This window comes from Rhizobium sp. WW_1 (genome assembly GCF_003610155.1).
In the GTDB taxonomy this organism is placed as follows: Bacteria; Pseudomonadota; Alphaproteobacteria; order Rhizobiales; family Rhizobiaceae; genus Rhizobium; species Rhizobium tropici_A.
The window spans coordinates 1-52557 of sequence record NZ_RAIN01000028.1; the positions used below are offsets into that span (position 1 = coordinate 1).

At 58.9% G+C, this 52557-nt stretch carries 46 protein-coding genes and 3 pseudogenes; 26 read left to right on the forward strand and 23 right to left on the reverse strand.

The window, feature by feature from the left end:
• Positions 1-439: 439 nt before the first annotated feature.
• The 20 genes from BJ928_RS35885 (at position 440) to BJ928_RS35980 (ending at position 23008) form a co-directional block, all read left to right on the forward strand.
• The gene (locus BJ928_RS35885) at positions 440-967 is read left to right on the forward strand and encodes a GNAT family N-acetyltransferase (RefSeq protein ID WP_047634164.1); all 528 of its coding nucleotides are present in this window, start codon (positions 440-442) and stop codon (positions 965-967) included.
• A 129-nt stretch (positions 968-1096) separates the two neighbouring features.
• Complete coding sequence (locus tag BJ928_RS35890) at positions 1097-1906, forward strand: DeoR/GlpR family DNA-binding transcription regulator (RefSeq protein ID WP_047634163.1); 810 nt, start codon at positions 1097-1099, stop codon at positions 1904-1906.
• Positions 1899-3428: an alkaline phosphatase family protein gene (locus BJ928_RS35895; protein WP_047634259.1), complete on the forward strand. Its 1530-nt coding sequence runs from the start codon at positions 1899-1901 to the stop codon at positions 3426-3428. The genes BJ928_RS35890 and BJ928_RS35895 overlap by 8 nt, the downstream gene beginning before the upstream one ends.
• Positions 3429-3564: 136 nt before the next feature.
• Positions 3565-5205: an ABC transporter substrate-binding protein gene (locus tag BJ928_RS35900; protein WP_047634162.1), complete on the forward strand. Its 1641-nt coding sequence runs from the start codon at positions 3565-3567 to the stop codon at positions 5203-5205.
• Positions 5206-5271: 66 nt separating this feature from the next.
• Entirely contained in the window at positions 5272-6135 is an 864-nt protein-coding gene (locus BJ928_RS35905; RefSeq protein ID WP_052227832.1) for a metallophosphoesterase, read from the forward strand.
• Positions 6128-7144 carry an ABC transporter ATP-binding protein gene (locus BJ928_RS35910; protein WP_047634161.1) on the forward strand — a complete coding sequence of 339 codons (1017 nt, stop codon included), beginning with the start codon at positions 6128-6130 and terminating at the stop codon, positions 7142-7144. Before BJ928_RS35905 ends, BJ928_RS35910 begins: the two co-directional genes overlap by 8 nt.
• On the forward strand, positions 7141-8136 hold the full coding sequence (locus tag BJ928_RS35915; protein ID WP_047634160.1) for an oligopeptide/dipeptide ABC transporter ATP-binding protein: 996 nt from the start codon (positions 7141-7143) through the stop codon (positions 8134-8136). The genes BJ928_RS35910 and BJ928_RS35915 overlap by 4 nt, the downstream gene beginning before the upstream one ends.
• 2 nt (positions 8137-8138) lie before the next feature.
• The gene (locus BJ928_RS35920) at positions 8139-9074 is read left to right on the forward strand and encodes an ABC transporter permease (protein WP_047634159.1); all 936 of its coding nucleotides are present in this window, start codon (positions 8139-8141) and stop codon (positions 9072-9074) included.
• An 11-nt stretch (positions 9075-9085) separates the two neighbouring features.
• A complete protein-coding gene (locus BJ928_RS35925) occupies positions 9086-9982 on the forward strand; it encodes an ABC transporter permease (protein ID WP_047634158.1) in 897 nt (298 codons plus the stop codon).
• A 782-nt stretch (positions 9983-10764) separates the two neighbouring features.
• The gene (locus tag BJ928_RS35930; protein WP_047634157.1) at positions 10765-11865 is read left to right on the forward strand and encodes an LLM class flavin-dependent oxidoreductase; all 1101 of its coding nucleotides are present in this window, start codon (positions 10765-10767) and stop codon (positions 11863-11865) included.
• A 117-nt stretch (positions 11866-11982) separates the two neighbouring features.
• Complete coding sequence (locus BJ928_RS35935; protein ID WP_047634156.1) at positions 11983-13227, forward strand: acyl-CoA dehydrogenase family protein; 1245 nt, start codon at positions 11983-11985, stop codon at positions 13225-13227.
• On the forward strand, positions 13224-14267 hold the full coding sequence (locus BJ928_RS35940; protein ID WP_047634155.1) for a 2-dehydropantoate 2-reductase N-terminal domain-containing protein: 1044 nt from the start codon (positions 13224-13226) through the stop codon (positions 14265-14267). The genes BJ928_RS35935 and BJ928_RS35940 overlap by 4 nt, the downstream gene beginning before the upstream one ends.
• Positions 14268-14305: 38 nt before the next feature.
• Positions 14306-14878, forward strand: a complete 573-nt coding sequence (locus BJ928_RS35945; RefSeq protein ID WP_047634154.1) for a TetR/AcrR family transcriptional regulator — start codon at positions 14306-14308, stop codon at positions 14876-14878.
• Between the two features lie 25 nt (positions 14879-14903).
• Entirely contained in the window at positions 14904-15506 is a 603-nt protein-coding gene (locus BJ928_RS35950; protein ID WP_047634153.1) for a DsbA family protein, read from the forward strand.
• Positions 15507-15823: 317 nt separating this feature from the next.
• On the forward strand, positions 15824-17476 hold the full coding sequence (locus BJ928_RS35955; RefSeq protein ID WP_047634257.1) for an ABC transporter substrate-binding protein: 1653 nt from the start codon (positions 15824-15826) through the stop codon (positions 17474-17476).
• Between the two features lie 38 nt (positions 17477-17514).
• The gene (locus BJ928_RS35960) at positions 17515-18525 is read left to right on the forward strand and encodes an ABC transporter permease (RefSeq protein WP_047634152.1); all 1011 of its coding nucleotides are present in this window, start codon (positions 17515-17517) and stop codon (positions 18523-18525) included.
• Positions 18522-19370 (forward strand): ABC transporter permease, encoded by an 849-nt coding sequence (locus BJ928_RS35965; RefSeq protein WP_047634151.1) that lies wholly within the window; start codon positions 18522-18524, stop codon positions 19368-19370. The genes BJ928_RS35960 and BJ928_RS35965 overlap by 4 nt, the downstream gene beginning before the upstream one ends.
• Positions 19349-21076 carry an ABC transporter ATP-binding protein gene (locus tag BJ928_RS35970; RefSeq protein ID WP_047634150.1) on the forward strand — a complete coding sequence of 576 codons (1728 nt, stop codon included), beginning with the start codon at positions 19349-19351 and terminating at the stop codon, positions 21074-21076. The genes BJ928_RS35965 and BJ928_RS35970 overlap by 22 nt, the downstream gene beginning before the upstream one ends.
• Complete coding sequence (locus BJ928_RS35975) at positions 21073-22164, forward strand: LLM class flavin-dependent oxidoreductase (RefSeq protein WP_047634149.1); 1092 nt, start codon at positions 21073-21075, stop codon at positions 22162-22164. Before BJ928_RS35970 ends, BJ928_RS35975 begins: the two co-directional genes overlap by 4 nt.
• 109 nt (positions 22165-22273) lie before the next feature.
• Entirely contained in the window at positions 22274-23008 is a 735-nt protein-coding gene (locus tag BJ928_RS35980; RefSeq protein ID WP_052227848.1) for an alpha/beta hydrolase, read from the forward strand.
• A gap of 99 nt (positions 23009-23107) precedes the next feature.
• On the opposite strand, the gene BJ928_RS35985 is transcribed toward BJ928_RS35980, so the two are convergent.
• From BJ928_RS35985 to BJ928_RS36035, 12 genes and pseudogenes are all read right to left on the reverse strand, one after another.
• Positions 23108-24610: an ABC transporter substrate-binding protein gene (locus tag BJ928_RS35985; RefSeq protein ID WP_047634148.1), complete on the reverse strand. Its 1503-nt coding sequence runs from the start codon at positions 24608-24610 to the stop codon at positions 23108-23110.
• 74 nt (positions 24611-24684) lie between these two features.
• A complete protein-coding gene (locus BJ928_RS35990) occupies positions 24685-25686 on the reverse strand; it encodes an oligopeptide/dipeptide ABC transporter ATP-binding protein (RefSeq protein WP_047634147.1) in 1002 nt (333 codons plus the stop codon).
• On the reverse strand, positions 25683-26657 hold the full coding sequence (locus BJ928_RS35995; RefSeq protein WP_047634146.1) for an ABC transporter ATP-binding protein: 975 nt from the start codon (positions 26655-26657) through the stop codon (positions 25683-25685). Before BJ928_RS35995 ends, BJ928_RS35990 begins: the two co-directional genes overlap by 4 nt.
• Positions 26657-28198 (reverse strand): gamma-glutamyltransferase, encoded by a 1542-nt coding sequence (locus BJ928_RS36000; RefSeq protein ID WP_047634145.1) that lies wholly within the window; start codon positions 28196-28198, stop codon positions 26657-26659. The genes BJ928_RS35995 and BJ928_RS36000 overlap by 1 nt, the downstream gene beginning before the upstream one ends.
• Positions 28195-29115, reverse strand: coding sequence for a polysaccharide deacetylase (locus tag BJ928_RS36005; RefSeq protein ID WP_047634144.1), 921 nt, complete (start codon positions 29113-29115; stop codon positions 28195-28197). The genes BJ928_RS36000 and BJ928_RS36005 overlap by 4 nt, the downstream gene beginning before the upstream one ends.
• Positions 29116-29137: 22 nt before the next feature.
• Complete coding sequence (locus BJ928_RS36010; RefSeq protein WP_047634143.1) at positions 29138-29926, reverse strand: glucose 1-dehydrogenase; 789 nt, start codon at positions 29924-29926, stop codon at positions 29138-29140.
• A gap of 1 nt (position 29927) precedes the next feature.
• On the reverse strand, positions 29928-30785 hold the full coding sequence (locus BJ928_RS36015) for an ABC transporter permease (RefSeq protein WP_047634142.1): 858 nt from the start codon (positions 30783-30785) through the stop codon (positions 29928-29930).
• The gene (locus BJ928_RS36020; protein WP_047634141.1) at positions 30782-31711 is read right to left on the reverse strand and encodes an ABC transporter permease; all 930 of its coding nucleotides are present in this window, start codon (positions 31709-31711) and stop codon (positions 30782-30784) included. Before BJ928_RS36020 ends, BJ928_RS36015 begins: the two co-directional genes overlap by 4 nt.
• A gap of 78 nt (positions 31712-31789) precedes the next feature.
• Positions 31790-33289, reverse strand: coding sequence for an ABC transporter substrate-binding protein (locus BJ928_RS36025; RefSeq protein WP_047634140.1), 1500 nt, complete (start codon positions 33287-33289; stop codon positions 31790-31792).
• Entirely contained in the window at positions 33290-33586 is a 297-nt protein-coding gene (locus BJ928_RS39610; protein WP_245432756.1) for a hypothetical protein, read from the reverse strand.
• 315 nt (positions 33587-33901) lie between these two features.
• Positions 33902-34075 (reverse strand): annotated as a pseudogene (locus BJ928_RS39615) (GntR family transcriptional regulator); the annotation flags it as partial.
• A 627-nt stretch (positions 34076-34702) separates the two neighbouring features.
• A pseudogene (locus BJ928_RS36035) lies at positions 34703-35119 on the reverse strand (ABC transporter permease subunit); the annotation flags it as partial.
• Between the two features lie 23 nt (positions 35120-35142).
• Between BJ928_RS36035 and BJ928_RS36040 the strand changes: the two are divergent.
• Positions 35143-35736, forward strand: coding sequence for a shikimate kinase (locus BJ928_RS36040; protein WP_047634139.1), 594 nt, complete (start codon positions 35143-35145; stop codon positions 35734-35736).
• 578 nt (positions 35737-36314) lie between these two features.
• Here BJ928_RS36040 and BJ928_RS36045 read toward each other — a convergent pair.
• The 6 genes from BJ928_RS36045 to BJ928_RS36070 all read right to left on the reverse strand — a co-directional run bounded on the left by BJ928_RS36045 (position 36315) and on the right by BJ928_RS36070 (position 42512).
• Entirely contained in the window at positions 36315-37748 is a 1434-nt protein-coding gene (locus BJ928_RS36045) for an aldehyde dehydrogenase family protein (RefSeq protein ID WP_047634137.1), read from the reverse strand.
• Between the two features lie 14 nt (positions 37749-37762).
• Positions 37763-38497, reverse strand: coding sequence for an MBL fold metallo-hydrolase (locus BJ928_RS36050; RefSeq protein WP_047634136.1), 735 nt, complete (start codon positions 38495-38497; stop codon positions 37763-37765).
• Positions 38498-38501: 4 nt separating this feature from the next.
• Entirely contained in the window at positions 38502-39602 is a 1101-nt protein-coding gene (locus BJ928_RS39860; protein WP_047634135.1) for an ABC transporter ATP-binding protein, read from the reverse strand.
• Positions 39599-40390 carry an ABC transporter permease gene (locus BJ928_RS36060; protein ID WP_047634253.1) on the reverse strand — a complete coding sequence of 264 codons (792 nt, stop codon included), beginning with the start codon at positions 40388-40390 and terminating at the stop codon, positions 39599-39601. Before BJ928_RS36060 ends, BJ928_RS39860 begins: the two co-directional genes overlap by 4 nt.
• Positions 40390-41253 carry an ABC transporter permease gene (locus BJ928_RS36065; RefSeq protein ID WP_047634134.1) on the reverse strand — a complete coding sequence of 288 codons (864 nt, stop codon included), beginning with the start codon at positions 41251-41253 and terminating at the stop codon, positions 40390-40392. Before BJ928_RS36065 ends, BJ928_RS36060 begins: the two co-directional genes overlap by 1 nt.
• Positions 41254-41414: 161 nt before the next feature.
• Positions 41415-42512: a spermidine/putrescine ABC transporter substrate-binding protein gene (locus tag BJ928_RS36070; RefSeq protein WP_047634133.1), complete on the reverse strand. Its 1098-nt coding sequence runs from the start codon at positions 42510-42512 to the stop codon at positions 41415-41417.
• A 117-nt stretch (positions 42513-42629) separates the two neighbouring features.
• Between BJ928_RS36070 and BJ928_RS36075 the strand changes: the two genes are divergently transcribed.
• The 3 genes from BJ928_RS36075 to speB all read left to right on the forward strand — a co-directional run bounded on the left by BJ928_RS36075 (position 42630) and on the right by speB (position 44823).
• On the forward strand, positions 42630-43256 hold the full coding sequence (locus BJ928_RS36075) for a TetR/AcrR family transcriptional regulator (RefSeq protein WP_047634132.1): 627 nt from the start codon (positions 42630-42632) through the stop codon (positions 43254-43256).
• Between the two features lie 16 nt (positions 43257-43272).
• Positions 43273-43665, forward strand: coding sequence for a nuclear transport factor 2 family protein (locus tag BJ928_RS36080; RefSeq protein WP_047634131.1), 393 nt, complete (start codon positions 43273-43275; stop codon positions 43663-43665).
• Between the two features lie 111 nt (positions 43666-43776).
• Positions 43777-44823 (forward strand): agmatinase, encoded by a 1047-nt coding sequence (gene speB / locus BJ928_RS36085; protein WP_047634130.1) that lies wholly within the window; start codon positions 43777-43779, stop codon positions 44821-44823.
• Between the two features lie 260 nt (positions 44824-45083).
• Here speB and BJ928_RS36090 read toward each other — a convergent pair whose 3' ends face one another.
• The 5 genes from BJ928_RS36090 to BJ928_RS36110 all read right to left on the reverse strand — a co-directional run bounded on the left by BJ928_RS36090 (position 45084) and on the right by BJ928_RS36110 (position 51424).
• Positions 45084-45851, reverse strand: coding sequence for an amino acid ABC transporter ATP-binding protein (locus BJ928_RS36090; protein ID WP_047634129.1), 768 nt, complete (start codon positions 45849-45851; stop codon positions 45084-45086).
• On the reverse strand, positions 45848-46507 hold the full coding sequence (locus tag BJ928_RS36095) for an amino acid ABC transporter permease (protein WP_047634128.1): 660 nt from the start codon (positions 46505-46507) through the stop codon (positions 45848-45850). The genes BJ928_RS36090 and BJ928_RS36095 overlap by 4 nt, the downstream gene beginning before the upstream one ends.
• Before the next feature lie 10 nt (positions 46508-46517).
• Positions 46518-47165: an amino acid ABC transporter permease gene (locus BJ928_RS36100; RefSeq protein WP_047634126.1), complete on the reverse strand. Its 648-nt coding sequence runs from the start codon at positions 47163-47165 to the stop codon at positions 46518-46520.
• Positions 47166-47228: 63 nt separating this feature from the next.
• The gene (locus tag BJ928_RS36105; RefSeq protein ID WP_047634125.1) at positions 47229-48017 is read right to left on the reverse strand and encodes an ABC transporter substrate-binding protein; all 789 of its coding nucleotides are present in this window, start codon (positions 48015-48017) and stop codon (positions 47229-47231) included.
• A gap of 359 nt (positions 48018-48376) precedes the next feature.
• Positions 48377-51424: an aminotransferase class III-fold pyridoxal phosphate-dependent enzyme gene (locus BJ928_RS36110; RefSeq protein WP_047634124.1), complete on the reverse strand. Its 3048-nt coding sequence runs from the start codon at positions 51422-51424 to the stop codon at positions 48377-48379.
• A 161-nt stretch (positions 51425-51585) separates the two neighbouring features.
• Between BJ928_RS36110 and BJ928_RS36115 the strand changes: the two genes are divergently transcribed.
• Complete coding sequence (locus BJ928_RS36115; RefSeq protein ID WP_047634123.1) at positions 51586-52026, forward strand: Lrp/AsnC family transcriptional regulator; 441 nt, start codon at positions 51586-51588, stop codon at positions 52024-52026.
• 132 nt (positions 52027-52158) lie between these two features.
• Positions 52159-52513, forward strand: a pseudogene (locus BJ928_RS39130) (DDE-type integrase/transposase/recombinase); the annotation flags it as partial.
• Positions 52514-52557: the final 44 nt, after the last annotated feature.

A 52557-nucleotide genomic window follows, 5' to 3' on the forward strand; every position in this document is an offset into this window, starting at 1 on the left:
GCGCCAGATGTACGGAAGAGCAAAACTCGATCTCCTGCAGGCGCGGTTGATCGGTGCGTCGTAGACCTGCACAGCAGCAAATGTGCGTCAGAGCCGATTTTCGATAAAAGTGACGCTTCGCAATCGAAACCACCCTAATGTTACGGAACTGCGGTGGCGCGCATCGGATACCGGCAGCAACATCGGGACGGCAAGGGCATGGATCTGCCTGTCTTCCCTGTGGCTTTTTATGGGTAAGTGCTATCATGTGTGCCTGAGCACACAAACTTCAAACAAATGTCACGTAATCGTAATTTTAAGCGTCTAGCTCTCTTGTAAAACCAAGCAGATACGACGATGAGCCCGTAACGACCCCTGTGGTCACACGGGTCGTGCGCAATGATATTGGCACATCAGTTTTCATCACCTTTTTGTCAAGAGCAGCCAGCGAGCATCACGCATGACACGTCCAACCTCCCCTACCCTGGTCATCCGCCCATGGATGGAAACCGACTCCATAAACGAAATGACCGTATTGCTGCATCGTGCATATGGCGGCCTGGCGAGAATGGGGCTGCGCTTTATGGCCACTCATCAGAAAGATGAGATTACCGCAAAGCGCATTGCCGAAGGTCAGTGTTTCGTGGGTATAATAGACGGTCGAATCTGCGGCACGATCCTATTCAAGAATGCGAGCCAAACCAGGGGCTGCGCCTGGTACGATAAGCCGGAAGTGTCGAGCATAGCGCAATTCGGCGTCGAGCCCGACCTACAGGCCAAGGGGCTTGGCCGTCAGTTGATCGCATTTGCCGAAAAACAGGCGATTGCCAGTGGTGCGCGGGAATTGTCGCTCGATACGGCTGAGCCTGCCACGCATTTGGTCGATTGGTATACCCGTCTTGGCTATCGCTTCATCGGCCATGAACAATGGTCCCACACCAATTATCGCAGCATCATGCTGAGCAAGACTCTATTGGCAAGTCCGTAGAGCCAATCCGCCATGTTAGACTTTGTGCGGTAATGTGGGATTATGGACTCGGTTGCATAAACTTCAAGTAAGTGTCACGCGTCTGTGATTTTGGACCTCTAAATCTCTCCGCGAAGCAAGGAGAGACCTTTGTCGAAACTTCCAGCAGCCGGCAGGCATCAGAACATTGTAAGCCTCGTCAACGGCGGCCATGGCGTGTCGATCGCGGCGATGGCCGAGACTTTCGGGGTTTCCACCGAGACGGTGCGGCGCGATCTCGTGGCACTAGAGCGCAATGGCGCGCTGCGCCGCGTCTATGGCGGCGCGATCCCTTCAGACCGAAAGGCGCCGCTCGAAGAGCGGGTATTGATGGAGCGGGCCGGCAAGCAGGCCATCGGTCGCAGGGTCGCCTCGTTGATCGAAGCAGATCAATGGATATTCATGACTGGTGGCTCGTCGGTGCTGGCTGTTGCCGAGGCGATGCGCGATGGTCCGACGGTTTCTGTAATGACCAATATGCCGGCGATCGGTGAAGCGTTGCAGGCAGGTCAGCGTCACCGCGTTCATTTCACCGGCGGTGAATATAACGCGTCAGCCAAGATGCTGATGGGTGACGAGGTTTTCGATGCGATCGAAAACTGCAGCTTCGATCTTTCCATCGTTGGCGTGTATGGTCTCGACGAGCGCTTCGGCCTTGTAGAGGAAACGCGCCACAATATGCGGCTCAAGCTGCGGATCGTCAGCCAGTCGCGCGACGCGATCTATGTGGCCGACCACACCAAGATTGGCGCACCGGGTCGCTACCAATCAATTCCTTTCAAGGACATCGGCACTTTCGTCACCGACGAACAACTCGCCCCCCATTTTAGCGCTCTGCTCGCGGAAGCCGGCACCAACGTGCTTTACCCGGACACAGCGGAAAATTCACTTCCTGAAGCAAAGGCGCATGGCCATGAGTGATATCGCCCACGTCATCATTCTTGGCGTTGACGGGCTGAGGCCCGACCAGATCAATGCCCTGACCATGCCGAACCTTCATGCCCTCAAGCAAAGGGGTGTAGTCAGCAGCGATCACCGTACAGTGTTTCCAAGCGAGACACGCGGTGCCCTGACGGCGCTCGCCAGTGGTGCAAAACCCGAAAGCACGGGCGTCCTGGGTAACGATTTCTACGCGCGTAGTGGCAGCGGCAGACTTGCCGGCACCGACACCATCCATGACTGGCGCTATGGTGAGGCCCATTACGCCGGCGGCATGGTGCGCACGGTCAACCTCAGCGAAACGCTCGCGAAAGCCGGCAAGTCCTTCGCAGTCGTCACCTCCAGCGGCCAGGGTTCCTTTACGGCGCTCAATTGGAAGGGAGCCGATTTCGGCCAGATCGGTTTCAATGTTCGCCACCCCCAGATCGCCTTCCCGCATGATCTCGCCATCGACATCACAGCGCGCCACAAGGTCCCAAGTACCGGCTTCGAGCGCGGCGCCGAGGCAAAGGCCATCGATATCTTTGTCAATTCCATATGGCCGGCCAAGAGGCCGGCTGCCTCGATCATCTGGTTGACCGAGGTCGATAGTGCGTCCCATCTTCACGGCCTCGGCGCCGAGGGACAGCTCGAAAGCCTACACCAGTGCGATGCGGCAATCGGCGCTCTCCTCGACTGGCGCGAGCATCAGGCGGAGCGCGAGACGATCGCCGTCTTCATCACATCCGATCACGGTCACTCCACATCATCACGCTTCATCAATCTCGACGATGCCTTCAAGGCGGCCGGCATTCGTGCGGCCACACGCTTCGACGATGACATAGACATCATATTCCGTCGCGGGCGAGCGCCAGGCCTGTGGTTGCGTCGGTATGACCGGGGACTCCTTCAGGCGGCATTTGATGCTCTCGTCGCTCAGGACTGGTATGGCGCAAGCTTCACTCGCGCCATCGAGCCCGGCTCGCCACTTGGAACGATTGAGGGAACGTTGGCGCTGGAGTTGACTGGTGCCGCGCATTACCGCGCCCCCGATCTCTATCTCAACCTTGCCGGCGACAACGAACCGAATGAATTCGGAATACTCGGCACGTCGATCTGCGATGTTGGCAACTACAAGATTGACGTCGGCGGCGGCACTCATGGCGGCATGCATGTGTCCGAACTGACGGCCGTGCTGATTGCCGATGGCCCAGGCCTCAAGGCTGGCGGTCAGGTCATCACCACCCGCACCGGCATTACCGATCTTGCGCCGACGAGCCTGCATATGCTGGGCGTCGCAGCGCCAGACACCATGACCGGCCGTGTGATGCACGAGCTGCTGGAGCACGGTGAAGCAGTTGCCCCGCCGGTCATTGAAGAGTTCATGGCCACGGCCCAGGGGAAGACCTCGCATCTGCGCTTCGGCCGCGTCGGGTCACAAAACTATGTCGATGAGGCTTGGGCCTCGCCGGCAACAGCGGCTGTCAGCCAGTCGACAATGCTTGTCGAGCCGCCAGCCGAGTAACGCGTACCGTTTCTAGAACCCATCGCGCTACGGGGTGATCTCGCAGCGTCCATCGATCGCGCCAGCCTGCCGAAATCCTCTTCGGTGGGTCATGGCAAAGCCATGCCGCGGGCAAGCGGCCTCACCGGAGACCTCAATGCACACGACTTTCAAGACCTTCGCTCGAGCTGCCGTGATAAGCAGCCTGTTCCTCGGCGTCGCCTCCTCGGCCTGGGCACGCGACACCATCATCAACGTCGCCGTGCAGTCCATGGGCACAGCTGGTTCGATCGAGATCAACGAGAACAACGGCACGGCTGCACGCAAATTCCAGAATTCCGTGTTCGAACAGCTTATCGCACTTGATCTGCAAGACCCCAATCTCGCGTTCAAACCCGGTCTGGCCAGTGAGTGGAAATGGATTGACGACAAGACGCTCGAACTCAAGCTGCGCCCGAACGTCAAGTTCCACAATGGCGATGTCATGACTGCCAAGGATGTCGTCTTCTCCTTCTCCGACGAGCGCTTCGGATTGCTGCCCGCGCAGATTGCTGCCCGCGACAAGGGCGAAACCACGTTTGCCCGCGCCGATGGTAGCAAGGGTATCGTACCCCCTGCGGCCGTCGCCGCCAGCCGCGCCTCCGAATGGCCATTGCTCGACCATGTCGAAGCCGTCGATGACCTTACCGTCCGTATCATCATGAAGAAGGCGACGCTTGACACGGAAGCCCGCCTCGCTCGCGTCAATTATGCCGGTGTCATCTCCAGGCGCGGCTTCATGGAAGCTGCCAGCTGGAACGCCTGGGCCGCTAAGCCAATCGCTACCGGCCCGTATAAGGTCGAAAAGCTGGACCCCGGCTCAGCAGTTCATATGGTCGCCAATGCCGACTATTGGGGCGGCAAGCCTCCGATCGATAAGCTCAACATTCTTGTCGTGCCGGAAGCGGCCAGCCGCGTCAACGGACTGATGTCCGGCGAATATGACATCATATCCGATGTCGGCCCTGATCAGGTGCCGATGATTGAGGGATCGTCCGATTACAAAGTGGTCGGCGGGCCGGTCGCCAATATTCGCTTCATCGCACTCGACGAAAACAATGGCCCCCTCAAGAACGTCAAGGTGCGTCAGGCGCTCAGCCACGCGATCGACCGCAAGACCATTGTGGAAGCGCTCTGGGGCGGTCGGACGGGAGTGCCGCAAGGCTTTCAGCATCCGCTGTTCAAGGATCTCTTCGCCACCGATCACCAGACCTCGGACTATGATCCTGAACTTGCAAAAAGGCTGCTTGCCGAATCCGGCTACAAGGGCGAACCGATCACCTATCGCGTCCACGATAACTACTATCCCAACGAACTGACAATCGCACAGTACAATCTCGAAAACCTGCGAGCCATCGGCTTCAATATCGATTTTTCCGTCATCGACAATCCCAACGATCCCGGTCCCGACCGAATGATGCAGGATCTCTCCAATACGGCCTATTTCGCCTTTCCGGCTGCACTTCTGGCCAACAACTGCCCGAACGGTGTCTACAACACCAAGACCAATCCGAAAGGCGGCATGTGGCAGAATGATGAGTTCGACCGCCTCTGCAACGTGATCAATGCCTCCACCGACCGTGCCGAGGTCAAGAAGGCCTTCTCCCGTGCCCTCGACATCATCGAGAACGAGGATCCCGGCATGATCGTTCTGCACCAGAACGCCATTCTCTACGGGAAGCGCGCAAACATCGAATGGGCGCCATCCGCGATGTTTGCGATGGATTTCACACCCGGCCATTTTGCGGTCAAAAACTAAAGAGCCCGAGCGGGCGGGCGCTTCGGCACCCGCCCGCTGCATTCCCGACACTGCAGGACGACCATAGTGACCAACCCTTTCATGCGGCAGCCCCTCCCGATCGACATGAGCAATGGCAGCTGGAACCATTTTCGCGATACACCGCCGGCAGCGGCCAATGATGTGCGTATCTATGCCATTGGCGATATCCACGGCCATCTCGATCACCTGCTGGCCATGCAGGCCGCCATCGACGCCGATCGTGCATTACATCCGATCGGCCGTGCAATCATCGTCTATCTCGGAGATCTGATCGATCGTGGTCCGCATTCGCGATCGGTCATCGAGCGTGTCGCAGCCGAGCAAGCTGCCTCTGACGAGAAGACAGGTATCGTCTGCCTCAGCGGCAATCACGACGCCTGGCTCAACGAGTTCCTGACCGACGCAGCCATTCTACCGCTTTGGGGCCGCAAGGGCGGACTTGAGACCTTGGTGTCTTATGGCTTCTCTCCCGAGGAGGTCTTGCGCGCCATGGCCAATTCTGCGACCGCCGAGGTCATGCGATTGGCGCTCATTGCCCGTATGCCTCAGCATCACAAGGATTTCATTTCCCGCCTACCGCTATCCTATCAACTAGATGGCTATTTCTTCGCCCATGCGGGCGTCAATCCCGACCGTAGCCTGACGGAGCAGCGCAAAGAGGATCTGACCTGGATACGCGACCGGTTTTTGACCTCGGCGATGGACTTCGGGAAGGTCGTGGTGCACGGCCACACGTCTGGCGCTGCCGTCGAAAGTCTGCCCAACCGCATCAATGTTGATACGGGAATCTACGCAACCGGTGTTTTGAGCTGCGTGGTGCTCGAGGGTGTCGCTCGACATCTCATCACCATCGACCGTAACGCCTTGCGCGCGTTCAGCGAACAGCAGATGGAATCGCAACATGGCTGAAGTTGTCCCGCTTGTTGATATTTCCAACCTCTGCGTCGACTTCAGCGGCCGGCATCATATCGCACGTGCCCTGCACGGCGTTAGCCTGTCCGTTGATCGCGGCGAGACGCTTGGCATTGTCGGCGAGAGCGGTTGCGGCAAGTCGATCACCTGGATGGCGAGCCTCGGCCTGCTTGGCGCCAACGCGCGGGTCGAAGGCTCAGTGAAGTTGGACGGTCGGGAACTCCTCGGATTGGCAGAGCCGCAGCTAAACGCGATCCGCGGCGGACGTGTGGCCATGATCTTCCAGGATCCGGCCAGTTCGCTCAACCCACTGCATCGGATCGGTTGGCAGTTGACGGAAGCTCTGGCGTTGCACCGGAACATGCATGGTGCGGAAGCACGCAAAGAGGCCGAGCGCCTGCTCGATCGGGTCGGCATCGCCAACGCCTCCAGGCGTTTGGGCGAGTACCCGCATGAATTCTCCGGCGGCATGAACCAGCGCGTAATGATCGCCATGGCGCTGGCTGGAGATCCCGATCTGTTGGTGGCTGATGAACCGACGACGGCGCTCGATGCAACCATTCAGGCGCAGATCCTGGACCTCCTCGATGATTTGCGCCGCGAGCGCAACATGGCGCTCGTGCTGATCTCGCACGACCTCGGCATGGTGTCAGAAATGACCGAGCGTGTCGTCGTGATGTATTGCGGACGCGTCGTCGAGGACACGCCGACAAGTAAGCTCTTCACCAATCCTGCCCACCCCTATACGCGCGGCCTGATTGGCGCTCTTCCGGATCTTGAAGGGCCGCGTCGCAGGCTGACTGCCATTCCGGGCACAGTGCCGCCACCTGACCGCTTGCCCACCGGTTGTCCGTTTTCCCCTCGCTGCTCCCTTATGACGCAATCCTGCACGCTTGCCGTGCCGACGCTCCGCACCGTGGGGGGTCAACTTGGGCATCGTGCCGCCTGCATGCTGATATCGCCATCAGTCATACCGCCCCATGTCGCAGCAGGAGCCACGCTATGAAAGGTGCACTTGAAGTCCAAAATCTGTCCCGCAGTTTCAAGTTGCGCCAGCGCGGTCTGTTGTTCTCCCCGACCAAACGCCTGAAAGCTGTCGACGGAATATCCTTCAACGTCGCACCCGGCGAAATGCTTGGCATAGTCGGCGAGAGCGGCTGCGGCAAGTCGACGACGGCCCGGTTGCTGCTTGGACATATTCCAGCAAGCGGCGGAGAGATCCGGTTCGGCGGAGAGAGGGTCAACGCCAGGCCGGATGCTGAATGGCGACGCATGCGCGGGCGCTTGCAAATGGTCTATCAGGATCCGCTAGCCGCCCTCGATCCTCGTCTTGCCGTGGGATACCAGATCGAGGAGCCGCTCATCGTCCACCGGCCGGACCTCGCAGCCGCCGACCGCAAATCGCTTGTTGCAGACGTCATGGGACAGATTGGTCTACTCGCTCATCATGGCAGCCGCTATCCGCATGAGCTTTCGGGCGGCCAGCGCCAGCGTGTCGTCATCGCCCGCGCACTCGTCACCAACCCTGAACTTCTGGTCTGCGACGAGCCCGTGTCCGCGCTTGATGTCTCAGTGCAAGCGCAAGTTCTCAATCTGCTCGAAGATGTTCGGGCCCGCATTGGCTTTACCGGCATATTCGTCAGCCACGATCTCAAGGTGGTCCGTCAGATCGCCGAACGTGTTGCTGTGATGTATCTCGGACGCATCGTCGAGATCGGCAATGTCGACGAGATCTTCGCCAATCCGGCTCATCCCTATACTCGCGCACTCATTTCGGCTGTACCTGTGCCGGGACGCAGCAGGCGCAGTCGCATCATTTTGAACGGAGATCCGCCGAGCGCCGTGAATGTGCCGAGCGGCTGTCCATTCCATACCCGCTGCCCGGAAACGCGCGTCGCCTGCCGCTCCACCCGTCCCGATCTTGTCGAAATGGGCGAACGAGCAGTGGCGTGCCACCTTGTCAACGACCCCTCCCTCTCCGGCATTGAGGCGGCTTGAATATGGCTCAGTTCATTCTCACCAGGCTTTTGCGGGCGCTGATGACGTTGTTCATTATCGTTACCTTTGCCTTCTTCGTTATGCGGCTGTCGGGCGATCCTCTCAGCCGGTTTTTCGACGTCGCCACGACGCCGCCTGAGGTCATCGAGGCGTTCCGCCGCCAATGGGGTCTTGATCAACCAATATGGGTGCAATTCTATAAATACCTTGGCGCCGTTTTTCACGGCGATCTCGGTAATTCGATGCGTGAGAACCGGCCCGCCCTTGATGTCGTACTCGACCGGCTTCCGGCAACGCTTGCCATTATGGCGCCAACACTGGTGTTGAAGACAGCGCTTGGTCTGCTTGCGGGTATTACCGCTGCGCTCCATCGCAATTCTGTGTTCGATCGGCTGATCATGTCGATCTCGGTGTTGGGTTTTACCGTGCCGACCTTCGTCCTTGCGCTCGTATTGGCGTTGGTCTTCGCGGTACAATTGCGTTGGCTTCCATCCGGCGGCTACGCAACACCGCTGCACATGGTATTGCCCATCGTGACGCTATCCATCGCCGGGTCAGCGGTCATTGCGCGCTACGCCCGCTCGGCCATGGTCGAGGTGCTCGGGCAGCCCTTCGTAAGGACCGCTCGTGCCAAGGGTGTGCCATGGACGAAAATTATCAGTCGCCACGTATTGCCGAATGCGGCCGTACCTATCGTCACCATCTTCGGCTTCATGCTCGGCTCAATGGTTAGCGGTGCCGTCGTGGTCGAAAGCGTCTTCTCATGGCCTGGGATCGGTCGTCTGCTGATCTCATCGGTCACCTCTCGCGATCTCGCAGTGGTCCAGGTCATCCTCCTGCTCATCGGCGCGATGATGGTCATATCCAATTTCATTGTCGATCTTCTCTATGGCGTGATCGATCCACGCATGCGCGGCCCGCGCCAAGCCGAAACATAGGAGCATTGCCGATGACTGCAGACGTCGAAAACGCAGCCGCCCCCAGCGTCATGGTACGGCGAAAGAGCGGCGCCGAGGCCTTCTTCACCGCTTGGCCACCGCTGGTGCTGATCTCCCTTTCCTGGCTCGGGCTGATGATCCTTGTCACGCTCTTTGCCTATTGGCTCGCTCCCTATGATTTCATGGCCACCAATGTCCTGGCGCGCCTTCGTCCCCCCGCTCTTTTCGGCGGCACATTCGAACACCTGCTCGGCACGGACCAGCTGGGGCGTGACGTCTTCTCCCGTGTCATAACCTCGATCCGCATCTCGATCATCATCGCCGTGGCAGCCACCGTCATCACCACTATTATCGGGGTGACGCTCGGATTTCTCTCCGCCTATTTTCGCGGCTGGGTCGACCAGGTGATCCTGATGCTGGTCGACGCGCAGTTGGCCATGCCTTTCATGATCATCGCCATTGCCATATTGGCGTTTCTTGGCAATTCACTGGTTATCTTCGTCCTGATGCTCGGCCTCAACGGTTGGGAGATCATCACCCGCATTGCACGCAGCCTGGCGATCTCCGCCAACGCACGAGGTTACGCCGTGGCGGCGCGGGACATCGGCGCCTCGCCGGCCCGCATTTATCTGAGACACATTCTTCCAAATATCGCGACAACAATCATCGTCGCCATGACGCTCAATATTCCCGGTGTCATCCTGCTCGAATCGAGCCTTTCCTTCCTCGGAATCGGCCTTCAGCCGCCGCAGACCAGCCTTGGTAATATGGTGGGCTATGGTCGCGACTACATCCAATCGGCTCCCTGGATCATGTTGACGCCAGCCGCCGTCATCGTTCTCACGACGCTTTCGGTATCGATCATCGGCGACTGGCTGCGCGACAGATTGGATCCGACCCTGTCCTGAATGATAACTTACAGATCCTGGTCGATCACGACCTCAGCCTATCTATATGAAAGCTCAACTCTGAATTCAGCATGATCTTCCAGATTGCTACGTCCTGCACGACACTTAGGCCGTAGATTCGTTGTGGCGGAGAATGAGGCGAACGCCGGTTTGGTCAGCAAGTGGCCAGATTGTTTATTTGCGTCGCGATCTCTTCCAGCTTTGCATTTCGCATGACCTCGTTTGGATATAGATATAGCGGTTCAATCAACAAGTTTCGCTCGAATGAATGGTTCAGCCTCAAATGAAAATTCGGGCTAAGGCATCGTGAAACTCGACAGGCCGCAGCTTATCCGGCCGGCCACCTTTCTTTTGGCTTCGTCAGCACTTCTGTTGTGCAGGGCGGTTGATCATCCTGAGTAGGCAGTCATCGGCGGGCGGTACCGCCTGTGAATCGGCGCGGTGATTGGGAGCTAATCGGCGTGGCAAACTGTTGATATTTCAAAGATGGGCGGGGTCATTCGGCGACGCCGGTTCACAGACAAACTTCCAACATCTGCCTCCAGGCAGGCTCGCAATGAAACGAAAACTTGGGCAAGTTCTCGACACAAATGAACGCGGGAATCCATCCGCTACACAATACCCGTCCAGTTGCCGGGACAACTTTGGCGCCGGCGCTGCACATTCAAAGCACAAATATTCTACAAATTTTGTAGAAAAAGAACGACCTGTCTTTCTGAGGTACTCGGGTCCCGCTAGCATTCTGCGCATAACCAGCTGAAGCAAATCATAGGGATATAGACATGCCGACCGAATTCATCAGCGTCACCTTTCCGAATGCCTCGACCGAGCTCAACCCCCTCGAAAATCCCGCACTCGACCCGCAATTCATCGAGCGTTATGCCCGTTCGCTCGACGACTATGGCTTCAACTATACCCTCATTCCCTATGACAGTGCATCCTTCGACCCGTTTACGATCGGCGCAACGGTGGCTGCGCACACGAAGAACATCAAGATCATCATCGCGCTTCGTCCTAACACGATCTATCCGACGGTTGCGGCGAAATCACTCGCAACACTCGATCAACTGAGCAACGGGCGCGTAGTTGTTCACTTCATTGCCGGCGGAAGCGATGAAGAACAGGCCAGGGAAGGCGACTTCCTCGACAAGCATCAACGTTATGAGCGGCAGGAAGAATATATCCGCATTCTTCGCCGCGTCTGGCAGTCGAGCGAACCCTTTGACTTCGATGGCCGCTACTATCAATTCAAGCAGTTCCACAGCCGCGTGCGGCCGGTCAACGGTACCATCCCGGTATCGGTTGGCGGATCATCGGATGACGCCTATCGCATCGGCGGCGAACTCGCCGACATCTTCGGCCTGTGGGGTGAGCCGCTGGCGGAAACCAAGCAGCAGATCGATCGGATCTATGCCGAAGCCGCGCGTGCCGGGCGCAAGGACCGCCCGCGGATCTGGGTGACCTTCCGCCCGATTGTTGCCGAGACGGATGAGCTTGCCTGGGCCAAGGCGCATCGCACGCTCGATCTCTTAAAGGAAAATCGCGCAAGGGGCCTTGGCAAGGTACCGCCAACCGCACCTTCCCCGCAGAATACCGGCTCGCAGCGGCTGCTTGAAATCGCCTCGCGTGGCGATGTGCATGATCGGGCTCTTTGGTACCCGACGGTGACGGCGACCAATGCGCGCGGTGCGTCCACCGCTTTGGTCGGCTCGCCAAGAACGATTGCTGACTCCATTCTCGATTACGTCGATCTTGGCGCGGATCTGATTTCGATCCGAGGCTATGACAATCTCAACGACGCCATCGACTACGGCCGCTATATTCTGCCGCTCGTCAGGGCGGATCTGGCGGAGCGAGAAGCACCCCGGCAAGCCGTCGCATGATCCCTCATCATGAAGATCGTTTGGCGAAGGCCATTTCGATCGTGTCTGCAAAGACAAGCCATGCGCTACAAATCCTGCGCATGGCATTCCTTACTGCTTCAAAGAGGCTGATGCAAAGTGTTCTATAGCACCATCGATCTGGCGGAGATCACCCGCAAGCTGGCTGCCGCGGCGCCCGCGGCGGATGAATCGGGCGCTTTTCCCTGGCCCGGCATCGAAGCTGTCCATGCCGCGGGTCTCCTTGAAAGCACAGTTGCACCACGGTTCGGCGGAAAAGGTGCAGGCATTGCAGATGTCGGACGTATCCTTGCAGCGCTTGGTCGCGGCGACCCTTCGGTCGCCTTGATCAGCGCGATGACCATATTCACCCATCTCGGACAGGCAGCGGGCAGCAAATGGCCGGAGCCGCTTTATCGACGTTTGCTCGACGACGCGCGCGATCACCCGATCCTTTTGAACGCGGCGAGAGTCGAGCCGGAGCTTGGTTCTCCCGCCCGGGGCGGGCTTCCCAGCACATTCGCGCGCCGCACAGCCGGCGGATGGGCGATCTCAGGGCGCAAGCGTTTCGTTACCGGCGCACTCGGCCTGACGCATTTCCTTGTCTGGGCACGCACCGATGAAACACCGCAGCGTGTCGGTACCTTCGTCGTTCCATCTCAACGCCCTGGCATCAAAGTGATCGAAAACTGGAAGAGCCTGGGAATGCGAGCCAGCGGCTCGCATGACGTCGAGTTCTTGGATGTCGAGGTACCGCTCGAAGACGTCCTCGATCTTGTCGATGTTTCCGTTGGTACGCAGGACAACCGTGCCCATGCCGCCGCTTCCGTCGCGCTGACCGCCATATATCTCGGAGCCGCGGAAGCTGCCCAGGAGGCATTCATCCGCTTCGGCCATGAACGCATACCCGCCAATCTCGGCGCTCCCATCGCAAAAACGGAAAGGTTCATTTCCGCAGCCGGCGAGATCGACCTGCTCGTAGGCGGCGCGAGACAGATCCTTTTCAACGCACTTGATCATTCGCTGGATGAACCGGAAGCGCTGATCAGGGCGCGTCTTCTCGCGGCGCGCAACATACGTGACGCGGTTCAGCTTGCCGTTCGCACCCTCGGCAATCCCGGTCTCAACGGTGATCTGGGGATCGAGCGGCATTTCCGTGATATCCAATCTGTTCTTGTCCACGCCCCCCAGGAAGACACTTCTGTTTCCATCCTCGGACGGTCCGCATGTGACAGATGGAGCAAGAAGACAGAAGAGCCGCCGCATCCCTTCATGGGAGAAAAGGCACACAATGCACCTCTCAGCTCCAGGCAAGCAGACGACACAAGAGAGCTGCTTAATGCCGTTTCCGGAAGGCGAGCATGACGAGATACATCATCATCGGAGCCGGCGCTGTCGGCGCCAGCCTTGCCGCGCAGTTTGAGCTTTCAGGCGTCGACTATGCGCTTGTCGGACGCGGCGCCCAGATCAGGCGTATCATCGATCACGGCCTCGTTTACCATCGGCCCGCCGGCATAAGGCAACTCCGCCTGAATGCCTTCGATACGGCAGAGCCACCGTCGTTGCAGCGATCCGATATTCTGCTCCTAACGGTAAAGTCGCAAGATGCTGCAGAAGCCGTTGCCTTTTGGGCATGGCGGCCGATCGACAATTCCGAGGAACTGGCAGCCTCCGCCCTGCCGATCGTCACATTTCAAAATGGCCTGGTCACGGAAGCGGCAGCTCTTAGATTTTTTTCGAATGTCTACGGCGCCAGCATCCTGACACCTGCCCGCTTTACGGAAACCGGACATGTCGTGGTCGGGGGCGATCCGCAGGTGGCGATCGTGACCATGGGTCGTTATCCGTACGGCACCGACGAGACGGCGGCCAAGGTCGTCCTGGATCTTAGCCGATCGGACTACATCGCCGAGACAACGAGCGATATCAAGCGATGGAAGGCGGCGAAGCTCCTTCACAATGTGCGCAATGTGCTGGAGCTCTTCGACGGCGCAGACGACGAGCGAGCGGCATTCGGCACCGCCCTTGTCGAGGAAGCCGAGACGGTTTTGAAGGCGGCAGGCCATGCCTTCGCATCACCTTCGGAACGGACCATCAGTATTGCACACTGGAAGATCGCCGAAAACTCCGGCATTCGACCCGGTCAGCAATCGACCTGGCAGAGTTTCACGCGGGGCGCTTCAAGCGAAGTCGACTACCTCAACGGCGAAATCACTCTTTTCGGGCGTCTGCATGGGATAGCGACGCCCTATAATCGTGCCGCTCAGGAAATTGCCGGATCGACGGCGCGACAAGGTGGCTTCACGGCTCTCCTTCCTTTCGCTAGTCTGCGCCGGCTTGCCGAGAACTACCTGTCTTTCTCCACCCCTACCCCTTCGAGGCCGAAAGCACATCAGACGGGCTAGTCCCGAGATCATACAATGACCGCATCCGGACCGACGCAATGAAAATATCAGATCATATCCTGACCACCGCTGGCACCCTTTTCTACAAGGAAGGGATTCGCGCTGTCGGTATCGACCGCATTGTCGACGAAGCCAATGTAGCAAAAGCCACACTCTACCGACACTTTCCGTCCAAGGATCATCTTGTCGCCGCCTATCTGACAGAACGTCACGAACGCGTTCTTCTTCAGTTGAGAGAAGTCACATGCACTATGGCGCTGCAGCCGCGTGAACAGATCGCCTTGATTTTCGAACGCCTGTTCGAAAAGGCCGACAGTCCGGAGTTTCGCGGCTGCGCCTTTGCATTGGCAGTCGCTGAGCACGGTGATTCCGCGCGCGTCGTGTCCATCGCCCGCGAGCACAAGAATGCTGTACGCGATATCTTCCGTTCCGTCATGGCGGCCGCAAGATGTCCGACCAAGCAGGTGGCGGCGCACATGTCTCTGCTTTACGAAGGGGCACTGGCGACGGTTGCTGTCGGCCGTGATCCCCGGGCTGTTCTGGTGGCGCGTGACTGTGCGCTGTCCGTCTTCGATATGGCCACGGCAGTGACCTTTAAAGCGACTGCATAATTCATCCCGTCAGGAGAAAAGCCTTATGACCAAAACCATTGATTATTTCTTCGGGATCGGATCACCGTGGGCCTATATAGGCCTTGATGCGTTTGTCGAAGTCGCGGCGCGATCCGGGGCCGAGATCCGTCCCTATCTCATTCCGCTGATCGTCGAAAATGGCGCTATCTATTCGCGCGATCGCCCTGACGCGCGTCGCGCTTATGGGTTGAAGGATCTCCTGCGCTGGGCTGCTCTTCGCGGCAAGCAGCTCGACTTCACAAACCGTTCGGCACTCTGCGACCCAACGCCCGCGGGCTTTCTTGTTCTCGCAGCTCAGCTCGAAGGACAGGATTGGGTCGCCCTCGCCCGGGCGCTGCAGCACGCCTTCTGGGGCACCGCTTCCGATATCGGCAACGCCGATGTGCGAAAGGCGATTGCGGATGCCGCAGGCTTTGACGGTGCAGCACTGGAGGCTCGCGCCGCTGGCTCCGATATCTCGGAACTCTGGGGCAGCAATCGCGAAGTTGCAAAGGAAGCCGGTGTCTTCGGCCTGCCGACTTTCCGTTATGAAGGCGAGCTGTATTGGGGACAGGACAGCCTGCCCTTCCTCGAACGTCATTTGTCGGGCGAAAAGCTGGTAGCCTGATAAATCACTGAGAGACTTCGGGCCGAATGGGCCTGAAGTCCATAGCATTCTTGCCATGTCGGAGACCGCAGGGACCATACCCATTCTGCTGTCGATCCCGACAAGGGCGGTACCGAGGCGCTGAAGGCCAACGAGGGCTGCGACCCGCCCAACCCTCACCAAGCCGCCTGAAAAATGCTGATCCCCGCACAAGTCGAAAACCGACAAAATAATCCATAAATTTAGTAGAAAAAGAACAACCAGTCTTTCTCCTTTTGGTTCCACCTGAATAGGCTTTGCTTCAGATTTCGCAGAACCCGAACCATCAGGATCTCTCCATGACCGAACGCCTTTTCTCGCTGTCTCTTTCCCGGCGCCGTCTGTTGCTCACCACTTCGGCCGTGGCGACCGGCGCCTTGGTGGCGATGGCGGGTCTAACGCCGGCGCACAGTGCCGGTGAGCCGGCCAATGGAGGCGACATCACCTTCCTCATCGACTCTTTGGGCGATAGCTGGATCCCGAATAACAGCGCGATTTCCAGCTTCCAGGGCCACATATGGGGTCACGTCACCGACAAGCTCGTCTACGTGGACGCCGACGGCAAGGTCACCCCGTGGGTCGCCGAGCGTTGGGAGCAGAATGACAGTGCCACCGAGTTCACCCTCCATCTCAAAAGTGGTGTAACCTTCTCGGACGGCACCCCCCTCGATGCGTCTGCGACAGTCGCCAATCTCGACATCTGGTATGCCGGACGCAAGAAGGAAGGCATCAACCCGATCGGGCTATTCCCGAAGACCTATGACCACGCCGAGGCGGTCGACGCAACCACGGTGAAGGTCTTCTTCAAAAAGCCGACGCTCGGCTTCATTCCGACCCTTGGTTATCACGGCTCCATCCTGATCTCGCCGAAAACCCTGGCACAGCCGGCAGCACAGCAGGCCGATCTCAGCAAGACCTCCGGCAGCGGACCCTATGTGGTGGATTCGTGGAAGGAAGGCGACTTCGTCAAGCTCACCAAACGCAAGGATTACAATTGGGGGCCGGCAGCCGTCGGTCATACCGGTCCGGCCTATCTCGACACAATCACCTATAAGCTGGTGTCCGAACCTTCGCTGCGCGTCGCCGCGGTCCAGTCCGGCCAGGCAGACATTGCCTATAACGCCTCGCCGCAGGAACTGACGTCGCTCAAGCAGGACGGCTTTATCGTCGCGACACCGCGTTATCTCGGCTTCGTCAACGGCTGGGCGATCAACACGAAACTCGCGCCTTACGATGACGTGAAGGTACGCCAGGCCTTGCAGACAGCCATCAATCGCCAGGAAATCATCGATACGGTCTATACGTCCGACTGGAAGCTCGCGACGTCGTTCATTCAAAGCAACGTCCCCGGCGCGACCGATCACAGCGACCTTTTGACCTACAATCCCGACAGGGCTGAGAAACTCCTCGACGAGGCGGGCTGGGTCAAGGGAGGCGACGGCATCCGCGCCAAGGATGGCAAGCAGCTGTCATTGACGCTTAATTCCAACCCCTATCTCGTAACCTCGAAGTCGATCGACGAACTCATCGCCCAGCAGCTCGGCAAGATCGGCTGGAAGGTCGATATCCGCGCCTATGACGTCGTGACGTTCGGCCAGAAGGTTCAGTATGGCGGCGCCGGCGTGCCGGCCTACGAGGTGACGCGCAGCTTCATCGATGCCGGGACGGTCGCGAGCATCCTGACCGACGCCAATAACGGCGAGAACTGGTTCGCACTCGGAGAGAGCGACACAAAGATCAACGAGCTGCGCGACAAAATCGCCGGCGCCGGTTCGCTCGAGATCAGAAACCCGCTGCTGGACGAGCTTCAGAAATATGTTCTCGAGCAGGGCTACTTCATTCCGCGCACACAGATGGTTCAGCGTATCTACGTCCAGTCCCCGAAGCTCAAGGGCGAGATATACAACGGCATCGCCTATGCCAGCTACTACACGGCGACGATCAGCGACTAATCCACAGCGCAACCAAGGAGCGCAAGGAGGTGACCGGCATGAACAATGCCTATCTTAGCTTCGCCGCAAAACGCCTGGCCCAGGCAGTCATCGTCATTTTGATGGCCTATGTGTTCACCTTCACCGTCGTAAGCATCCTGCCGGGCGATCCCATTACAAACGTCCTGCGCAACCCGCAGAACGGCTTCAGCGAGGCGGAGATCCAGGAAATCATTGCCGCACAGGGTCTCGACAAGCCGGTTCTCGTGCAATTGTCGACATCGCTTTCCCACTTCCTCATCGGCGACTTCGGCCTGTCGATGCGAACCAACCGTCCGGTGACGACCATGATTGCCGAGGTGCTGCCCTCGACGCTCGTTCTCGCCTCTGCCGGCCTCATCGTCGCGCTGATCCTGGCAATCGCAATTTCCTACGGCACTCAGTTCCTGCCAAAAAGGTTCGGTCAGGGCCTGCTGCGGGGCTTCCCGTCCCTGTTCCTGTCGGTGCCGAATTTCGTGATAGGGCTGGTACTGATCCACATCTTCGGCTTCCAGCTCGGTCTCTTCCGCGTGATAAACCCAGACAGCTTCTGGGCAACCTTTTTCGCGGCGATCGCGCTCGGCATTCCCATCTCGGCGCAGATCGCCGAGGTGCTCATCGCCAATCTCGATCATGAAACGGGACAGGAATATGCCGCCGTTGCGCGCAGCCGCGGCCTCGGGCAGTTGCAGCTTTTTGTCAGGCATCTCCTCAAGCCGTCTTCACTTCCGGTCATCACCGTCGTCGCGCTGACAATCGGCGAACTGCTCGGGGGCTCGCTCATCACCGAGGCGGTATTCGCGCGCACTGGCATCGGCAGCCTGGTCCAGCGCTCGGTCAGCACCCAGGATCTGCCCGTTCTGCAGGCAATCGTATCGCTCGCAGCCGTGGTCTTCGTGCTGGTCAACCTGGTCGCCGATCTTGTCTATCCGCTGCTCGACCCGCGCGTGAAACTGCTCGATGGTACCGCGCGTCGGCCCGTTACCTCTGACGAAGGCTCTGCGGAAATTTCAAAGTCGGTGCTGTCATGACCCTCATATCGACCAACACCTCCTTGCGCCTAACCGTCGGAAGCCGGCGCGCCGGTTTCCGATTGCCGGCGACAGTCGCGCTCTCGTTTGTGATCGTGACGATCGTCATCGCCTGGTCGCTGGCACCTAGCCTGTTCACGGGCCACAATCCGGCAATCGGCATTCCCGCCCAAAAGCTGCTCGGTCCCAGCGCCGAACACTGGTTCGGAACCGACCAGCTGGGCCGCGATCTCTATACCCGCGTCGTCTATGGCTCGGCTTCTTCGGTCAGGAGTGCATTGATCGCCGTCGTCATCGGCGCGGTCGCCGGCGGCTTCATCGGCCTCAACGCCGGCTTCTTCGGCGGTCGCGTGGACACCGTGCTTGCCCGCCTGGTCGACGTCCTGCTTGCAATTCCGAAATTCCTGCTTGCCGTCATCGTCGTCACTGCGATTGGCTTCGATACCACGAACGCCGCGATCGCCACCGGCATCTCGTCAGTGGCCGTCTTCGCCCGCGTCATGCGATCGGAAGTCATCAAGACAAGGCAGGCGACCTTCATCGAGGCTTCCTTTCTTTCCGGGGGCTCGCGCTGGCACATCCTCTGGCGGCACATATTACCGAACGCGTCGCGCTCCGTGCTCCCGCTTGCCGTGCTGCAGTTCGGTGACTCGATCCTAGTGATCGCCAGCCTCGCCTTCCTCGGCTATGGCGACCCACCGCCGGCCTCCGATTGGGGTTTGCTGATTTCAATCGGCAAGGATTACCTCAAATGGCCGTGGCTGGTTTACGCACCCGCCTTCATCACGATCGCGACCGTCCTCTCTGTGAACAGGATCAGCCGATGGCTTCGCAAGATAGATTAAACACAGCTCTCTCTCGCGTTGGAGAAAACATGCCGCTGCCGCAACGGCCTGGTCCGCTGCTTCAGGTGGACGGTCTGTCGGTTTCCTACGGGTCGCATAAGGTCGTCGGCAATGTCGGCTTCGAACTTGGGCGTGGCAAAAGCCTTGCCCTCATCGGGGAATCGGGCTCGGGCAAATCAACCATTGCGCGCGCCCTGCTGCGATTGCTTCCTCCCACCGGACAAGCGACCGGCTGCATTGCAATTGAGGGACGGGACATATTGCAGCTCTCCGAACGCCGCTTCCGCCCGCTTAGAGGCAAGACCATCGGCTTCGTGCCGCAGGACCCGGGAAACGCGCTCAATCCGGTGCGGACGATCGGTGTGCAGGCGATGGAAGCCGCAGCCCTGGTCGATGAGCCGAGCAAGGCAATCCGCAAGGCGCTTGTCCTCGAGACCTTTGCCCAGGTCGGGCTCGACAATCCCCAACGTGTCTATGATTCCTATCCGCACCAACTGTCAGGCGGCATGCTTCAACGCGTGCTGATCGGCCTTGCCGTCCTGCCACGACCGCTACTGCTGGTCGCGGATGAGCCAACCTCCGCGCTCGACGTCACGATACAAAAGCGAATCCTTGACCTGCTCTCGCGGCTGCAGCAGGACCTCGCCATCAGTCTGCTGCTTATCACCCATGACCTTGCGATTGCGGCCGAGCGGACACACTCCGTAGTGGTGCTAAAGGGTGGTGCTGTTCAGGAGGCCGGCAGCACGACGGCAGTTTTCTCATCGCCGAAATCGGCCTATGCAAAAGAGTTGCATGCTGACGTGCCTGCCCTCAATCCCGATCGCTATCACAAGCTTCGAGATCCAGGCTTTCACTTTCTGGACGCCGATGTCGGCAAGGCGCCAAAGATCGAAGTCAAGGGCATCACCAAGAGCTTTACGGTCGACGGCAAGGTTCTGACTGCCGTCAACGACGTTTCCTTCTCTGTACCGGCAGGCACCACACATGCGTTGGTCGGCGAATCTGGGTCGGGCAAGACGACGACGATCCGACTGCTGCTTGGGCTAGATCAACCCGATGCCGGTGATATTTCGATCGCCGGAGAAAAGCTAAACGGTCGCTCGCAGCAGTCACTGCGCGCGGTCTGGCGCCACCTTCAGCTCGTCTACCAGAATCCATTCACCTCGCTCGATCCGACCTGGAAGGTCGAACAACTGGTGCGTGAGCCGCTCGACAGGTTTGGCATCGGAACACGCGCGGAGCGGACAGAGCGGGTTCGCGAGGCGCTGGCCAATGTCGGATTAGGCGAACACCTGCTTTCGCGCAAGCCGCAAGCTTTGTCCGGCGGTCAGCGCCAACGCGTCGCGATTGCTCGGTCGCTGGTCCTGAAGCCGGAGGTGATCGTGCTTGACGAGCCGACCTCGGCACTCGATGTCAGCGTCCAGGCTGATATCGTCGAAGTATTGCTCTCATTGCAGGAAAGCCTTGGCCTGACCTATATATTCGTCTCGCACGATCTCGCTCTCGTGCGCCAACTCGCTCACACAGTCTCCGTGATGCAGCGCGGGCGCATCGTCGAACACGGAAGCGTCAAGGACATCTTCGACAACCCGCGGCAACCCTACACGGTCTCGCTGCTGGAATCGATCCCGAGTGTCGCCGGCGCTACCCGGCTCCCACCCCAGCAATTCCGCCGAATCGTCAGCCAGGAAAAGATCGCATGAGTATCGCTGCCTCCGCCAGTATCCTGCCCGCAACGTTCCGCCCCAAGCAGCGGCTCGGCTTCAACACCCGGGTGTCGTTCAACGATAAGGCTGGCCCGGCGCAGGGACTGCGCGATGGGATAGAACTGTTCAAGGCGGCTGAACGGTTGGGCTATCAGTCGGGCTGGGCCTACCAGCGCCACTTCGATCATTACTTGTCCTCTCCAATCCCGTTCTTCGCTGCAGCCGGCCAGCATACAAGCCATATCAGGCTGGGATCGGCTGTCATCCCGATGCGCTATCAGGACCCAATCCTGCTTGCAGAGGCGGCCGGCACCGCCGACCTGCTCATCGGTGAAAGGCTTGAGCTCGCCATCTCCACCGGCGCCAACGCGGCGTTCGACGCGGTATTCGGTACGGTCGACACCGATGCCCGCACCGAGGCGAAGCGCCGTCAGGCACGCTTCCTTGCAGCGATCGCCGGCGAGGTTCTCCACACCGTCGACGGCCCTGGGCAGGGCGCCCCTGAAGGCGCTGAGCTGCGTGTGACGCCGCACAGCCCAACATTGCGATCCCGCATCCGGCAGGGTTCAGCAAGCGTCGCCTCGGCCGTTCAGGCTGCAGAACTCGGGATCGGTCTCATCTCAGGAACCGTGCAGCACGACCACGCCGAAGGCGAGAGCTTCGGTCAATACCAGGCCCGCGCTATCGAAGCCTTCCGCGCGACGTGGCGCCAGAAGCACGACACCGAGCCGCCGCCGGTGACCGTCGCTGCATCGATCCTGGTTGGCACCACCGCCGAACTGCGGGAGAAATATGCCGCTTACGATCTTGAGCGCCGAACCAAGGGCATCGGGGCGTCTCGGCCGATCGGCGCCCTTGAGCCAACGGCGCCCGCCATTCAGCCACCGGGCATCCAGATCTCTCCCGTCTTCCACGGCGCTCCCGCCCAGGTGATCGAGGCGGTGCTCAAGGACCCGGGCCTGGCGGCCGCCGACGAAATCGTCCTTTTCCTGCCGCCCGCCTTCGGTCTCGCTGAGAATATTCGGCTGCTGAGCGATCTCGCGCATGCGGTTGCTCCAAGCCTCGGCTGGTCGCCTACCGCATGACGGCACATTTCCGAGTGGAAAGAGGCTGGCCATCCGGCCTCCCGTTTATTGCCAGCAGGTTCCGGAGGCTGCCGTGCACTCTTTTGCGATCGAACGTTCAACTGCCAAGATGCGATATCTCGAACTTGAGGGGTCCGGCATTCCGCTCCTGATACTTCACGGCCTCGGCTGCGCGTCGTCATTCGAATACCCTCATGTCGTCTCCGCACCAGCCTTGCGTGGAAGACACGCCATTCTTCTTGATCTGCTCGGTTTTGGCTTCAGCGACCGTCCGGAAGATTTCGGATATCGCGTGGAAGACCATGCGCGACAGGTTCATGGCCTCATTCGGGAACGAAACTTCCAACAGATAGATATCTACGGGCACAGCATGGGCGGTTCCATTGCCATAGAAGCCGCCGACCTGCTTGGAGACAAAGTCCAAAATCTCGTCGTTTCCGAAGCCAATCTCGATCGTGGTGGCGGGATGTTCAGCCGCGCCATCGCTGCCTGGAAAGAGGTGGACTATATGAGGACCGGTCATTCTGCGATGCTCATTCAAGCCCAGGCTTCGGGAAACGGAGCATGGGCGGCAATGATGCGTGCCGCATCCGCACGCGCGGTCCATCGAGGGGCCGCGTCGCTTGTCGAAGGAGGCTCACGCGACTGGCGTTCCCAGTTTCTTCAGCACCCATCCCAGAAAACATTCATATTCGGAAAACGCAGCTTGCCGGACCCGGATTTCGAGTTTCTATCGTCCCGAGGCATCCGGGTAGACATCGTCGATGACGCCGGCCATTCGATGGCAATAGAGAATCCAGGCGGGCTGGCCGCGGCAATAGCTCAGGCAACCATGACCGCCTGAGCTGCAAAGAAATATCGTCGCTCCGAAGTCGTTATCCCGCGACGAGAATAAGCATGGCCGTTTGCGGCGAGGGATCTGGATCGACAACGGAGCCAACCGTCAATTCTGCCATCGCAAACGATTGAGGAAGAAGCTCTCGTTCGGCGTGGGTTGAAAATCGAGATTTTTCACAGCACCGTAAATCGATACCATCTGGTAAAGCGGCACGGTCGGCACATCATTTACAACGAAGCTGCCGACCTTTTCGTAGTCGGCAAGACGCGTCTTCTCGTCCAGCGATGAGGCTGCCTCGTCCAGCAAGGCATCGATTTCCGGTTTGGCAACAATGGTCCAGCTGCTGCCGGAGTGAAAGAGCGAATAGAGCGCGCCGTCCGCATCCTGGCAGGCGCACGAGGAAGTGCTGATCGCGAGCGTCGGGCCATCCGCCGGTCCCTTCTGGATCAGTTGCAGGAAGGTCGGCGTATCGACATTGGCGATTTCGACGTCGAACCCGACATCCTGCAATTCCTGCTGAATGGCTTCAGCAACCCTCTGGTCAAAAAAGGCGCCGATTGTCAGCTGAAACTTGGCCGGCTTACCGGCCGCTGCAATGAGTGATCTTGCCTTCTCCGGGTCGAAAGGCAGTCCCTTGATCGTATCGCTCCAGCCGAAATGCGCCGGCGTCACCATCTCGGCGATCGGCTTGTCGAGGCCGCCGAGAATGCCCTGCGTGATGCCTTCCTTGTCTATCGCATAGGCCAGTGCCTGGCGAAGCTCAAGCTTGTCAAACGGCGGCTTGTTCGGATTGATGCGAACATAGGCAAGGCGCTCGGTGAGAACGGGCAGCGCCTTGGCATTCGGCGAAGCCTGCAGCTGCGCCGCCTGGTCGGAGGTCAGCGCCCTTGCCAGGTCCACGGTCCCGGACTGAATGTCGGCAAGCCGCGTCGATGCATCCGGCACGGCACGAAAAACGGCCGCCGCAAACGGCCCCTTCTCGCCCCAGTAGCTGTCATTGCGCGCAAGAGTTACCGAAACGCCCTTGTCCCATTTTACGAAACGGTATGGACCGCTACCCACCGGCTGAAGGTTGAAAGCCGCATTTCCGACCTTCTCGACGACGTGTTCCGGCACGATCGAGAGGTTCGTCAGCGCGGCGAGAAGCGCGGGGGCGCTTGTCTTCAGCGTCAGCGTCACCTCGTGATCGCCCATTGCCGCTGCCTTGACGATCTTGCCGAATTGCGCTCGCTGCGGACTTGCAAATTTCGGATCGATGATGCGATTGATGCTGAAGGCGACATCGGCGGCTGTCAGAACGCTTCCGTCATGAAAGTGAACATCATCACGAAGCGTGAAGGCGATCTCGGTATCCGAGACGTTTTTCCACGTGGTGGCGATCTGCGGGACGATCTTGCCCGCATTGTCGCGGGTGACGAGATTGTCGAAGATGTTGCGGTAGACGAAGTAGCTGTCGGGATTCCACTGCAGTTGCGGATCGAGCGTCGACGGCTCATTGACGAGATCCACCACAATCTGCTGTTTTTCAGCGGCCTGCGCCGCGGCCGCGAAGGACAGCATCGACAGGCCGATGCCCGCTGCCAATGCGAGAAGCTTATGCAACTTCATGTTCCGGTTCCTCAAATGATCGATCGTTGATAACGGTAGTCAGAACTTTGTTGTCCGCGGCGAGATCAGCGCGATCATGGCGCGCCCTTGATCCCGGCCGACGGAGCCCGCAGGTGGCAGGCGGCTTGATGGTCTCGTTCCAAGAGGCTCAGCGCCGGCGACAGCTCCCGGCAAATGCTCGCGGCAATCGGACACCTGGTCGAAAAACGACAGCCGGTGGGCGGGTTCGCCGGGCTCGGCAAATCACCCTCGAGAAGGATGCGCTGCCGTTGACGCTGAGCGACAGGATCAGGCAGCGGCACCGCGCTCAGCAACGCTTCGGTGTAGGGATGCGTCGGGCGGGCAAAGACGTCGGCCGTCGCCCCGACCTCGGCGATGCGGCCGAGATACATGACCGCCACCCGATCGGCGAAATGGCGCACGACCGACAGGTCATGGGAGATGAACAGATAGGAAAGACCAAACCGCCGCTGCAGTTCGAAAAGCAGATTGAGGATCTGCGAGCGGATCGACACATCGAGCGCGGAAACCGGTTCATCCAGGATCAGCAGCTTCGGCTGCAGCGCGATCGCTCTTGCGATGACGATGCGCTGTCGCTGTCCGCCGGAAAAAGCATTCGGCTTGCGATCGGCATGCGCCGGATTGAGGCCGACCAGCTCCAGAAGCTCGGAGACCCGCCGCCGCCGCTCCTGACTTGTCCCGACGCCGTGAATAGCGAGCGGTTCGGCAATGCTGTCGCCGATATTCATGCGTGGATTGAGCGCGGAGACCGGGTCCTGGAATACGATCTGTATATCCCGAAGCCGCGCAGCGGAGCGGTCCGACCCCTTGGCCGTGACATCGCTGCCCTCGAAGAGAATTTGACCCGAACTCGCCTTCTGCATCCCGATGACGGCCGCGCCAAGCGTCGACTTGCCTGACCCGGATTCACCGACAAGCGCGAGGCTCTGTCCGGCTTCGATATCCAGATCGACGCCGTCGACGGCCTTCAGCAATCCAGCCGCCTGGCCGAAGAAGCCGCGACGGATGGGAAAATGCACGTGCAGATCGCGAATTGAGAGCAATGGCGCCGTCATGCCAGGCTCCCGATGCGATCTTGATGCCAGCAGGCCGCGCGGCGGCCCGAGCCTGTCGGTTCGAGCGGCGGCGCCCGATGACAGTCTTCGTCCGCAAGCGGACAGCGCGTCGAAAACCGGCATCCGGCCGGCCATGCGCCCGCGTCGGGCACCATGCCCTTGATCGTCGGCAAAAGCTGCCCGGCATCGCTGCCATCCAGGCGCGGAATGGTCGACAGCAGCAATCGCGTATAGGGATGCCTTTGCTCCCGAAAGATCGCACCGACTTCGCCGACTTCGACAATTCGGCCGCCATACATGACGGCAACCTGATCGGCGATATCGGCAACGACGCCCATGTCATGGGTAATCATCAGGATCGCGGTTCCGGTTTCATCGCGCAGTCGTTTCATCAAGTCGAGGATCTGCGCCTGAATGGTAACGTCGAGCGCAGTCGTCGGCTCGTCGGCGATTAGCAGGCGCGGCCTTGTGATCAAGGCCATGGCGATCATGACGCGCTGGCACATGCCGCCCGACAGTTCGAACGGATATTGCCGTGCGCGCATTGCCGCCTCGGGTATGCCGACATCGGCGAGCATGTCGATCGCCTGAGCCCATGCCTGCCGGCGGCCGAGCCTGCGATGAATGATGAGGCTTTCGGCAATCTGGCGACCAACCGGCATGAGTGGGTTGAGCGAAGCAACGGGTTCCTGAAAGATCATGGCAAGCTCGCTGCCACGCAGCCGCATCAGGCCTCGCCTGTCGAGGTCGGCGAGATTGCGTCCGTTCAATCGCACCGAACCGCCAGCCATGGCCGCTGCGGCGGGAAGAAGTCCCATGACGGCAAACGCCGTCATCGATTTGCCGCATCCAGACTCGCCGACGATGCTGACGATCTCACCCGCATTGACCGACAGGCTGACGCCGTCGACCACGGCCTTGTGGCCGATCGAGACTTGCAGCATGTCGACGCTCAAGACCGGTGTCGTCATCAGACTGTCGCCTCGCGCACCGCAGCCCACGGATTGCGCGGATGAACCATGCCGGTATTGACGCCCCCGCGCCGCATGACGACCGACGGCACCGCAAAATTGACGGGATAAAGCGTGTCGTCGATCACCTGAACGTCGAAATCGGCGGCAACCGATGCCGCCACATCAGCCCCTGCCGCTCGGCTTACTCTGATCGTCGTGCCGCTCGCATCGATGCGCGGACTGAACAGCGCATTCTCCAGCGACATGCCGAAAGCCAGGACATAGGACAGGATTTGCGCGACCGCCGGCACAATCTGCCTGCCGCCCGCCGCACCCAGAGCCAGTTCCGGCGAACCATCAAGCGTCGCGACGATCGGACACATATTGGCAAGCGGCTGCCTACCCGGAGCGATCGAATTCGGATGCCCTGGCCTCGGGTCAAACCACATCAGGCCATTGTTGAGAGCAAATCCCAATTCCGGCACCACGACCTTCGAACCGAAACGGGAGAGGAGCGTATTGGTGAGGGAAACCATGGTCCCCTGTGCATCGACTACGCTGATATGGCTGGTACAGCTCTCGCCGGCAGCATGCCCCAAATGCTTGAGACGATATTCGCTGGCGCGACGCAACGCTCGTGCAAAGGCAAGAGCCGCCGCTCCCGAATACGGATCGGCATCGCGCGGAAACTCTTCAAGCTCGTTGAGCGCCGCAAGCAAGGTCGGGCCGCCGGAAAGACCCGGCACGGCATGGACGCGCCGCCCCATGTAAGAGCCGATGGCAGGCTGCAGCCACTTCGGCGCATAGGCGCGCATATCAGCTTTCGAAAGGGCGGAGCCGCCCTTCGAAAGGTCGGCAACCAGCAGCTCAGCAATCTGGCCTTCGTAGAAATCGCGCGCTCCCTCGCGCGCCAGCCTTTCCAGCGATGCGGCCTTGGCCCTCATCGGCAGGAACAGCGACCGGCCGCCTTCCGGGACGCGCGGCGCGCGGCCATCGCGAAGGAAGAGATCGGAGGCACCCTTGAACTGAGCGAGATTATGGCCGTCGATGGCGAGCGCGAGAGCCGCATACCAATCGACCTGCAAACCGCGATGGGCGTGTTCGATGGCCGGCGCCAGGGCATCCGCCCAGGAAATGGTGCCGAGGCGATCGAGCGCCTCGGCAAATCCGGCAACGGCACCGGGAACGCAGATCGATCCGTAACCGAGCAGATTGCGGTCGGCCTGCACGGAGGGCCATTCGAACCAGTCCCCATCCTGACCGGCAACCAGAGGGTAGTCATCAGGCCGAAGGGCCGCTGGCGAAATGACATTGAAATCGAGCACGTCGACCGCCCCAGAACCGCCGTCGGCCCGCAGCATGAAGCCACCCCCACCGATGCCCGACAGCCACGGCTCCACGACGCTGAGAACGAGAGCCGTGACGACTGCCGCATCGACGGCATTGCCGCCTGCCGAAAGGACACCAGCCCCCGCCTCGGCCGCCAGCCAGTTCTGGCAGGCGACCAGACCGTGTTTGCTGCTTGTCTCCCGCTTGCCGATCGACCAGGTCTCGTTCATGGCTCTCCCCCGAAACGCCGCGCGCCGATGGCAGAGGGAATGGCCGAGGCAACGGAAAACCGACCGGAATTTACCGATGACGCGTGATGACCGGCAATTTCGGCCGCGGTCGCGATCCAGGCGCCGGTTTCGGCCGTCATAGCTTCCAACAGCTTTTCGAGCCCGGCGATGCGCTGTGCCCTGCCGGAAATCCAGTCATGAACCGTCAGGGTGAAGAGCCCTCCAAAGCGGTGGAGCGCCCGCCATTCGGCGAGCCAATCCTCCAGCACGGCACGACCGGAAGCCGGTGCCCAGCGCTCGTTGCCACTGCCCTCGAACTTGTAGAAGATTGCATCGTCCAAGGCCCACTGGACCGGGATCTCGACAACGCCATCGATATCGTAGGGGTGGTCAAAGCCCATCAGCGAGGAGTCATAGGCAAGACCCCGCGCCTTTATCTCAGCCAGCATGTGCGGGGTCATCTCCCAGGCCGGCGAGCGAAACCCTACCGGTAATCGTCCTGTCTGCCGTTTAAATAGTTCGAGGCTGCCGTCGAGAGCCGCGCTGAACTCATCCGCTCGGATGTCGCGAACCAACTCATGAAAATAGCCGTGCAGTCCGATCTCGTGCCCGGCGGCAAGAAGAACCGGCAGCAGATCGGGATCGAATTCCGCGACCACGGCCGGCACATAGAAACTTGCCTTCACGCCGTAGCGGTCGAACAGACCGAGGATACGACCGAGTCCTGAGCGCAATCCGAAACGGCGGATCTCAAGCCGCGCGAGACGATCCGGCACACCGTCCCGATGCTCCCACAGATAAGGTGCGACCGCGTCGACATCGACACTCAGCAGCACGGCACTCTGCTTTCCTTCCGGCCACGTGTAAGGTGGAAAGGGGGGAAAGCCCTTTGTCGACTGGGCTCGATCCTTGACCATGTTTCTATCCTCCCGCCTGACCTCAGAGCGCCTTCTTCTTCGCCTGGAAGACGGCAAGCGAGCCGATCGAATTGCCGCCATCGACGGTCAGCGTCGCGCCCGTGACATAGGCGGCTGCATCCGATGCGAGGTAGAGGACAGCAGTCGCGGCATCGTCCGGCGACGAAATCCGGCCGAGCGGAATGTTGCCGACGACGGTATCGATATGTTCCTGCGTGAGGTGGCTGACGTCGCTGCCCGGCGCAAAGCCCGGCTCGACGATGTTGACGCGAATGCCGAACTCGGCAAGCTCAAGCGCCAGCCCCTTGTTCAGGCGGTCGAGCGCCGTTTTCGAGGTGCAATAGGGAACGACCGTAGTGCGCATCTTGCGCGAGGCGCCGGAAGAAATGTTGACGATCGAGCCCTTTACGCCCTTGTCAATCATCTGAAGGGCAACGCCCTGGGACAACAGAAATGGCGCACGAAGATTGATATCGAAGATCCGGTCCCAGTCTTCAGCAGTCAGGTCGAGCAGAAAACCCGACGGATAAATGCCGGCATTGTTGACGAGGACGTCGGCTGAGTCCCAGCGCTCGGCAATGGCGGAAAGGAGCGACTTGATATCGGCATCGGAAGTCAGATCCGCCACATGCTGCAGATGGGCCCCACCGATCTCCTGCGCTGCCGAAGCAAGGCGCGAACCATCGGCATCCGTCAGGAGAAGCTCGGCCCCGGCATTGGCGAAGGCCTTAGCGATCCAGCCGCCGAAAATGCCGGCAGCCCCTGTCACCACCACACGCTTACCTTTGAAATCTTGCGAGAAATCGACCATTTTACGCACTCCTTGGGTCAAGGCGGTCCCGCAGGAAATCGCCCAGAACGTTGACGGACAAAACAAGAAGGAAAAGCGCCAGCCCCGGCATGACGGAAAGCCACCAGGCATTGGCGACATAGTTGCGGCCGACCGAAAGCATCGCCCCCCAGCTTGCGGTCGGCGGCTGAACGCCAAGACCGAGGAAGGACAATCCTGCTTCGAACAGCACCATCAGGCCGAATTCAAGCGTGGCGACGACGACGAGCGCGCCCGCGATATTCGGCAGGATGTGATATCGCAACACCCGCAGCCATCCGGCCCCCATCGCACGCGAAAGCCGAAGATAGGACATATTGGTGATAATCAGGGTCTGAGCATAGGCAACGCGCGCGTAACGCGGCCAGCGTGTAAGAGCCAGAACGAGAACGACATTCTGCAGGCCCGGCCCAAGCGTTGCGACAGTGATGATGGCAAGCAGTATGGCCGGCACAGAAAGCACGATGTCGACGAGGCGCATGATCACGGTCTCGACCCAGCCGCGATAAAAGGCCGCGAGCATTCCGAAAATACAGCCGGCAATGCCAGACAGCAATACGGACGTGAACGCGACGAGAAGCGAGACGCGCGCTCCATAGATCAGACGGCTCAACGTATCGCGCCCCAATTCATCGGAGCCGAGCAGGAAATGCGTTGCACGGGCAAGCGTGCCAGGCGGCTTCAGGCGTCCGAGAAGGTTCTGCGCATTCGGATCATAAGGAGCGATCAGAGGAGCGAGTATAGCCGCAAGGACGATGACTATCAGGATCACCACTGACATTACGACCGATAGCGGCGGTCTTCCGGCGAACCTGCTTGCTTTGGCGAGAGCCGCAATCATGCCGGTCTCCCGCCAAGACGGATTCGCGGATCGATGAGGCTGTAGAGCAGGTCGGCGACAAGATTGAGTAGGATCGCCGCAGCCGCGCCGATCAGCACGATGCCCTGTACCACCGCAAAATCGCGCGCGCTGATTGCCTGCATGGTCAATTGGCCAAGGCCTGGCCACGCAAAGACTGTTTCTATGATGATAGCACCGGTCAGCAGATTGGCGATTTCCAGCGCGGAGATTGTCACGATCGGTACTGCGGCGTTGCGTAGCAGGTGATGAAAGACCAAGCGCGACGTCGAAAGCCCCTTGGCATGGGCCGTGCGAACATAGTCCTTGCTCAACTCATCGAGAACGGATGTACGCGTGACGCGAGCGAACGTCGCCATCGACAGAAGGCCAAGGGCGAAGGACGGCATCAGCAGGCTTTGAAGCCCGCTGGCTCCTGATGGCGGCAACCAGCGCAGGAAGACCCCGAAGAACATGATGAGCAGGACCGAAGTCCAGAAGGTCGGCATGGATTGCCCGATCAAGACAAGGCCTATCAACCAGCGGGCTTCCCAGCGCTTGCGCCGCACGGCCAGCACGACACCGATCGGCACGCCGAAGCCAATGGCGACCAGCAAGGCGCCGGCCGCAAGCTCCAATGTGTAGGGGATGCGGCTGGCGATGATCTCGACCACCGGCAGATTCTGCACATAGGAGCGCCCGAGGTCGAATTGCGCCAGACTGAACAGGAAATGGAAATATTGGATATAGAGCGGTTTGTCGAAGCCAAGAGCAGTCCGCATGACATCGATATCAGCCTGCGTGGCGCCTTGCGGCACCAGCAGCAGCACCGGGTCGCCAGTCAGGCGCTGCAGAAAGAAGACTAGCGTTATGACGCCGAACAAGGCGATGAAGGCCTGGATCAAGCGTCTGGCGATAAAGGCAGCCATCCCCTTTTCCTTTCCCCGACAATCCGGGCCTCGACAAACGAACTGGGCTGGAAAACTTTGCGAAGCGCGCCAATAGAGCTAGTCGCGCCAGCTTACCCTGTTGAGGAAGAAGCTCTCATTGGCCGTCGGCTTCCATTCAAGCTTGTCGGAGGCACCGTAGATAACGGCAGCCTGATAGAGTGGCAGGATCGGAACATCCTTTGCAACGACCGTGGCGACATCCTTATAGGCCTCAACCCGCTTCTTCTCATCGAGCGTATTGCGAGCGCTATTGAGGAGCGTGTCGATGCTCGGGTCCGACACTGCGGAAAATGAACTGCTACTATGCAGCAACGGAAAGGAGATGCCGTCCGCATCCTGGCAAGCGCAGGACCAGCGGCCGAAGGAGATGGCTGGCTGCTTGGCTTTCTCGCTCTGGACGCGCTGCAGATAGGTGGCAAAATCCACCGTCTCGACATTCACCTTGAAGCCGACGTCATTGAGTTGCTGCACGAGCGCCTGGACGATCCGCTGATCGAAGGTCGGCGAAGTCAGAAAGGCGATCGGCTGCGTCGCGGCACCCTCGGCCTTTTCGACGAGTTCGTGGGCCTGTTTCGGATCGAATGGAAGCCCCTCGATTCCGGAAACATATCCCGCATAGTCCGGCGAGGCCAATTGCGCGACGGGCTTGTCATAGCCGCCCAGCAGGCCATCGACGATCGACTGTTTGTCGATGGCATAAGCAACGGCGCGCCGCAAATTGACATCGCTGAACGGAGGAATGGACGGATTAAGCTTCAGATAGGCGATGCGTTCCGTTACCGCAGTCAGTACCTTGATGCCACCAGCCCCCTGAAGCTGCGCGGCAAGATCCGGATCGAGCGTCACGGCGAGATCAGCGCTTCCGGCTTTCAGATCGGCGACACGGGTTGCCGCATCCGGCACAGCACGAAATTCGGCACTTTTGAAATAGCCCTTGCTGCCCCAGTAACCATCGTTGCGCACCAGGGAGACGGCAACACCGCGCTGCCATTTTTCAAACTTGTACGGGCCGGAACCAACAGGCGAAAGATTGAAGGCATCGTCGCCGACGGCCTCGACAACATGCTTCGGCACGACAGAAAGCTTGACGAGCTGCGCCAGCAGCACGGGATAGGGTCCGTTGGTACGAATGGTGACCTCATGCGGACCGGTGACCGCGGCCGACAGGATCTTGTTGAACTGGCTAAGCTGCGGACTTGCGAATTTCTTGTCGATGATGCGGTTGACGCTGAAGGCCACATCATCGGGCGTCAGTTTTTGCCCGTCATGAAAGGCCGCGTCATCGCGCAATGTAAAAGCTATTTCGGTGTCGGACTTATATGTCCAAGACGTTGCGATCGCCGGCACTATCTTCCCATTGTCATCGCGCGTGACCAGTTGGTCGAAGATGTTGCGATAGACGAAATAGCTATCCGGATTCCATTGTTTTTGTGGATCGAGCGACGACGGCTCACTCACAAGATCAATTACGATCTTGTCCTTTGCAACGGCGTGCCCCGCAACGGACATCATGGCAGCAATCGAAACGGCAATCGCAAGAGCCTTTATCGCTCGCATCTAAAAATCCTTCTTCAAAGACGGCCGGTCCCCAAACGGGCGCGACACGCGAACTTCATCATTCGATATCGAAGAGCGCTTGGCCTTACGCCCCATAGGCGCGGCAAGCTCCGACTTCAGCAGGCACGCCTGGGTAAAGTCGGCAAAATCATCACAAAAATGCTGTAGCTGCCTTGCCGCATCGCCGTTGCGACCCGCCTTCTTGGCGGCTACGAAATCGGTCCAGTCAGCCGCTTCCAGACGCTGGACCGACGATGCCTCGAAGAAATTGAGATAGTGGCCCGCCCTATGCCACAAGATATCCAGCCAATCGGCAATCATCGGCGCTACGAGGCGCGCGGCCAGCAAAGCTCTGATCTGCCGCTCATATTCCCGGATAAGGGAAAGCTGAGATCCATCAGCCGCACCTCCGAAGAGCAATGCGGCCTGCATGTCACACAGGGTCTCCAGCCGAGCAATATCATCACCGGAGAGGTCGACATCGGCCAGAAGCGGCTCCAGCCTGGCCCGCCCGAGCGTGATTTCCCGCAAGCCCGACGCCGTGATGGAACAGACCCGCCATCCGCTCCTTGGCTGGGCCGAAACGAAACCCTTGTGCGCCAACCGACTGAGTGCGGACCGAACAACCCCACGACCGATCCGATAGGTATCGCAAAGGACCTGCTCGGAGAGCCGCTCACCCGGAGAAAACTCACCGAGCTTGATCGCATCCCGAATCCTTTCCTCGGCGAGGGCAACGAGATCACCGGAACGTTGGACAAGAAAGGGACTTTGATGATCGAGCATATTGTGAAACTAACATCTCAGTTATTGAAACTGAAGTATCAAATATCCTATTCCTTATCATTTTTATAGAGAATTTTTGCACGCCTCGCCGCTTGCCGGGTTCCAAATTGCAAGGAGTGTCGGAAAATGAGAGATGATCGACTGAAACTCGGCAATCAAAACCAGTAGCAAATAGCGCTACGCCAAGTGTCGATTCGTATCGGGTCGACTGCCATCAATCCCGCTATTCAGGCATCCTCCTCAGGAGAATGTAAGCCCAAGGCCTTCTTCCACGAATAGGCCGGCTTCCCTTCCAACTTTATCAGAAGCGGCCCGCGCCATACCACCATCATGAGGATGACTGGGCCACCTAACGAGCTCAAAATCTTAGTTACTTCATTTTACGGGAGTGATGGTAACCACTGCGAGCATTCATACCACTTCCCCTCGATACTGACGCGCGTGCGCCAAGCGGGAGGACGGCGGACTCGCCTTCCAATCATTACGTTCTTGATGGGAACCGACTTGAAAACCAGCTCCACAGTCAAGTTCCTGATTACCAAAAGCTGCGATTTTGACGCCATTTTGGACCGCACCGAATAGCCAGTTCGAATGCATCTCGTTCCATTGAAGGATCGCAGTTATGGACTACGCGGTTTGCTTCGGCCGCCAGCGCAGCAGATAGGCTTCGAGCGCATAGGCGAGACGGTTAAGGGTAAAGCCGACGAGGCCAAGCACGAGAACTCCAACCATGACCAGCGCCATGTCGAACCGCTCGCGACCGGCAATGACCAGACCGCCGACACCCGGGCCGACGGCCAGAAAATACTCCGCACCCACAGTTGCGAGCCAGGCATAGATCAAACCCAGATGAATGCCGGTCGCGATCGACGGCATTGCTGAGGGAATATAGATCCGCAGTGCCTTCTGGCGCGCATTGAACTTCAACGCGCGCGCGACCTCAAGCAGTTCGGGCGGCGCTTCGCGCATGCCGTCATAGGTGTTGAGGACGATGGGAATGAAGGCGGCCAGCGCGACGAAGACGATCTTTGCCTGCTCGCCGAACCAGAGCCATTGTGGGTGAACTGATGAGTGAGCAAGTCCTGACCTCGGCCGAAAGTCTTAAAGACAGGGCGCGCGCTGCGCTGGGTCACAGCAATCTCGTCCTCGTCGGGCTGATGGGAGTTGGAAAGTCCTCGATCGGCCGGCCCGTCGCACACCAGCTCGGCATTCCCTTCGTCGATACCGATGTCGAAATCGAGCGCGTCTCGCGCATGACGATCACCGAACTATTCGCTGCCTATGGTGAGGTGGAGTTCCGAGCGCTGGAAACGCGGGTCATCACGCGTCTCCTCAAGGGCGGCCCGCGTGTCGTCTCGACGGGCGGCGGTACCTTCATCAACGACAGCACGCGCATGCATGTGAAGCGCGGCAGCCTCTCGGTTTGGCTCAAGGCCGATCTCGACGTGCTTTGGGACCGGGTCAACAAACATGGCGAGCGGCCGCTGCTCAAGAGCGAGAACCCGAAAGAGACCCTCGAGAACCTGATGAATGCGCGCTATCCGATCTATGCGGAGGCTGATATCACCGTTCTCTCTCGCGATGTCAACAAGGATATTATAGTCAAGGAAGTCCTGGCCGCCATCGCCGATGGAAAAACAGCAGAAAGCAAAATGCGATGAATACATCTTAGCTTAGGTGCTCGTGCGAGATGTGAACTTGTTTCCCGACGGAAGACGTTGCAAGGCTGTTGTGGTCATTTCCTTGAGGCCAAATGAAGACGTAGAGCGTTTGGACGGCCCGAAAGGGATTGGTGCGGTGGCTCCTGAGTGAGGCAGCTCTCAATTATCCTGAAGGCATTGCTAGGTTCAACCTGCGCACTACTGATCGTAAATACGATGCTGCGCCCGATCATCAGGTGTTGGAGCTCGTGATCGGGCAGGCTCGATTGCAGGACTAACGTTGGGGACACTTCAGGCATCGCCTGCGGCATCCTTTTCAGAAGCGCGCATCAGTCAGGCTACCGGCGCTATCACACGGAGTCACATTCTCGACCGTCGATTGAACGCGGATTTGAGCCCCCCAACTTGTCCAGACCGCTATCGCTTTCGGGGTAAAATCTCACTCTCTCCTGGGCCTGCCTATTTCCGTACAGGCACGCGGTCGAGGTCGACGTCGGATTTTCCGTGGCCTGCCGTCAAGGCAAAGCTCCCCGATGCGTCGTGCCGAGTGGGTGATGATTTTGCCACAATCTCTCTCCTTATACCGCGTCTGGTTGATGAATGGACTTCACTTCGAGAAAGTCCTCAAGTCCCAAGATGCCGCCCTCGCGGCCGTTGCCCGACTGTTTATAGCCGCCAAAGGGGCTGCCATAGCGATGCGGCCCGCCATTGATGTGGACCATGCCGGCTCTAAGCCGCGACGCGACACGCTCGGCGCGGTCAGGATTGTTGGTCTGGATATAGGCCGCAAGACCATAATTGGTATCGTTGGCGATAGCGATTGCTTCTTCTTCGGTCTCGAACGGCATGATGGTAAGCACTGGCCCAAATACCTCCTCCCGGGCGATGCGCATATTATTGTCAACATCGATGAAGATCGTCGGCTTGACGAAATAACCAGTTTCGAAACCCTCCGGTCTTCCCGTTCCGCCGACCAGAACTCGCGCGCCGTCGGCGATCCCTGCCTCGATAAGGGCTTGAACCCGACCGAACTGTACCTCGCTGACAAGTGGGCCGATATGACAGCCTTCCTGTGCCGGATCTCCCACCTTTGCCGCGCGCCCGATCCGCTCGGCGATCTCAATCGCCTTGGCATATACCGATTTCTGGACCAGCAAACGCGTCGGTGCATCGCAGGACTGACCGGAATTGTTGAAGCATTCCAGCACGCTGCCAGCGACGCGGTCCTCAAGATCAGCATCCTCGAAAACAAGGTTGGGAGATTTGCCGCCAAGTTCCAGTGTCACGCGCTTGACCGTGTCGGCAGCGTCCTTGCTGACAGCGATACCGGCGCGTGTGGAGCCGGTGAAAGATACCATGTCAATGTCTTGGTGCCGCGAAAGTGCTGCGCCCACATCGAGCCCATTGCCGTTGACCAGGTTGAATACGCCGGCCGGGAAACCGGCCTCATCAATCATCTCGGCATAGAGCATCGCATTGAGTGGCGTGAACTCGCTCGGTTTCAGTACACAGGTTGAACCGGTCGCCAAGGCAGGCACGACCTTCAGTGCGATTTGATTGATCGGCCAATTCCAAGGTGTGATCAGGCCGCAGACGCCGATCGGCTCACGCAACAACACATCACCGTTCGGCAGCACCTCGCGCATGGAAAGACGCTTCAGCGCATCGATGAAACCCTGTAGATGGCCAACACCGACATCGGCCTGCTGTTCGCGGCTCATGGTGATCGGGGCACCGAGTTCGAGCGTGATGGTCCGTGCCATCTCCTCGTAGCGACGCTTGTAGATCGCAAGCAGCCTCTCCAAGAGTACTAGACGCTCCTCGATGCTGGTACGGCTGTAGGTGCCGGACGCCCTCTTGGCCGCTTCGACGGCCCGGTCGATATCGGCAGCCGTTCCCATCGAAATCACCGCTATAGGCGCTTCCGTCGCCGGGTTGAGTACCTCGAGGTCCCTGGTGGCAAGAGGAGCTACCCACTCGCCGTTTATAAAGAATTTCCGCTTGTCGAGCATTCATCCGTCTCCCGTCACATGGACTTCTGCTTGTTATCAAGCCAGTCGCTGATCACCTGACGGTATCGTTCGCCGCTGAAGCTTGGGAAATGCCCGCCATGCACGATGCGCGCGGGAAGCCTCAGCAGCCGTTCCATCGAAGCGAAATAGTCCGCGGCATTCGAATGATAGGTGTCCTCGATTAATGGCCCGTCATAGAGGATGTCGCCTGAAAACAGCGTAGCCGTTTTCGCCTCCCAGAGCGCGATGCCGCCTGGAGAATGGCCTGGCGTATGGACCACCTCGAAAATACGGTCGCCGAGATCGATGATGTCCCCGTCGTCGAGGATGCGCGTCGCCGTCGCCTTCTTGACCGCATAGCATTTCGAACAATAGGGCTCGGGCGGCAAGGCATCAAAGATCTCGTCGACAACATAAGGATCCGCAAGCGTGTTTTTCCGCGTCGGATTTGCCAGGAGATCCGCCTCGGCTGCATGCACGGCGCGGCATTCGAATTCGTGATGGCAGCCGATATGGTCGAAGTGCGTGTGGCTTGCCACTGCAATCAAGTCTCGTTCGCTCACGAGCGGCACCCATTCGCGCAAGGAGACGACACCCATGCCGCTGTCGACCAACATGTCGCGGTCGCGCCCCCTCACATGCCAGATATTGCAGCGATAGAACTCCTGAATGAAAGGTTCCGTGATCGCGGTGATGCCGTCCCCGATATGGCCCACGGCATACCATTTATCCGCAGCGACACGTTCCATCGGGTCAGCCTCCGCCGCCTTGCGCCGGCAAGGCTATGACATCCGCGGCATCAACGGCAAGCGCAATGCTTTGACCTTTCGCGATGCCCGCAGATTGCGGCATATGCGCGACGATTGCGATATCCGCCATGCCAGCGGACGTCAGGTGACAACGATAATGCGTACCGAAGAAGGCGCTGCCAACCGCGACGGCTTCGCCAAGCGTGGTGACGGTTTCGTTCGCCTCGCTCTCGCGGCGGAAATGCTCTGGCCTTATGCATAGTGTCACCCGCTGCTTTTCCTTGGGCGGACCGGCGGTAAAGTTCCGACGGGCAAGAACAATGTTTCCCAACGGTGTTTCGACCGATGCGCTCATCGAGTCCGCCACCTTGACCGCTCCGGGGATGAAGTTCGCTTCGCCCATGAAGCCAGCGGAAAATAGCGAACGAGGGCGCATGTAGATCTCAGCGGGCGGACCGAAATCCTCGATGCGCCCCTGGTTCATCACGACGATTCGGTCGGCGACCGCCATGGCCTCCTCCTGATCGTGGGTCACATGGACGAATGTGGTGCCAACCCGCCTCTGAATCGCCTTCAACTCATCCTGCATTTGGCGACGGAGTTTGAGATCGAGAGCGCCGAGAGGTTCATCCAGCAGCAACACATCAGGATCGACGGCAAGAGCTCTTGCAAGCGCTACACGCTGGCGTTGGCCGCCGGACAACTCGTGCGGCTTCTTTTCCGTTGCAGCCTTCAACCCCACCAGATCGAGGAAGTCGCGTGCTCGTTCTTCTCGCGCGGCTTTGGCCACCCCACGCATTCTGAGCCCGAAGCCGACATTGTCCTTGAGCTTCATATGCGGAAACAGTGCGTAGTCCTGAAACATTGTCGTCGTCGGCCGCTTTGCCGGAGGGACGTTCGTCATCTCCTTGCCGCCGATCTCGATGCGGCCCTTCGTGGGAGAAAGAAAGCCGCCGAGGATCGATAAAAGCGTGGTCTTGCCACAGCCCGAAGGGCCAAGCAGTACAATGAATTCACCGGCCTCTATATCTAGAGAGACATCGTCGAGCGCGGTAAAGGCGCCGAAGGTCTTGGTGGTATTTGCGATCGAAACCGAAGCGGTCATGATTTCTTGGTCCTTCCGAAAAGGCACAACTCCAGCACGATCAGCACCGTGACGGAAACGAGGAACACCAGCGAACCGATGGCATTGGTCTTCGGATTGAGGCCGGAGCGAAGCAGACTCCAGATCTCGACGGGCAAAGTGACGTCAAAGCGCGATAGCAGGAAAGCGATAATGAATTCGTCCCAGCTGAAGGTTACCGAGAGGAAGAAGGATGCAAGCAGCGAAGGCAAGAGCATCGGCGCGGTTACAAGCGCCATGACCTTGAAATCATTCGCGCCGAGATCGCGCGCGGCACGCTCGATGTTGATGTGGTGGTCGCCCATCGACGAATAAATGATGGCGAAGCAGAGCGGCAGGTTGATCACCACATGCCCAATACCGACAGTCCAAAGTGAAAGCCCGATTCCGAGGGCGTTGAGCACAGTGAGTAACCCTAGCGCGATGATCAGATAGCTTACTGTCATCGGCGCAATCAGAAGCCCGCGCTGCAGCGCCGAGCCGGGCAATTTGTATCGCGCGAGCGCATAGGCGGCGAGAAAGCCAAGCAGACAGGCAATCAGCGAGGAAATGGTAGCCACCATGAAGGAATTCAAAAGCGCCGCCATCAGCTTACGGTCGGCAAAAACCGCCTCATACCATTGCAGCGAAAAGCCGTTGAATGGCGGTACCGGCAGGCGGCCGTCCTGGAAGGAGAAAAGGACGAGGACAACGACCGGTAGGAAGATGAAGCCGAAGATCAGCGCGGCATAGACCCAGGATGCGATGGTTGCGAGCGGATTGCGTGTCATCATGCCCTCTCGATCTTCAACCAACGGGCGCAGGCGATATAGGCCAAGGTCACGACCAGCATCAGAATGATCGACAGCGCCGCAGCCATTGGGAAATCGGCGCGGCGACCGAGTTGCAGCATGATGATCTGTGGCAGGACCAACTCATTGTTGCCGCCAAGGATCTGCGGTGTGACGTAGTCGCCGATACACAGCACGAAGGTCAGGAATGCCCCCGTCATGATGCCAGGCATCGTCAACGGCAGCACGACGTGCCAGAAGGTTTGAAGACCGTTGGCGCCTAGGTCTGCCGCTGCGCGCCGATAGTTCGGCGACAGCTGGACGAGATTGGCATAGATCGTCAGCGTCAGCAGCATCACGAAGAAATGGACAAAACCGATGACGGTCGCAGTGCGGTTGCTGGCAAGCTCCAGCGGTTCGCTGATCAGCCCGCTCTGCATGAGCGCCTGATTGATGACTCCGTTTCGCGAAAGCACCAGGAGCCAGGAATAGGATCTCACGACGTAAGACGTCCAGAATGGCAAAACCGCCATGATGAGTGCCGTTCGCTGAAAGCGCTGCGGCACGCGCTCGGCGATGATCCAAGCAAGCGGATAAGCGAGCAGCACCGAAAGTACCGTGACGACGGCGGTGATCTCAAGCGAATTGGTTAGCCCCTTGAACATCGCGTCCTTTTCGAAGAAGGCGATGTAGTTGCCGAGATTCCAGACGCGAACGATCGAGCCGCCTTGCTGCGCCCAGAGGCTCATGGCCACCATGAACAGAAACGGCGCAACGAAAAAGACAAGTGTCCAGACAAGCGCCGGGGCGACGAAACCCCAGGCCTTGCGGCGTTCTTTATGCTCAAGGGAAAGGACGGCCATGGGCCAAGGCTCCATCTAGCTTAGCTCTTAATCCGGCTTGCCGGCCACCTTCCCATCATTCACGAGGAAAGGGGTGTTAGGCGGCAACCGCTACTCCTCCACCTGAATGGTGGAGGGTTGGAATAACGGGCAAATGCGGTCTCTGCTTGCGCGGCAATGCGTCACTTCTGCAGCATCTCCGTCCAGGCATCCTGCATCTTCGCGTCGAGTTCCGGTGTCGGAATGGGATAGAGCTGCGTCTTCTTCAGGTAATCTGCCTGCTCGTTCCAGCGCAACGATGTCTTCTGCTCATCCGTGAGCAGCGCACCTGCCTTCTGGTTTGCCGGCATCGCCCAATAGCACGACGCTGTCGCCAGATGCGACTGGCCTTCAGGGCTGAGAATATATTGCACGAACTTCAGTGCCAGGTCCTTCTTCTTGGAATCCTGCATGACGCCGATGGACTGTGCCCAACGGACCGCACCCTGATCAGGAATAACCCAGTCCAGATTGGGCTTGTCCTTCATCAATCCGGCAGTCAGCCATTCGCCGCCACCAAAGACGATATCGACATCGCCGGTCGCAAGTGCCGTCTGCGAGGACACGACGTCGCTGATCTGCTTGGCATTCTTCTTGAGGTCGAAGAGTTTATCCTTGATTGCCGGTAGGTCGGCATCCGTCAGATCGGCGGTCGCCTTGCCGAGCGCAATTCCAGTCAACCCAATCATTGGCAGATAGTAGTCGTATACGGCAATCCGGCCCTTGTACTTCACCGACCAGAGCTTGGTCATGTCCTTCATATCAGCCGGATCGACCTTGGTCTTGTCGTAGGAGATCGTGTTGTAGCCGAATTTTTCAGTGACGGCATAGGTCTTGCCACCCCGCGTATTATTGGCCTGCATGCGGACTTCTGGGAATATATCGGCCGTCGGCACGGCATCGGCCGGAATTTCAGCGAGGATGTTTTTATCGATGGCCCGTTGCACATCGACGCCGTCGATCACGAGAACATCCCAGTCTCCCGGACGCGACTGATCGATTATCGACAACCCAGCTCCCGTTCCCTCATATTCCTTCAGATTGACTTTGACGTTGTTTGCCTTCTCGAAAGGCTCGATCAGCGCCGGATCGGTATGATCGCACCAGACGAGCGCGTTCAGCTCTTCCTGCGCGAGGAGGGTCGTCGGCGACAAGGCGACCGAAACCGCTACAAGTGAAGGTGCTGCTGCGGAAGAAAGGAATCTGCGCGCAAACACCGCGCTCTGAAATGCGTTGTTCATCGTATTGCCCTCTGGTTGGCGACGCTCATCTCGGCGTCTTCACGAAAAAGATTGAATGAGTTCATTTTTTAAGTCAATATGAATTTTGAGGGCATTCATTATTTGAGAGATTCGAGAATGACAGGGCTGCGCGCAAAACAAAAGGCTGATCGAAATCGCCGTATTCTGGAAGCGGCAACCAGCCTCTTTCGCGAGGTTGGCTACGATAGCGCCCGCATTGAGGACATCGCCGAGCGGGCAGAGGTCTCGGTCGGCACCTTATATAATTACTACGAGAATAAGGGAGATGTCCTTGTTGCCGCAGTCTCGATGGAAGTCGAGGAGGTGCTGGAGTCCGGCAAGGCGATCGTCGAAAATCCGCCGCTCGGCACCTTCGAAGCGCTGCAGGCTCTCATCGACCAATACTACGATCATTCGCTTGTCTATCTGAACAAGGAAATGTGGCGCATCGCCATGGCAACGGCGATCCAGCAGCCTGAAAGTCCATTCAGTCGCCGCTACACCGACCTCGATAAAAGGCTTTGCGACCAGGTTTCGGTGCTGGTGCAAAAGCTGCAGTTGCGCGGTGCCGTCATGCCCGGCATAGATGCCGTCGCAGTCGGGCAGATGGCCTTCAACAACCTCAATATGATGTTCATCGAGTTCGTCAAAGACGAAGCCATGACACTCGAAATGCTCAAGGAACGCGTTGCGCGACAATACCGACCGCTCGCGCTTTTGATCAGCAGGACCGGAATTCAATAAAACGGGGAGATTTTGGATGGACCACCAGCAACATGGTGTTCTGGCTGCGGCCGATCGGCTTGTCGATGCATTTGCGCGGCATGATCGCGACGGCTATTTTGAAACATTCGCACCGCACGCGACCTTCATATTTCACAATCTGAACCGGCCGCTGAGGAGCCGTGCCGAATACGAGGCGGAATGGCAGCTTTGGGAAAGTCGCGATGGATTTCGTGTGGGCGGTTGCCGCTCCAGTGATCGTTACGTCCAGATCACCGGCTCGGTGGCGATTTTCACGCACAGTGTCGAAACCGATCTGACATTCAACGGCGAGGCATCGAAAAGCCTCGAGAGAGAAACGATCATCTTTGAGAAGCAGACGACGGGCGAGTGGCTGGCGATCCACGAACATCTCTCGCCTCTGCCCTGACGGCGTAAGAACAGGGCAGGTCCGACACGAGCGAGCGATGATGGGCATTAAGGTCGCGAATGCGACTTGGTTCGAAAGATTCGCTGCAGAGCGACAAAAGGGGATAAGACCATGGATGATTTGAAGAAGCATCTCGACGATCTGCGCGGTAAGTTTGCGGACAGCGCCGAATTTTTCGACCCAAGGTTCCGGCGGGTGGCCGAGAAGATTTTCAAGGGCGGTACGCGCGCGGCGCCTTATTCCGGCGTCTCGACATTTGCAAGCTTGCCCTACCGGGAGGTGAATTTTGCTGCCCCCGATTTTGGAGATCTGCAAGTCGCCGTCGTCGGCATCCCAATGGATCTCGGCGTCAGCAATCGGCCGGGATCAAGGTTTGGACCGCGGGCAGTACGCGGCATCGAGCGGATCGGACCTTATAATCACGTTCTGGATTGCGCCCCGGCATATGACCTGCGCGCCGCCGACATCGGCGATGTCCCGTTTTCGAGCCGATACCGCTTGGAGCAATGCCATGAGAATATCGAGGCGGCCATCACAAAGATTGTCGGGGCGGGCGTCATCCCGGTATCGGTCGGTGGTGATCACTCCATCACCCATCCGATCCTGAAAGCAGTCGGGGCGCAAGGGCCAGTCGGTCTTATCCATATCGACGCGCACTGCGATACCGGCGGTCCCTTCGATCAGAGCAAATTCCATCATGGCGGTCCGATGCGCAACGCCGTGCTGGACGGCGTTCTCGATCCGACCCGTACGGTCCAGATCGGAATTCGAGGTCCCTCCGAATATCTCTGGGAATTCTCCTATGAATCCGGGATGACCGTTATTCATGCCGAGGAGATTTCGGGCATTGGAATTCCGGCCATCATCGAGAAGGCTCGACACATTGTCGGTGACGGTCCGACCTATCTGTCCTTTGATATCGACAGCCTGGACCCGGCCTTTGCACCCGGCACCGGGACGCCTGAAATCGGCGGCCTCACCAGCCGAGAAGCCCTTGAACTGCTACGAGGTTTGAAGGGGATCAATCTGGTCGGCGGCGACGTGGTCGAAGTCGCGCCGCAATACGACAGCACCACCAACACCGCGCAGGCGGGAGCACAGGTCCTGTTCGAAATTCTAAGCCTGATGGTGTTCAGTCCTTCAGCCCGCAGATGCTGAAAAGCTGTTGTTACCTTGGTCGCGGGCATTTGATGACGATGCTCTCTAAGAATCTTGAGGCCAGGGCAACGTGACACGGGGAGAGCCTACTATCGTCAGCCAAATACCCCTTTGCATCAGAGCCGTCCCGAGGGAAGTTGATCCGGTGCTGACAGGTGGATCAAAATCTGAGATCAGATTGGCGGTTTGAGGATACAGCCAGGGTCTTGGGCCGCATCAGGATCAAGACGTCAACGCATGGCTCGATGATTACGGCGATCCTATCGATCATGCAGGTGCTTCTTAAGGAACGATCGGGTACGGTCATGGGTCGGCGTGTGCAGGATCTCCTGTGGCGCGCCCTCCTCGACGACCACCCCTCCATCCATGAAAACGATGCGATCGGCCACTTCGCCGGCAAAGCGCATTTCGTGGGTGACGATCAGCATCGTCATGTGCTCGGCTGCAAGCTGCTTCATGACGGCGTTGACTTCGTCGACGAGTTCCGGATCGAGCGCCGACGTCGCCTCGTCGAAGAGCATCACCTTCGGCTGCATGGCGAGCGCGCGGGCAATGGCGACACGCTGCTTCTGGCCGCCGGACAGCCGCGATGGATAGGCATCGACCTTGTCGGCCAGCCCCACCTTGGACAGGAGTTCCATCGCCAGTTCACGGGCGGCCTGTTTCGTCAGACCCTTGAGCTTGATGGGGCCAAGCGTGATGTTCTCAAGGACGGTCAGGTGCGGAAACAGATTGAAATGCTGGAACACCATGCCCATCTGCTGACGCACGGCATTGATGTGCCGCTCGAAAGCATTGCCCTTCAGCGCGCGATTGACCAGCTCGCCATCGAGCCAAACCTCGCCGCCGTTCAGCACCTCGAGATGATTGATCGACCGCAGAAGCGTGCTCTTGCCCGACCCGCTCGGGCCGATGATGGCGATGATCTGTCCGCGCGAGACGGAGAGGTCGATCCCCTTGAGCACTTCGAGCGCTCCGTATGCCTTGCGGGCACCCTTGACTTCGACCATGGGCTTAGCGGCGCTCATCGTGACATCTCCACCTTGTTTTCAAGAAATTGCAGTCCGGCTTCGAGGACGAGGTTTGCCACGTAGTAAATACCTGCAATGGTTAGATAAAATTCAAAGGGCGTATAGGTTTCGCTGATGGCGATCTGGGCACTGTAGACGAGTTCGGCGATACCGATGATGGACACGAGCGAGGTGTCCTTCAGAAGCACGATCAGATTGTTTCCGATCGGCGCAATCGTTTTGCGGAGCGCCTGCGGCACGATGATGTAACGCTGAGCCTGGCCGCGACTAAGGCCGATCGAACGCGCGCCCTCCATCTGACCGGGATCGACCGACAGGATGCCGGCGCGGAAAACATCGGCGTTGTAGACGGCGAAATGCAGGCTGAGGCCAATGATGCCGGCGCCAACAGCCGGAATATCGATGCCGATCTGCACGAGCCCGTAATAGATCAGGTACAATTGCAGCAGGAGCGGCGTCCCCATGAAAAGCCAGGTGAGGAACCGTATGGGAAAGGCTGCGATCGGGGGGGCGTAGAGAACGATCAGCGCGAAGGCAATGCCGAACACAAGGCTGACCACACTCGAACAGACGAACATGATAAGCGTCCAACAGAGACCGGTCATCAGAAGACCGAAATAGGGCGTTACGACGCTGAAATCGAGATTTTGCATATGGGCATCCTCACCTTGGCGCGAAATGCAGATCAAGGCGATCGACGAGGAACCGAACCGCATAGACCATGACGATGTAAATCGCGGCGGACACGGCGAAGATTTCGAAGGGCTTGTAGGTCGAGCTGATGAAGCGCTGAGCGGTGTAAGTTAGTTCGATAACCGAAATCGTCGATACCAGCGCCGATCCCTTGATCAAGGCAACGGCGTTCACGCCAAGCGGCCTGATCATCAGGCGTGCCGCCTGCGGCAGGGTTACCAGCCACAGCGTCTGCCCGCGGCCGAAACCGATCGAACGCGCTGCTTCCGCCTGCCCACGATCGACATTGATGATTGCGCCGCGAATGGACTCGGCCATGTAGGCGCCGATGTTCAGGGCAAGACCGATGACGCCGGCCGAATAGGGCTCAAGCTCCAGCCCGATTTGCGGACCACCGAAATAAAGGACGAACAGTTGCACTAGACAGGGCGTACCCCGAAACACACTGACATACGCCCGCGAAAGCCATCGAGCGACGAAGAAGTCCGACAACCGACCTGCCACCAGGACGACTGCGATGCAGAAACCAAGCAGGATAGCGAGGACGGAAATACTCAATGTCACCCACGCGGCCTCCAGAAAAAATGGGAGGACGCGCTGCATTAGCGCCAAATCCATAGAAACGCTCCGAAAACTCGTAACGAATGGGCCGGATCACTCCGGCCCAAGCTGAAATGCTGGTTAGCGAATATCGCTACCGATCCATTTCATCGAGATCTTTTCATAGGCGCCGTCGGCGAGCATCTCCTCGAGAACCTTCTGCATCTTTGCCTTGAGTTCCGGATTGTTCTTGCGGATCGCGATGCCGAGGGCAACGCGGCCGCCTTCGATGTTCGGCGTATCGAGAATGCGAATCTTCTGGCCGGTTTCCTTGACGGCGACCATGACCGGAACACTGTCCATCACGAGAGCGTTGATACGGCCGGCTTCGAGATCGACGAGCATCTCCGGAAGCCCCTTGTAGGAACGAACCGTCAGGTTGCCCTGAGCCTTCGCCCACTTTTCATGTGCGTCGCCGAGCGTGACGCCAACGATCTTGCCGTTGAGGTCTTCCAGCTTCTGGATGGAGGAGTCCGCCTTCACCACGATCGCTCTGCCAGCGTGATAGTAGGGGCCAACGAAGTCCACAGCCTTTTCGCGCTCCGGCGTGATTGTCATCGACGCGACGACGGCATCGTACTTCTTCGCCAGGAGGCCTGCGATGATCCCGTCGAAAGGCGTCGTGATGATCTTGGCCTTGAGACCCATGCGCTCGGCAATGGCTTCGCCGATCGAGGCGTCGAAGCCGACGACCTGGTTCTGATCGTTCGTGAAGCTGAACGGAGGATACTGGCCGCTCATGGCGACACGCAGTTCGCCCGAGTCCTTCAGGGTTGCCAGCTCGTCAGCGCGAGCATGCGTTAGGGAAAATGTTGCCGTGATCGCAACGGCAGCCGCAGCGATCAGATTTGTAAACTTATGCTTGAACACGTCAGTTTCCTCTGTTGGTATTTTGTTTCGTTTTGTCGGTTTCCCAGCAACCTTCACCGTCAGAGTTTTGCATAGCCATTTTTGGCAAGCACCAAGCAAGGTGTCAGCGTACCTGACACATTGCCGGAATTGGCCGACATTATGTCGCCCGATGCTTTTGCGGTACTCGCACCTGCCCCGCGAAGGCGAGGAACGGCGTCAGAATCAGATCGCTGCAAGCTTTGACAAGACCAATCGCACGGCCGCAATGGTTGCAGCAAATCACGCGCATATGCCGCTTGAAATACAAAGGGCCGCACCCCCGACCATCGCTGGAGCGGGAATGCGGCCCAATTGGCGGCCTGCCGATGCGTTATGGATTATTTCAACGCGGCTTCGAAACTTGCACTCAGGACATCGAGCAGATGATCGGCATTTGTCCGGTTGAAGATCATGGATGGCCGCATCTTCAGCACGTTGTCGTGCGGCCCTTCGGTTCCCATCAGAATGCCGCGTGCTCTCGCACCGTCATTGATCTTCCGGGCTAGGTCCGTGGCCGGCGCTTTGGTCTTGCGATCGGTGACCAGCTCTATTCCGAGGAAGAGGCCAAGGCCGCGCACATCGCCGATAATGTCGAAGCGATCCTGCATCTTGCGGAAACCATCGAGCAGATAGTTGCCAACATTGAAAGCATTCTCGCGCAACTTGTCCCGCTCGATCACATCCAGGACCGCCAATCCGACGGCGCAGGACACGGGATTGCCGGCAAAGGTGTTGAAATACTCCATGCCGTTGTTGAAGCTATCCGCAAGTTCCCGCGTCGTGACGATCGCCGACATCGGATGGCCGTTGCCGATCGGCTTGCCCATGGACACAACGTCCGGAACCACGCCCTGGGTTTCGAAAGCCCACCAATGGCTGCCGACGCGGCCGAAGCCGACCTGCACCTCATCGGCGAGGCAAAGACCGCCAGCCGCACGCACCATGGCGTAGACTTCCTTCAGATATCCATCCGGAAAGAAGACCTGACCGGCAACGCTCGGGATCGATTCAGCCATGAAGAATGCAGGAGCCCGCCCCTTCTTGCGCATGCCCTCGATCTGCTCGGCAACGCTTTCCGCAAAGCGCTTGCCATGTTCTTCGACCGGCCATTCTTCCGGAGCGCGATAGCTATCCGGAATGACTGCTTCATGGACATGCTCCGGACGTCCCTTGCCGCCCTTGCGCTTGTACTTGTACGGGCTGAGATCGATCAGCTCTTGCGTCGTGCCGTGATAGGCCCAGTCGACGACGATTGCGTCGTTGCGTCCGGTGTGGTTGCGCGCCATTCGAAGCATCAGGCTGTTGGCCTCGCTTCCCGAGCAGGCAAAGGATGCAACCGACAGACCTTCAGGCAATGTCGCCGTCAGCCGCTCGGCATACTCGACGATATTGTCGTGCAGGTAGCGCGTGTTGGTATTGAGCAGCCCGGCCTGACGGGACAGTGCTTCGACGACCTCGGGATGCGCATGCCCGAGATGGCAGACGTTGTTGAAGCAATCGAGATAGGCCCGGCCGTAATTGTCGATCAGCCAGACGCCATCGCCACGGACGAACTTGATCGGCTCGGAATAGGAGATAGAAAGATTGGGCAGCAACAATTCCTTGCGCTTGGCGATCAATTCCTCTCTCGTCCGGCCATGCTGAGAGAACGTTTCGGGCGGCAGGCCGGCGAGAGCCGACGCGTCCGGGAAAACTTCGGCCCATACGTCGAGATAGGCGGATTCACCGACGCCTAGAATCTCTGTCGCCGTCAGCGCGGTGTCGGTCGAAATCTGGAAGTGCAGATGAGGAGTCCAGCCGCCGTTTTCGTGAATATCGCCCATATAGCCGACGAGATCACCAGCTTCCAGGTGCTGACCCGGCTTCAGTCTGCCGAGCGCCTCATGCGCCATGTGGCCCCAAAGCGTGACGAAGGACGGGCAGCCATCGGGGGCATGTTCGAGCGAGATGAGGCCGCCATAGCCCAGTGGTTCATGTTCGATCTCGACACTTCTGACAGTACCTGCCACCGGAGCGTAAAGTGGCGTTCCGGCAGGCATGAACAGGTCGACGCCAAGGTGATGGATGCGTCGCTTGCCCTCGATGAACCGCGATTCAAAGGCCTTGTCGGTATAAACGGTTCTCTTCTCACCCCAGGAACCAACGCCGAGCTCTATCTTGTGCTCCTCGGCATAGTCCGTCCACCATTTGGTCGCTTCTTGCGGGCGTTGTTCAGCCGAGGCCACGGTCATGATATGCGATGCGTCGCCATAAGGGACGATCGCCTTGCTCATCGTGGCAGCTGCCGGGCGGACGATATCGGCAAAGCTCTTGCTGTTGTCGGCGATCCAATGGCGAACAGCGCCGGCGCCTTCGACTGCGTCGAAGCCGCACGCCTTGCGCAGAACTGCGGTAGCGAAACGCGGATTCATGCCATCCATCTTCTCAAGCAGACGCCATGCCGGCGCCTCGCTGATCGCCAGATAGGGATTGTCGCCGGTCTGCTCGTGACGGGAGGCGGAGAAGGTGACGCTCGTCACCAGACGCATGGCGATAAGGTCGAACAGGATGTCGATCTCTTCGGCCTGCAGCGGATATCTCTCGTGGAAGCCGGCGGCGAGAGCCGCGGCCGCACCGATCGGATCCTCCATGTCCAGGATCGAGTAGGCGCAGGCAATGGCCACTTCAGCGATGAGAACGGTGTGGACGGCATCGCCGAAATCGATAACACCTGAAATTCTCTGATTGTTGTGCTCGTCGACCAGCACATTCCAGTCATTGGCATCATTGTGGATGACCTGCGCGCGCAACCGCGAGAGCTTGGGCTCGACGAGAGTTTCAAAGCGCTCGATAAAGCGTTCGAGGATCGCCCGCCTTGCGCCGTCGCGGACAAAATGCAGACGAGACCGTGCCCGCGCCGCATGACGCAGATCCCAGTCAAGCTCGCGCAGAGCGCCCGGATGAATGAAGCCCTGGAGCGCTCGGTCAAGTTCACCAAGCGACCGGCCGAGGCTGCGCATCAACTCGATGGTTCTGCCAACCTCGGCAAGCGGCGTCCCGGCCAGCCAACCGACCAGACGCAACGCATGCGTCTCGCCATTCGCGGCCGTCGTGGACGCCAGAAAGTCGCCCGAGAGACTTGGCTTCAGATGAGGAACCACAAGCTCCGAATTGGCGCCGGCAAGATGATTGAGAAGCGCGGTCTGAAACTCGCTCTCGATCCTCGGCTCGCTGGAGTTGACGATCTTCAGGATCCAGCCAGCATCGACCTCCGTCTTCAATCGATAGTTGCGGTCGCGCTCGCTGTCGAGCGGCGACGCCTTGGCCGTGACGCCGAATATTTCCTTGGCGAGCCTTTCGGCATCTCCTGCAGACAGTTGAGGAGCCGGATGGGAGAGATCAGTCATAGTTGTTGTTTTTCCAAGCTATTTTTTCTTTCCGATAGCTTGGCACGCAATCGGTTTTCAGGCATCAAGTATCCTGCCGGATCAAGCAAGTATCCTGTCGGATCGAACCGGCACACTGTCGGAATGGGCCGACAGATGTCCGGCCTCAAAGCGAGAAGACCATGCGTGACCTTGACGCCAAAGATCGGGAAATACTCGAAATCCTGTCGAGGGAAGCACGCATTGCGGTCAAGACTCTCGCCGGACGGATCGGCCTGTCGAGAAGCGCAACGAGCGAACGTGTTACCAATCTCGAGCGAAGCGGCGTCATCAGGGGTTACCGCGCCGACATTGGTGAGATCGATGCCAATGTCATCCGAGCGATCCTTCTCGTCAGCCTTAAGCGCACGCCGGCACTCCACCTACTTGACCTGCTTGCGCGGCACACGGAGGTAAAGCGCGTTTCGTCGGTGAGCGGTCAGCTCGACCTGGTGGTAGAACTGGAGGCAGCATCGATCAACGACCTCAATCAGGTCCGCGACTTGATCGCCAGCCACGAGGCGGTGGAGGACATCACGACTGCGGTGGTATTAAGACGGGATATCGATCGCGAATCTCGGTAACTTAATGGCTGGAGCAATGGCGCCAGCGGTCCTTCCGTTACATGGCTGATGCGCACATCTGTTCATCTGCAACTAGCCAAGCCAACACGAACCGGTTCTGTCGCAAGACGGAATGGCAACCTATCTCCGGCATATGGCCGGCCGGATTGCATCATCATCGATGGCAGTCAGACCAATCACCAGGTGGTCATTTCCAGCGATACCGAAAACCGCCTGCGCGACCGATCGCGGCGTTCACTGAACTCGATCCGCATCCGCAGGCGCCAATATCTCAACAATCGGATCGAGCAGGACCATCGGCGCATCAAGCGCCGCATCCGGTCCATGCTCGGCTTCAAATCGACGGCAAGCGCTGAAATCACTCTCCGCTATCGAGATGGTCCACATGATGCGCAAGCGACAAGCGAGGTTCGCCGACAATCTACGTCCGTCAATCGTAAGCGCGAATTTCTGTGCGCCTTCTGAAGGGCGGTGCTCTGATGCATGAAGTTTCCACCCGAAATAGGTGGACACCAAATCATGGATGAAGAT

Bases quoted from the DNA above. Each gene is read 5' to 3' on its own strand.
- BJ928_RS35885 (WP_047634164.1), top strand. From the start codon at position 440: ATGACACGTCCAACCTCCCCTACCCTGGTCATCCGCCCATGGATGGAA.
- BJ928_RS35895 (WP_047634259.1), top strand. From the start codon at position 1,899: ATGAGTGATATCGCCCACGTCATCATTCTTGGCGTTGACGGGCTGAGG.
- BJ928_RS35900 (WP_047634162.1), top strand. From the start codon at position 3,565: ATGCACACGACTTTCAAGACCTTCGCTCGAGCTGCCGTGATAAGCAGC.
- BJ928_RS35910 (WP_047634161.1), top strand. From the start codon at position 6,128: ATGGCTGAAGTTGTCCCGCTTGTTGATATTTCCAACCTCTGCGTCGAC.
- BJ928_RS35915 (WP_047634160.1), top strand. From the start codon at position 7,141: ATGAAAGGTGCACTTGAAGTCCAAAATCTGTCCCGCAGTTTCAAGTTG.
- BJ928_RS35920 (WP_047634159.1), top strand. From the start codon at position 8,139: ATGGCTCAGTTCATTCTCACCAGGCTTTTGCGGGCGCTGATGACGTTG.
- BJ928_RS35925 (WP_047634158.1), top strand. From the start codon at position 9,086: ATGACTGCAGACGTCGAAAACGCAGCCGCCCCCAGCGTCATGGTACGG.
- BJ928_RS35930 (WP_047634157.1), top strand. From the start codon at position 10,765: ATGCCGACCGAATTCATCAGCGTCACCTTTCCGAATGCCTCGACCGAG.
- BJ928_RS35940 (WP_047634155.1), top strand. From the start codon at position 13,224: ATGACGAGATACATCATCATCGGAGCCGGCGCTGTCGGCGCCAGCCTT.
- BJ928_RS35945 (WP_047634154.1), top strand. From the start codon at position 14,306: ATGAAAATATCAGATCATATCCTGACCACCGCTGGCACCCTTTTCTAC.
- BJ928_RS35950 (WP_047634153.1), top strand. From the start codon at position 14,904: ATGACCAAAACCATTGATTATTTCTTCGGGATCGGATCACCGTGGGCC.
- BJ928_RS35955 (WP_047634257.1), top strand. From the start codon at position 15,824: ATGACCGAACGCCTTTTCTCGCTGTCTCTTTCCCGGCGCCGTCTGTTG.
- BJ928_RS35960 (WP_047634152.1), top strand. From the start codon at position 17,515: ATGAACAATGCCTATCTTAGCTTCGCCGCAAAACGCCTGGCCCAGGCA.
- BJ928_RS35965 (WP_047634151.1), top strand. From the start codon at position 18,522: ATGACCCTCATATCGACCAACACCTCCTTGCGCCTAACCGTCGGAAGC.
- BJ928_RS35970 (WP_047634150.1), top strand. From the start codon at position 19,349: ATGGCTTCGCAAGATAGATTAAACACAGCTCTCTCTCGCGTTGGAGAA.
- BJ928_RS35975 (WP_047634149.1), top strand. From the start codon at position 21,073: ATGAGTATCGCTGCCTCCGCCAGTATCCTGCCCGCAACGTTCCGCCCC.
- BJ928_RS35980 (WP_052227848.1), top strand. From the start codon at position 22,274: ATGCGATATCTCGAACTTGAGGGGTCCGGCATTCCGCTCCTGATACTT.
- BJ928_RS35985 (WP_047634148.1), bottom strand. From the start codon at position 24,610: ATGAAGTTGCATAAGCTTCTCGCATTGGCAGCGGGCATCGGCCTGTCG.
- BJ928_RS35990 (WP_047634147.1), bottom strand. From the start codon at position 25,686: ATGACGGCGCCATTGCTCTCAATTCGCGATCTGCACGTGCATTTTCCC.
- BJ928_RS35995 (WP_047634146.1), bottom strand. From the start codon at position 26,657: ATGACGACACCGGTCTTGAGCGTCGACATGCTGCAAGTCTCGATCGGC.
- BJ928_RS36000 (WP_047634145.1), bottom strand. From the start codon at position 28,198: ATGAACGAGACCTGGTCGATCGGCAAGCGGGAGACAAGCAGCAAACAC.
- BJ928_RS36005 (WP_047634144.1), bottom strand. From the start codon at position 29,115: ATGGTCAAGGATCGAGCCCAGTCGACAAAGGGCTTTCCCCCCTTTCCA.
- BJ928_RS36010 (WP_047634143.1), bottom strand. From the start codon at position 29,926: ATGGTCGATTTCTCGCAAGATTTCAAAGGTAAGCGTGTGGTGGTGACA.
- BJ928_RS36015 (WP_047634142.1), bottom strand. From the start codon at position 30,785: ATGATTGCGGCTCTCGCCAAAGCAAGCAGGTTCGCCGGAAGACCGCCG.
- BJ928_RS36020 (WP_047634141.1), bottom strand. From the start codon at position 31,711: ATGGCTGCCTTTATCGCCAGACGCTTGATCCAGGCCTTCATCGCCTTG.
- BJ928_RS36025 (WP_047634140.1), bottom strand. From the start codon at position 33,289: ATGCGAGCGATAAAGGCTCTTGCGATTGCCGTTTCGATTGCTGCCATG.
- BJ928_RS36040 (WP_047634139.1), top strand. From the start codon at position 35,143: ATGAGTGAGCAAGTCCTGACCTCGGCCGAAAGTCTTAAAGACAGGGCG.
- BJ928_RS36045 (WP_047634137.1), bottom strand. From the start codon at position 37,748: ATGCTCGACAAGCGGAAATTCTTTATAAACGGCGAGTGGGTAGCTCCT.
- BJ928_RS36050 (WP_047634136.1), bottom strand. From the start codon at position 38,497: ATGGAACGTGTCGCTGCGGATAAATGGTATGCCGTGGGCCATATCGGG.
- BJ928_RS39860 (WP_047634135.1), bottom strand. From the start codon at position 39,602: ATGACCGCTTCGGTTTCGATCGCAAATACCACCAAGACCTTCGGCGCC.
- BJ928_RS36060 (WP_047634253.1), bottom strand. From the start codon at position 40,390: ATGACACGCAATCCGCTCGCAACCATCGCATCCTGGGTCTATGCCGCG.
- BJ928_RS36065 (WP_047634134.1), bottom strand. From the start codon at position 41,253: ATGGCCGTCCTTTCCCTTGAGCATAAAGAACGCCGCAAGGCCTGGGGT.
- BJ928_RS36070 (WP_047634133.1), bottom strand. From the start codon at position 42,512: ATGAACAACGCATTTCAGAGCGCGGTGTTTGCGCGCAGATTCCTTTCT.
- BJ928_RS36075 (WP_047634132.1), top strand. From the start codon at position 42,630: ATGACAGGGCTGCGCGCAAAACAAAAGGCTGATCGAAATCGCCGTATT.
- BJ928_RS36080 (WP_047634131.1), top strand. From the start codon at position 43,273: ATGGACCACCAGCAACATGGTGTTCTGGCTGCGGCCGATCGGCTTGTC.
- speB (WP_047634130.1), top strand. From the start codon at position 43,777: ATGGATGATTTGAAGAAGCATCTCGACGATCTGCGCGGTAAGTTTGCG.
- BJ928_RS36090 (WP_047634129.1), bottom strand. From the start codon at position 45,851: ATGAGCGCCGCTAAGCCCATGGTCGAAGTCAAGGGTGCCCGCAAGGCA.
- BJ928_RS36095 (WP_047634128.1), bottom strand. From the start codon at position 46,507: ATGCAAAATCTCGATTTCAGCGTCGTAACGCCCTATTTCGGTCTTCTG.
- BJ928_RS36100 (WP_047634126.1), bottom strand. From the start codon at position 47,165: ATGGATTTGGCGCTAATGCAGCGCGTCCTCCCATTTTTTCTGGAGGCC.
- BJ928_RS36110 (WP_047634124.1), bottom strand. From the start codon at position 51,424: ATGACTGATCTCTCCCATCCGGCTCCTCAACTGTCTGCAGGAGATGCC.
- BJ928_RS36115 (WP_047634123.1), top strand. From the start codon at position 51,586: ATGCGTGACCTTGACGCCAAAGATCGGGAAATACTCGAAATCCTGTCG.